Source organism: Arthrobacter jiangjiafuii (assembly GCF_018622995.1).
Classification (GTDB): Bacteria; Actinomycetota; Actinomycetes; order Actinomycetales; family Micrococcaceae; genus Arthrobacter_B; species Arthrobacter_B jiangjiafuii.
In genome coordinates this window covers 2,898,477-2,953,912 of the sequence record NZ_CP076022.1, presented here as the reverse complement: position 1 = coordinate 2,953,912, position 55,436 = coordinate 2,898,477, and the positions used below count along the sequence as shown (strand labels likewise).

Annotated in this window: 56 protein-coding genes and 4 tRNA genes (1 of these 60 only partly in view); 37 read left to right on the top strand and 23 right to left on the bottom strand. The window is 66.6% G+C overall.

Features of this window, described 5'->3' with window-relative positions; all coding sequences use genetic code 11:
* The first annotated feature begins 42 nt into the window (after nt 1–42).
* A complete protein-coding gene (gene htpX, locus KKR91_RS13860; protein WP_210227929.1) occupies nt 43–921 on the top strand; it encodes a zinc metalloprotease HtpX in 879 nt (292 codons plus the stop codon).
* Nucleotides 922–953: 32 nt separating this feature from the next.
* Nucleotides 954–1,631 carry a histidine phosphatase family protein gene (locus tag KKR91_RS13855; protein WP_210227931.1) on the top strand — a complete coding sequence of 226 codons (678 nt, stop codon included), beginning with the start codon at nt 954–956 and terminating at the stop codon, nt 1,629–1,631.
* Nucleotides 1,632–1,755: 124 nt separating this feature from the next.
* Here the strand turns inward: KKR91_RS13855 and KKR91_RS13850 are convergent, their stop codons facing one another.
* Nucleotides 1,756–2,247, bottom strand: a complete 492-nt coding sequence (locus tag KKR91_RS13850) for a YajQ family cyclic di-GMP-binding protein (RefSeq protein WP_104101679.1) — start codon at nt 2,245–2,247, stop codon at nt 1,756–1,758.
* Nucleotides 2,248–2,379: 132 nt separating this feature from the next.
* On the opposite strand from KKR91_RS13850, the gene KKR91_RS13845 reads away from it, so the two are divergent.
* From KKR91_RS13845 to amt, 5 genes are all read left to right on the top strand, one after another.
* Nucleotides 2,380–2,721 carry a hypothetical protein gene (locus KKR91_RS13845; RefSeq protein ID WP_210227933.1) on the top strand — a complete coding sequence of 114 codons (342 nt, stop codon included), beginning with the start codon at nt 2,380–2,382 and terminating at the stop codon, nt 2,719–2,721.
* 136 nt (nt 2,722–2,857) lie between these two features.
* A tRNA-Tyr gene (locus tag KKR91_RS13840) sits at nt 2,858–2,939 on the top strand.
* Nucleotides 2,940–3,068: 129 nt separating this feature from the next.
* Nucleotides 3,069–3,467, top strand: coding sequence for a thioredoxin (trxA, locus tag KKR91_RS13835; protein ID WP_210227935.1), 399 nt, complete (start codon nt 3,069–3,071; stop codon nt 3,465–3,467).
* A 232-nt stretch (nt 3,468–3,699) separates the two neighbouring features.
* Nucleotides 3,700–4,917: a formaldehyde dehydrogenase, glutathione-independent gene (gene fdhA / locus KKR91_RS13830; RefSeq protein ID WP_210227937.1), complete on the top strand. Its 1,218-nt coding sequence runs from the start codon at nt 3,700–3,702 to the stop codon at nt 4,915–4,917.
* A 293-nt stretch (nt 4,918–5,210) separates the two neighbouring features.
* Nucleotides 5,211–6,812 (top strand): ammonium transporter, encoded by a 1,602-nt coding sequence (amt, locus tag KKR91_RS13825; RefSeq protein WP_210227939.1) that lies wholly within the window; start codon nt 5,211–5,213, stop codon nt 6,810–6,812.
* A gap of 12 nt (nt 6,813–6,824) precedes the next feature.
* On the opposite strand, the gene KKR91_RS13820 is transcribed toward amt, so the two are convergent.
* Nucleotides 6,825–7,802, bottom strand: a complete 978-nt coding sequence (locus KKR91_RS13820; RefSeq protein WP_210227941.1) for a DNA-3-methyladenine glycosylase family protein — start codon at nt 7,800–7,802, stop codon at nt 6,825–6,827.
* A gap of 126 nt (nt 7,803–7,928) precedes the next feature.
* Here KKR91_RS13820 and KKR91_RS13815 point away from each other — a divergent pair, with 126 nt between their 5' ends.
* The gene (locus KKR91_RS13815) at nt 7,929–9,308 is read left to right on the top strand and encodes a cystathionine beta-synthase (protein WP_210227943.1); all 1,380 of its coding nucleotides are present in this window, start codon (nt 7,929–7,931) and stop codon (nt 9,306–9,308) included.
* 52 nt (nt 9,309–9,360) lie between these two features.
* Complete coding sequence (locus KKR91_RS13810; RefSeq protein WP_210227945.1) at nt 9,361–10,509, top strand: cystathionine gamma-synthase; 1,149 nt, start codon at nt 9,361–9,363, stop codon at nt 10,507–10,509.
* 12 nt (nt 10,510–10,521) lie between these two features.
* Here the strand turns inward: KKR91_RS13810 and KKR91_RS13805 are convergent, their stop codons facing one another.
* Nucleotides 10,522–10,959 carry a hypothetical protein gene (locus tag KKR91_RS13805; protein WP_210227947.1) on the bottom strand — a complete coding sequence of 146 codons (438 nt, stop codon included), beginning with the start codon at nt 10,957–10,959 and terminating at the stop codon, nt 10,522–10,524.
* Between the two features lie 47 nt (nt 10,960–11,006).
* The gene (locus tag KKR91_RS13800) at nt 11,007–12,191 is read right to left on the bottom strand and encodes an amidohydrolase (RefSeq protein WP_210227949.1); all 1,185 of its coding nucleotides are present in this window, start codon (nt 12,189–12,191) and stop codon (nt 11,007–11,009) included.
* 128 nt (nt 12,192–12,319) lie between these two features.
* On the opposite strand from KKR91_RS13800, the gene KKR91_RS13795 reads away from it, so the two are divergent.
* On the top strand, nt 12,320–13,630 hold the full coding sequence (locus KKR91_RS13795; RefSeq protein ID WP_237687385.1) for a glycosyltransferase 87 family protein: 1,311 nt from the start codon (nt 12,320–12,322) through the stop codon (nt 13,628–13,630).
* 136 nt (nt 13,631–13,766) lie between these two features.
* Here the strand turns inward: KKR91_RS13795 and KKR91_RS13790 are convergent, their stop codons facing one another.
* Entirely contained in the window at nt 13,767–14,552 is a 786-nt protein-coding gene (locus tag KKR91_RS13790; protein WP_210227951.1) for a hypothetical protein, read from the bottom strand.
* Between the two features lie 461 nt (nt 14,553–15,013).
* Between KKR91_RS13790 and KKR91_RS13785 the strand changes: the two genes are divergently transcribed.
* The gene (locus tag KKR91_RS13785; protein ID WP_210227953.1) at nt 15,014–15,700 is read left to right on the top strand and encodes an MOSC domain-containing protein; all 687 of its coding nucleotides are present in this window, start codon (nt 15,014–15,016) and stop codon (nt 15,698–15,700) included.
* A gap of 362 nt (nt 15,701–16,062) precedes the next feature.
* Entirely contained in the window at nt 16,063–17,991 is a 1,929-nt protein-coding gene (locus tag KKR91_RS13780; RefSeq protein ID WP_210227955.1) for a DEAD/DEAH box helicase, read from the top strand.
* 167 nt (nt 17,992–18,158) lie between these two features.
* On the opposite strand, the gene KKR91_RS13775 is transcribed toward KKR91_RS13780, so the two are convergent.
* Nucleotides 18,159–19,532 carry a protein kinase domain-containing protein gene (locus tag KKR91_RS13775; protein ID WP_237687384.1) on the bottom strand — a complete coding sequence of 458 codons (1,374 nt, stop codon included), beginning with the start codon at nt 19,530–19,532 and terminating at the stop codon, nt 18,159–18,161.
* 236 nt (nt 19,533–19,768) lie between these two features.
* Between KKR91_RS13775 and KKR91_RS13770 the strand changes: the two genes are divergently transcribed.
* The 9 genes from KKR91_RS13770 to KKR91_RS13730 all read left to right on the top strand — a co-directional run bounded on the left by KKR91_RS13770 (nt 19,769) and on the right by KKR91_RS13730 (nt 25,593).
* Nucleotides 19,769–19,840, top strand: a tRNA-Thr gene (locus tag KKR91_RS13770).
* Nucleotides 19,841–19,919: 79 nt separating this feature from the next.
* A tRNA-Met gene (locus KKR91_RS13765) sits at nt 19,920–19,993 on the top strand.
* A 237-nt stretch (nt 19,994–20,230) separates the two neighbouring features.
* The gene (locus tag KKR91_RS13760) at nt 20,231–21,547 is read left to right on the top strand and encodes a MinD/ParA family ATP-binding protein (protein ID WP_210227957.1); all 1,317 of its coding nucleotides are present in this window, start codon (nt 20,231–20,233) and stop codon (nt 21,545–21,547) included.
* Nucleotides 21,548–21,660: 113 nt separating this feature from the next.
* Nucleotides 21,661–22,227, top strand: a complete 567-nt coding sequence (locus tag KKR91_RS13755; protein ID WP_210227959.1) for a type 1 glutamine amidotransferase domain-containing protein — start codon at nt 21,661–21,663, stop codon at nt 22,225–22,227.
* A 109-nt stretch (nt 22,228–22,336) separates the two neighbouring features.
* Nucleotides 22,337–23,281, top strand: a complete 945-nt coding sequence (locus KKR91_RS13750; protein WP_210227961.1) for a DUF2797 domain-containing protein — start codon at nt 22,337–22,339, stop codon at nt 23,279–23,281.
* Nucleotides 23,282–23,395: 114 nt separating this feature from the next.
* On the top strand, nt 23,396–23,626 hold the full coding sequence (locus tag KKR91_RS13745) for a hypothetical protein (RefSeq protein ID WP_210227963.1): 231 nt from the start codon (nt 23,396–23,398) through the stop codon (nt 23,624–23,626).
* Nucleotides 23,623–24,072, top strand: coding sequence for an FAS1-like dehydratase domain-containing protein (locus tag KKR91_RS13740; protein ID WP_210227965.1), 450 nt, complete (start codon nt 23,623–23,625; stop codon nt 24,070–24,072). Before KKR91_RS13745 ends, KKR91_RS13740 begins: the two co-directional genes overlap by 4 nt.
* A 4-nt stretch (nt 24,073–24,076) precedes the next feature.
* Complete coding sequence (locus tag KKR91_RS13735) at nt 24,077–24,511, top strand: MaoC family dehydratase (RefSeq protein ID WP_210227968.1); 435 nt, start codon at nt 24,077–24,079, stop codon at nt 24,509–24,511.
* A 5-nt stretch (nt 24,512–24,516) separates the two neighbouring features.
* Nucleotides 24,517–25,593 carry a UDP-N-acetylmuramate dehydrogenase gene (locus KKR91_RS13730; protein WP_210228336.1) on the top strand — a complete coding sequence of 359 codons (1,077 nt, stop codon included), beginning with the start codon at nt 24,517–24,519 and terminating at the stop codon, nt 25,591–25,593.
* 42 nt (nt 25,594–25,635) lie between these two features.
* Here KKR91_RS13730 and KKR91_RS13725 read toward each other — a convergent pair whose 3' ends face one another.
* Entirely contained in the window at nt 25,636–26,097 is a 462-nt protein-coding gene (locus tag KKR91_RS13725) for a hypothetical protein (protein WP_210227970.1), read from the bottom strand.
* Nucleotides 26,098–26,152: 55 nt separating this feature from the next.
* Here KKR91_RS13725 and KKR91_RS13720 point away from each other — a divergent pair, with 55 nt between their 5' ends.
* Nucleotides 26,153–26,347 (top strand): hypothetical protein, encoded by a 195-nt coding sequence (locus KKR91_RS13720; protein WP_210227972.1) that lies wholly within the window; start codon nt 26,153–26,155, stop codon nt 26,345–26,347.
* A gap of 34 nt (nt 26,348–26,381) precedes the next feature.
* Here KKR91_RS13720 and asd read toward each other — a convergent pair whose 3' ends face one another.
* The 9 genes from asd to KKR91_RS13675 form a co-directional block, all read right to left on the bottom strand.
* Complete coding sequence (asd, locus tag KKR91_RS13715) at nt 26,382–27,521, bottom strand: aspartate-semialdehyde dehydrogenase (protein WP_210227974.1); 1,140 nt, start codon at nt 27,519–27,521, stop codon at nt 26,382–26,384.
* 9 nt (nt 27,522–27,530) lie between these two features.
* Complete coding sequence (locus tag KKR91_RS13710; protein WP_210227976.1) at nt 27,531–28,214, bottom strand: dihydrofolate reductase; 684 nt, start codon at nt 28,212–28,214, stop codon at nt 27,531–27,533.
* Between the two features lie 10 nt (nt 28,215–28,224).
* A complete protein-coding gene (locus KKR91_RS13705; RefSeq protein ID WP_210227978.1) occupies nt 28,225–29,028 on the bottom strand; it encodes a thymidylate synthase in 804 nt (267 codons plus the stop codon).
* A gap of 38 nt (nt 29,029–29,066) precedes the next feature.
* Nucleotides 29,067–29,582, bottom strand: coding sequence for a DUF1648 domain-containing protein (locus KKR91_RS13700; RefSeq protein WP_210227980.1), 516 nt, complete (start codon nt 29,580–29,582; stop codon nt 29,067–29,069).
* A gap of 11 nt (nt 29,583–29,593) precedes the next feature.
* A complete protein-coding gene (locus KKR91_RS13695) occupies nt 29,594–30,121 on the bottom strand; it encodes a ferritin (protein ID WP_210227982.1) in 528 nt (175 codons plus the stop codon).
* Nucleotides 30,122–30,400: 279 nt separating this feature from the next.
* A complete protein-coding gene (locus KKR91_RS13690; protein WP_210227984.1) occupies nt 30,401–31,435 on the bottom strand; it encodes an NUDIX hydrolase in 1,035 nt (344 codons plus the stop codon).
* A 29-nt stretch (nt 31,436–31,464) separates the two neighbouring features.
* Nucleotides 31,465–33,690, bottom strand: a complete 2,226-nt coding sequence (locus tag KKR91_RS13685; protein WP_210227986.1) for an RNA degradosome polyphosphate kinase — start codon at nt 33,688–33,690, stop codon at nt 31,465–31,467.
* A gap of 93 nt (nt 33,691–33,783) precedes the next feature.
* Nucleotides 33,784–34,761, bottom strand: coding sequence for a mycothiol synthase (gene mshD, locus KKR91_RS13680; RefSeq protein ID WP_210227988.1), 978 nt, complete (start codon nt 34,759–34,761; stop codon nt 33,784–33,786).
* A gap of 54 nt (nt 34,762–34,815) precedes the next feature.
* The gene (locus tag KKR91_RS13675; protein ID WP_210227990.1) at nt 34,816–35,526 is read right to left on the bottom strand and encodes a winged helix-turn-helix transcriptional regulator; all 711 of its coding nucleotides are present in this window, start codon (nt 35,524–35,526) and stop codon (nt 34,816–34,818) included.
* A 144-nt stretch (nt 35,527–35,670) separates the two neighbouring features.
* Here KKR91_RS13675 and KKR91_RS13670 point away from each other — a divergent pair, with 144 nt between their 5' ends.
* The 4 genes from KKR91_RS13670 to KKR91_RS13655 all read left to right on the top strand — a co-directional run bounded on the left by KKR91_RS13670 (nt 35,671) and on the right by KKR91_RS13655 (nt 38,872).
* The gene (locus KKR91_RS13670) at nt 35,671–36,420 is read left to right on the top strand and encodes a hypothetical protein (RefSeq protein WP_210227992.1); all 750 of its coding nucleotides are present in this window, start codon (nt 35,671–35,673) and stop codon (nt 36,418–36,420) included.
* Nucleotides 36,421–36,632: 212 nt separating this feature from the next.
* A complete protein-coding gene (locus tag KKR91_RS13665; RefSeq protein ID WP_210227994.1) occupies nt 36,633–37,232 on the top strand; it encodes a nitrobindin family protein in 600 nt (199 codons plus the stop codon).
* A gap of 61 nt (nt 37,233–37,293) precedes the next feature.
* Nucleotides 37,294–38,382: a CAF17-like 4Fe-4S cluster assembly/insertion protein YgfZ gene (gene ygfZ / locus KKR91_RS13660; RefSeq protein ID WP_210227996.1), complete on the top strand. Its 1,089-nt coding sequence runs from the start codon at nt 37,294–37,296 to the stop codon at nt 38,380–38,382.
* A gap of 37 nt (nt 38,383–38,419) precedes the next feature.
* On the top strand, nt 38,420–38,872 hold the full coding sequence (locus KKR91_RS13655) for an ankyrin repeat domain-containing protein (RefSeq protein ID WP_210227998.1): 453 nt from the start codon (nt 38,420–38,422) through the stop codon (nt 38,870–38,872).
* A gap of 19 nt (nt 38,873–38,891) precedes the next feature.
* On the opposite strand, the gene KKR91_RS13650 is transcribed toward KKR91_RS13655, so the two are convergent.
* The 5 genes from KKR91_RS13650 to KKR91_RS13630 form a co-directional block, all read right to left on the bottom strand.
* The gene (locus KKR91_RS13650; protein WP_210228000.1) at nt 38,892–39,611 is read right to left on the bottom strand and encodes a GNAT family N-acetyltransferase; all 720 of its coding nucleotides are present in this window, start codon (nt 39,609–39,611) and stop codon (nt 38,892–38,894) included.
* A gap of 57 nt (nt 39,612–39,668) precedes the next feature.
* Nucleotides 39,669–40,697, bottom strand: coding sequence for a 6-phosphofructokinase (locus tag KKR91_RS13645; RefSeq protein ID WP_210228002.1), 1,029 nt, complete (start codon nt 40,695–40,697; stop codon nt 39,669–39,671).
* Nucleotides 40,698–40,850: 153 nt separating this feature from the next.
* The gene (locus KKR91_RS13640) at nt 40,851–41,093 is read right to left on the bottom strand and encodes a PspC domain-containing protein (RefSeq protein WP_210228004.1); all 243 of its coding nucleotides are present in this window, start codon (nt 41,091–41,093) and stop codon (nt 40,851–40,853) included.
* Nucleotides 41,094–41,165: 72 nt separating this feature from the next.
* Entirely contained in the window at nt 41,166–41,411 is a 246-nt protein-coding gene (locus KKR91_RS13635) for a hypothetical protein (protein WP_210228006.1), read from the bottom strand.
* Entirely contained in the window at nt 41,408–42,778 is a 1,371-nt protein-coding gene (locus KKR91_RS13630; RefSeq protein ID WP_210228009.1) for a PspC domain-containing protein, read from the bottom strand. Before KKR91_RS13630 ends, KKR91_RS13635 begins: the two co-directional genes overlap by 4 nt.
* A 133-nt stretch (nt 42,779–42,911) precedes the next feature.
* On the opposite strand from KKR91_RS13630, the gene KKR91_RS13625 reads away from it, so the two are divergent.
* Nucleotides 42,912–44,291, top strand: a complete 1,380-nt coding sequence (locus tag KKR91_RS13625) for an ATP-binding protein (protein ID WP_210228011.1) — start codon at nt 42,912–42,914, stop codon at nt 44,289–44,291.
* 19 nt (nt 44,292–44,310) lie between these two features.
* The gene (locus KKR91_RS13620; RefSeq protein WP_210228013.1) at nt 44,311–44,964 is read left to right on the top strand and encodes a LuxR C-terminal-related transcriptional regulator; all 654 of its coding nucleotides are present in this window, start codon (nt 44,311–44,313) and stop codon (nt 44,962–44,964) included.
* Between the two features lie 41 nt (nt 44,965–45,005).
* On the opposite strand, the gene KKR91_RS13615 is transcribed toward KKR91_RS13620, so the two are convergent.
* The gene (locus tag KKR91_RS13615) at nt 45,006–46,226 is read right to left on the bottom strand and encodes a pyridoxal phosphate-dependent aminotransferase (RefSeq protein ID WP_210228015.1); all 1,221 of its coding nucleotides are present in this window, start codon (nt 46,224–46,226) and stop codon (nt 45,006–45,008) included.
* Nucleotides 46,227–46,494: 268 nt separating this feature from the next.
* On the opposite strand from KKR91_RS13615, the gene KKR91_RS13610 reads away from it, so the two are divergent.
* From KKR91_RS13610 to rplL, 8 genes are all read left to right on the top strand, one after another.
* A tRNA-Trp gene (locus KKR91_RS13610) sits at nt 46,495–46,567 on the top strand.
* Nucleotides 46,568–46,665: 98 nt separating this feature from the next.
* Nucleotides 46,666–46,932 (top strand): preprotein translocase subunit SecE, encoded by a 267-nt coding sequence (secE, locus tag KKR91_RS13605; protein ID WP_210228017.1) that lies wholly within the window; start codon nt 46,666–46,668, stop codon nt 46,930–46,932.
* A 95-nt stretch (nt 46,933–47,027) separates the two neighbouring features.
* Nucleotides 47,028–47,858, top strand: a complete 831-nt coding sequence (gene nusG / locus KKR91_RS13600; protein ID WP_210228019.1) for a transcription termination/antitermination protein NusG — start codon at nt 47,028–47,030, stop codon at nt 47,856–47,858.
* 130 nt (nt 47,859–47,988) lie between these two features.
* Nucleotides 47,989–48,420: a 50S ribosomal protein L11 gene (gene rplK, locus KKR91_RS13595; protein ID WP_104052758.1), complete on the top strand. Its 432-nt coding sequence runs from the start codon at nt 47,989–47,991 to the stop codon at nt 48,418–48,420.
* A 143-nt stretch (nt 48,421–48,563) separates the two neighbouring features.
* Nucleotides 48,564–49,271 carry a 50S ribosomal protein L1 gene (gene rplA / locus KKR91_RS13590; RefSeq protein WP_210228021.1) on the top strand — a complete coding sequence of 236 codons (708 nt, stop codon included), beginning with the start codon at nt 48,564–48,566 and terminating at the stop codon, nt 49,269–49,271.
* A 108-nt stretch (nt 49,272–49,379) separates the two neighbouring features.
* Entirely contained in the window at nt 49,380–50,480 is a 1,101-nt protein-coding gene (locus KKR91_RS13585; RefSeq protein WP_210228024.1) for a GNAT family N-acetyltransferase, read from the top strand.
* 280 nt (nt 50,481–50,760) lie between these two features.
* Nucleotides 50,761–51,324, top strand: a complete 564-nt coding sequence (gene rplJ, locus KKR91_RS13580) for a 50S ribosomal protein L10 (protein ID WP_210228026.1) — start codon at nt 50,761–50,763, stop codon at nt 51,322–51,324.
* Between the two features lie 78 nt (nt 51,325–51,402).
* A complete protein-coding gene (gene rplL / locus KKR91_RS13575) occupies nt 51,403–51,777 on the top strand; it encodes a 50S ribosomal protein L7/L12 (protein ID WP_210228028.1) in 375 nt (124 codons plus the stop codon).
* A gap of 97 nt (nt 51,778–51,874) precedes the next feature.
* Here the strand turns inward: rplL and KKR91_RS13570 are convergent, their stop codons facing one another.
* Entirely contained in the window at nt 51,875–53,107 is a 1,233-nt protein-coding gene (locus KKR91_RS13570) for an acetyl-CoA C-acetyltransferase (protein ID WP_210228030.1), read from the bottom strand.
* A gap of 526 nt (nt 53,108–53,633) precedes the next feature.
* Between KKR91_RS13570 and rpoB the strand changes: the two genes are divergently transcribed.
* Nucleotides 53,634–55,436, top strand: partial view of a DNA-directed RNA polymerase subunit beta gene (rpoB, locus tag KKR91_RS13565; protein WP_210228032.1) — the 5' portion only. The gene runs 1,698 nt beyond the window's last position; the window shows 1,803 of its 3,501 coding nt (coding positions 1–1,803); its start codon is at nt 53,634–53,636; the stop codon falls past the right edge of the window.

Genomic DNA, 55,436 nt, shown 5'->3' with positions numbered 1-55,436 from the left:
ACCGGGGGTCCGGCGCAGATCCGCTCAGGAAGGACCACACACGTGCATCAACATTTCAACGGCTTGAAGACCGCTGCACTGTTCGGGGTGCTCTTCGCCGTACTGCTGGGCATTGGCGCCCTGCTCTCGAGTGGAACCGGCAGCCCGACGTTCATCTGGGTGTTCCTGTTCATCGGCCTGGCTACCACCGCATACAGCTACTGGAACAGCGACAAACTGGCCATCCGTGCCATGCGCGCGGTCCCGGTCACGGAGGCCCAGGCACCGGAAATGTACCGGATTGTCCGGGAACTCTCCGCCCGCGCCAACCAGCCCATGCCCAGGCTCTACATTTCCCCCACCATGGCGCCGAACGCCTTTGCCACCGGCCGGAACCCGCAGCACGCCGCGGTCTGCTGCACCCAGGGGATCCTGGCCCTACTCAACGAGCGGGAGCTGCGCGGGGTGCTGGGGCACGAACTCATGCATGTCTACAACCGTGACATCCTCACGTCCTCGGTTGCTGCCGCCATTGCCGGCGTGATCACTTCGCTGGGTCAGTTCCTGCTGTTCTTCGGCGGCGGGGACCGCCGGAACGCCAACCCGCTGGCCACCATTGCGCTCGCGATCCTGGCGCCCTTTGCCGCGTCGCTGATCCAGATGGCCATCGGCCGGACCCGGGAATACGACGCCGATGAAGACGGCGCCAAGCTCACGGATGACCCGCTGGCCCTCGCTTCGGCGCTGCGCAAGCTTGAGACCGGCACCCAGCGCGCCCCGCTGCCCAATAACGACCAGAAACTGGCCAACACGGCCCACCTGATGATCGCCAACCCGTTCAAGCAGGGCGTCCGCGGGCTGCTGTCCACCCACCCGCCGATGCCTGACCGCATCCGCCGGCTGGAGAACATGGCCGGCCGTCCGCTCGGCTCCGGTTCCTGACCGCGTCTACGGTCCTGCCGTAGGCTCTGCCCATGCGTCTCATACTCATCCGGCACGGACAGACTCCGTCCAATGTTGAACACTTCCTCGACACGGCTGTCCCCGGGCCGGGACTGACCGAGCTGGGACTGGCCCAGGCGGCTGCCCTGCCGGATGCCCTGGCCGGGGAGCCGATCGACGGCGTTTTCGCGTCGAACCTGGTGCGCACCCAGCTCACCGCCGATCCGCTGGCCGCGGCACTGGGCCTGCCGGTCCAGGCCAGGGACGGCCTGCGTGAGATCTCGGCCGGCAGCCTGGAAATGCGCAACGACCGCGACGCCATCGTCAGCTACCTGAAGACGGTTTTCCGTTGGGTGGAAGGCGACTTGGACACCCGGATGCCGGGCGGTCCCGACGGCCGGGAAACCTTCGCCCGGTTCGACGCCGTCATCGCCGAGCTGCAGGCCAGCGGACTGTCCATGCCCGTGATCTTCAGTCATGGCGCCATGATCCGGGTCTGGTGCACCGCCCGGGCCGAGAACGTGGAACCGGACTTCATCGTGGAAAACGCGCTCAGCAACACCGGCATGGCAGTGATGGAATCCGTGCCGGGCGAAGACGGGGCGCCGGAGTCATGGCGGCTGCTGAGCTGGATGGGCGAGGCAGTGGGTGGCCGGACCCTGCGTGACTACGGCGAGGATGGTCCGGCCGGCGAGGACGTGGTGCTCTAGCTGTAACTGAGTAAACGACGGCCTCCATTAAATGACGACGGCGCCGCTCCCACGCAAGGGGAGCGGCGCCGTCGTCGTACATCTGCTCAACACCCGCCGCCGGAAGGCAGCAGCGGTAACAGGCCTAGCGGAAGTTGATGAACTGCAGGTCCACGTCCACGTCCGCACCCTTGAGCAGGGCCATGGTGGCCTGCAGGTCGTCGCGGGACTTGGACGTCACGCGCAGCTCGTCGCCCTGGATCCGGGAGTTCACGCCCTTGGGGCCTTCGTCACGGATGATCTTGTTGATCTTCTTCGCCTGGTCCTGGGCGATGCCTTCCTTCATGGAGGCCTCGATCCGGTATTCCTTGCCGGAGGCAAAGGGCTCGCCGGCGTCCAGGGATTTCAGGGAAATGCCGCGCCTGACCAGCTTGGACTGCAGGACGTCCAGGACGGCCATGACGCGCTCCTCGGAGTTGGCCTTCATGAGGATTTTCTCCCCGCTGAAATCCACCTCGGCGCCGACACCCTTGAAGTCGTAGCGCTGGGACAGTTCCTTCTGCGCCTGGTTCAGGGCGTTGGCAACTTCCTGTTTGTCGATCTTGGACACAACATCAAATGATGACTCGCTGGCCATGGGCGCTCCTTGCAGTAGTTGTTCTCTCCTGCTCCCAGCCTAGTAGCTCCGGGCATCGGTGGCAGCCCTCACAGGTTCCACTCAGGCAACGCCGGGACTGGTCCCATCTTCCGCAGCAACAGTATGGAGGTGATGAAGCCAGGAACGACACCGGAAGATGCACGCCCCCGCCGCACCCAGCTGATGCGGCTGCGCGCCGTGGCGGCGGGATCAGTGCTGGCGGCCGTCTCGATCACCGGGGCAGGCGTGGCGCCCGCTCTGGCGCAGGCGGCGGAACCACGGTCCCTGCGGTTGCCGCTGGCACTGCCCGCGTCGATAGCAGGCGCAGAACCCGACGCCGGTGCCTCCGTTCAGGAACGGCTGCTGGGTATCCGTGCCGATCTGGCCAACGCTGTTGCCTGGGGCCATGTGACGCAGGCGCAGGCCGACGGTTTTTATGCCCGGATGCAGTCCAGGATTGCCCGCGGACTCTAGGGCCGGGCGGGCCGGCAGGCGCCCCGGGAGGCGCCGGGAAGCGGGCCAGGGCGGCCGATTCGTATCTTGGGCAAAAGTTCTGTAAAGTTGTTTAGGCCGCAGTCGCTTGCGGCAGATCTTCTTTATGAAGATGTTCGGCAGATTACCCGAGCGGCCAAAGGGGGCTGACTGTAAATCAGCTGGCAACGCCTTCACTGGTTCGAATCCAGTATCTGCCACCGAACAGGGAAAACCCGCTCCACCAGGAAACTGGCCGGGGCGGGTTTTTTCGTGCCCGGAAAGCCGGTGCCTTCACCGCTGAGCGAACAGCTAGAGACATCCCCCCACCCGCCGGATAGCGTTGGTGGATGGCAACTATCGACATCACCGAGGCAACCTTCCCCGAGACCATTGAGGAAAACGACATTGTGTTCGTTGACTTCTGGGCGGACTGGTGCGGCCCGTGCAAGCAGTTCGCGCCGGTGTACGACGCCGTATCCCAGAAGCACGACGACATCACCTTCGCGAAGGTGGACACGGAAGCGGAGCAGGGCCTGGCTGCTGCCGCCGGCATCACCTCCATCCCCACCCTCATGGCCTTCCGCGAGAAGGTCCTGGTCTTCTCGCAGCCCGGCGCACTGAACGCCTCGCAGTTCAGCGAACTGGTGGACGCGGTAAAGGGCCTGGACATGAAGGCCGTCCACGAGCAGATCGCCGCACAGGAGAACGGGCAGGCTGCAGCCGGTTCCGACGGCCAGGTCAACTAGCCGCAGGCATCCCACAGCTTTCCGCACCGCGGAGACACCCGGACAGGGAGTCTCCGCGGTCTTCGTTTAACGGGTGTTTAATCTTTCCGGCAGCCCTGTCCCGGGCTTCGCCGCGGCGGTAGTCTCTGAGGCACCTTTAGCGGATTCCCGCCCCGGCACCGGCAGCAACGGCGCTCCGCGGTGTCCGCAGGGATTACTGTCAACGACGACGATAAGGCGAGGGCGAAGACCTATGAATGGAAACCGTGGAGTTGCCTATATGGAACCCGGTGTCGTGGAAGTCCAGGACATCGACTATCCAACGTTCGAGCTGCGGGACGGCCCCGGAGTCAATCCGGCCAACGTGGGACGCAAACTGCCCCACGGTGCGATCCTGAAAGTGGTGACCACCAATATCTGCGGCTCGGACCAGCACATGGTCCGCGGCCGGACCACGGCACCGCCCAATCTGGTCCTCGGCCATGAAATCACCGGCGAAATCGTGGAAACCGGCCCTGATGTGGAGTTTCATTCCGTGGGGGACCTGGTCTCGGTTCCCTTCAACATTTCCTGCGGGCGCTGCAAGAACTGCAAGGAACGCAAGACCGGCATCTGCCTGAACGTTAACCCGGCCCGGCCGGGCGCCGCATACGGGTACGTGGACATGGGCGGCTGGGTGGGAGGCCAGGCCGAGTACGTGATGGTGCCCTACGCGGACTGGAATCTGCTCCGGTTCCCGGACAAGGACCAGGCAATGGAGAAAATCCTGGACCTGACCATGCTCTCGGACATCTTCCCCACCGGCTACCACGGGGCCATCACGGCCGGCACCCGGGTGGGATCCACTGTCTACATCGCCGGTGCCGGTCCCGTGGGGCTGGCAGCCGCCGCCAGCGCGCAACTGCTGGGTGCCGCCGTCGTGATTGTCGGTGACTTGAACCAGGATCGGCTGGCTCAGGCCCGCAGCTTCGGCTGTGAAACAGTGGATGTCTCCCTGGGCGACCCCAAGGACCAGATCGAACAGCTGCTCGGAGTGCCCGAGGTGGACTGCGCGGTGGACGCCGTGGGCTTTGAGGCGCGGGGCCACGGTCACGGGTCGGGCACGGAGGCGCCGGCAACGGTGCTCAATTCGCTGATGGACATCACCGCAGCCGGCGGCGCCCTGGGCATCCCGGGTCTGTATGTCACCGGCGACCCCGGCGGCATTGATGAGGCAGCCAAGGTCGGCTCGCTGTCCCTGAACCTGGGGACCGGCTGGGCCAAATCGCTGTCCTTCACCACCGGCCAGTGTCCGGTGATGAAGTACCACCGCGACCTGATGATGGCGATCCTGCACGACAAGGTGCAGATCGCCAAGGCGGTGAATGCCACCACCATCAGCCTGGACCAGGCGCCGGAGTCCTACCGGGAGTTTGATTCCGGGGTGGCCCGCAAGTACGTCATTGATCCGAATGGGATGGTCCCCGCCTAACCCGGGCGCGTTCGAGCTGACACCAGAAGGCAGCGAAAGGGCCGGAACCGCAACACGGTTTCGGCCCTTTCGCCGTGCTGGCAGCATCCTTGTCTTCTGCGCCCGGCATCCCGGCGATAAACTCGAAAAGTCCGGGGAAACCCCGCCGGTTCCACGGCTCCCGGCTGCACTCGCCACTCATATTCCAGGAGCTGGAACGGGGATCCCATGCGCGCCTGCACGTCAACCACACCCATGTCAGCCGGAACCGGATTTCGGACCCCGGCTGCAGCCCGCTTTCCTGGAGGCACCCCGTGAACGCGGCGGACACCGCATGGGTGCTGGTCTGCGCCGCCCTGGTCCTCTTCATGGTCCCCGGGCTGGCCATGTTCTACGGCGGCATGGTCCCGGCGCGGAATGTCCTGACCATGATGCTGCAGAACACCATCCCGCTGGGCATCATCACCCTTACCTGGGTCTTGGCCGGTTACACCCTGGCGTTCAGCAACAACGGCAATTCCCTGGTCGGTGAGTTCGACGCCGCTGCCCTCATCGACGTCGACACCCCGCAGTTCCATACGGTGGCCGCGGGCGTGACCATCCCGGCGCTGGCTTTTGTCGCCTATCAGATGATGTTTGCCATCATCACCCCGGCGCTGCTGACCGGGGCCACGGCCGGCCGCCTGAAATTTGCCGGCTGGACCGTTTTCCTCGCAGCCTGGTCCCTCATCGTGTATCCGCAGGTCGCCCGGTGGCTGTGGCACCCCAAAGGCTGGCTGGTGCAGCTCGGCGCCCAGGACTGGGCCGGCGGAATGGTGGTGCATGCCTCTGCCGGGGCGGCGGCCATCGCGGTGCTCCTCGTGGTGGGGCGGCGCCGCGGCTGGCCGACCCCCAAGACCTCGCCGAACAACCTGCCGCTGATGCTGGCCGGGGCCGGTATCCTCTGGTTCGGCTGGTTTGGCTTCAACGCCGGGGACGGGCTGCAGGCCAACGCCGTCGCGGCCCAGGCCATGATCAACACCCATGTTGCCGGCGGGGCAGCCATGTTGACCTGGCTGCTCGTGGAGCGGCTGCGCAGCGGCCATTCCACCCTGGTGGGTGCCGCCTCCGGTGCCATTGCCGGGCTGGCCACCATCACGCCCTGCGCCGGGTTTGTCGGTACCGGCGCCGCACTGCTGATCGGGCTGATCGCCGGCTGTGCGTGCTGCTTCGCGGTCGGGATCAAACACATGCTGCACTACGACGACGCCCTGGACGTTATTGCGGTCCATTTTGTCGGCGGGATCCTGGGCTCGCTCCTGCTGGGGTTTTTCGCTGACAGTTCCGTGAACGCGCTGAGTGAAGACGGGGTGTTCACCGGCGGGGGAGGCCTGCTGCTCTGGCACCAGATTGTTGCGCTGCTCTGCGTGGTGTTGTTCTCCTTCGTCCTGAGCTGGGTGATCGCCATGATCATCGACCGCACCATGGGGCTGCGCGAACCCGGCCCGGAACAGGAGGATCTGGACCGTGACCAGCAGGGCGCTGCCGGATACGCGCTGAGTGGCACCACCGCCCGGGCCACGTCCAGCGCCCGCTCCTCCGAGGACGGACTCTTCACCTCGCGAAGCACCGACGGGCGGCTGGACCCGCCGGAGTATCTGATCAGCGCGGTGGTGAACACCCACCGGATCGACGGGCTGCGCGATGCGCTGCTGATGGCCGGCGCGAGATCCCTGGAACTGGCCGACGCCTCCGTCTACACCGGAACGGTGCACACCGAGGTGTTCCGGGGAGAGGCGCGCAAACTCGATTTCGAGGACCGGCTGCGCGTTCAAGCGGGGGTGGACAGCGACCACGAAGAGGCAGTGGTGGCGGTCTTGAAACGGTTTGGAGCCGAACCTGGGTCCATCTACCGGCTGGCGGTTACGCAGTACTAGCGGCACGCAGTACTAGCGGCGCCGGTGGTCTTCCGGGGCCAGCCGCGGACCGTAGGCCTGTTTGCGGAATCCGCTCAGGACCAGCAGCCGGACCACCCGCTGCCGGTGCCCGAGCCAGGGCTGCAGCAGGGCGAGCATCCCGGCGTCGTCGGTCCGGCGTCCGGTCAGGGCCGCGCCCACGAATGCGGCCAGATGATAGTCACCCACCGAAACGGAGTCCGGTGCCCCGTGTGTGCGCTGGGTGATTTCTGCGGCGCTCCACGGTCCGATTCCGGGGATCGAGCACAGCCGCCGGGTCAGCTCTTCCCCGAGGGGAAGCGCAGCCAGCCGTTCCAGTCCCGAGGCGGCGGCGCAGGCCCGCAGGATGGTTCCGGAGCGGTGCGAGTCCACGCCGGCGCGGTGCCATTCCCAGCTCGGCACCCGGCGCCATTGGCCGGCACCGGGTGGAACCTTCAGCCCGGCCGGAGCGGGACCCGGTGCGTCAGCGCCGTATTTGGCCACCAGATACCGCCAGGAGTAATAGGCCTCCATGGCGGTGACCTTCTGTTCCAGCACCACCGGGACAATGCTGTCCAGCATCCGGCCCGTGCTGGGCAGGCGCAGGCCCGGGTTGCGGCGGCGGGTCCGGGACACGGCGCCGGGCAGCGTGGCAGCGAATTCCGGATCGTCGAAGGCGGACCAGTCATCACAGCCGCCGAGCAGCGCCGGGACGCCGTCCAACGCGTAATCGGCCCCCGGCCCCCAGGCACGCACCAGCACGCGGGACCCCGGAGCGGGGGCAGGCTGCTCGGAGAGCGCGAGGGTGGCGTCGCCCCCGGGGGTGGAGAAGGCGAGCCAGGCGACTCCCGGGCCGATCCGCACTGACGGATCCTTGCTGCCGTGCGCCAGGATGCCCAGGGATACGGCCAGGGAAAACGGCCGGTCGGACTCCCACAGCAGGGAGAGGGATCCGGCTCCATAAGCTGCGGAGACCGGCACGGACATCGACATAACACCATCGTCGCACGCAGGTCTGACACGCCGGGGCCGGTCCCGGGGCCGCGGGTGTGTGGCTTTTGCTACGCCGGGTTCCGAACGAAGCTGGACCGTCCGGAGCTAACCAGTAACGTGTTGCACATGAAGTATGCAGATACTGTCCTGGACCTGATCGGCAACACCCCGCTGGTGAAGCTGCACCACGTGACCGATGGCCTGGCGGCCACGGTGCTGGTGAAGCTGGAGTACCTGAACCCGGGCGGCTCCATCAAGGACCGCATCGCGGTCCGCATGATCGAAGCCGCTGAACGGGAGGGCAAACTGCAGCCCGGCGGGACCATTGTTGAACCGACTTCCGGCAACACCGGCGTCGGGCTGGCGCTGGTGGCCCAGCAGAAGGGGTACCGCTGCATCTTTGTCACCCCGGACAAGGTGGGGGTGGAGAAGCGCGATGTGCTGCGGGCGTACGGCGCCGAGGTGGTGGTGACGCCCACCGCCGTCGCCCCCGAAAGCCCCGACTCCTATTACGGTGTCTCCGACCGGCTGGTCCGGGAAATCCCCGGAGCGTACAAGCCGGACCAATTCTCCAACCCGGCCGCACCGGCCAGCCACTATGAGAGCACCGGCCCGGAGATCTGGCGCGACACCGAGGGCCAGGTGACCCATTTCGTGGCGGGCGCCGGGACCGGAGGCACCGTCACCGGAACCGGACGGTACCTCAAGGAAGTCTCCGCCGGCCGTGCCACCGGTCCGGTGCGCATCATTGCCGCGGACCCGGAAGGCTCCGTCTACTCCGGCGGCACCGGCCGCCCGTACTTCGTCGAGGGCGTGGGCGAGGACATGTGGCCGGGCAACTATGACCCCTCGGTCCCGGACGAGGTGATTGCGGTCGACGACGCCGAATCCTTCGCCATGACCCGCCGGCTGGCCCGCGAGGAGGGACTGCTCGTGGGCGGATCGTCCGGCATGGCAGTGGTGGCCGCGCTGCGGGCGGCGCGGGACCTGGGGTCGGACGACGTCGTCGTGGTCCTGTTGCCGGACAGCGGGCGCGGCTACATGGGCAAGATCTTCAACGACGAGTGGATGCGGTCCTACGGCTTCCTGGCCGGCGCGGAACAGGAGGCCTCCGTGCGCGATGTGCTGGCCACCAAGGACGGCTCGCTGCCGGATCTGGTGCACACCCACCCGAACGAGACCGTCCTGGATGTCATCAACATCCTCAACGAATACGGCGTCTCCACCATCCCGGTGCTGTCCCAGGAACCGCCGGTGCGGATCGGCGAGGTAGTGGGCTCTGCGAATGAGCGCTCGCTGACGGAGAAGCTGTTCCGCGGGGAGGCCAAGCCCACGGACAGCATCCGCGAGCACATGGGACCGCAACCGGCGATGGTCGGGGCGGGGGATTCAGTGGCAGCGGCGAAGCAGAAGCTCCAGGAGCACGACGCCGTCATGGTCACCTCCGAGGGCGCGCCGGTGGGAATCCTCACCCGGCACGACCTGCTGTCCTACATGAGTATCTAAGCGCTTGCCCCGCATCGAGCAGCATCCCCCAGTTTTGAGCAAGGAGCAGACCATGACGACAGGCTTCAACACCCGCGCCATCCATGCGGGCCAGACCCCGGATCCCACCACCGGTGCTGTCATTCCGCCGCTGTACCAGAGCACCACCTATGCGCAGGACGGGATCGGCGGGCTGCGCAACGGCTACGAATACGGCCGCGGCACCAACCCCACCCGCGATGCCCTGCAGGAGCAGCTGGCCGCGCTTGAAGGCGGGGCGCATGCCTACTCCTTCAGTTCCGGCCTGGCCGCCGAGGACTCGCTGATCCGCGCGCTCCTGGCGCCGGGGGATCACATCGTGCTCGGCAATGACGCGTACGGCGGCACCTACCGGCTGATCAACAAGGTGCTCTCGGCCTGGGGGATCACCAACGCCGCGGTGGATATGTCCGACGTCGGCGCCCTCACCGCGGCCATCGCCGCAGGCAACACGAATATGGTGTGGCTGGAAACGCCGTCGAACCCGATGATGAAGATCTCCGACATCGCCGCCGTTGCGCAGGCAGCGCACGACGCCGGTGCCTGGCTGGTCGTGGACAACACCTTCGCCTCGCCCTACCTGCAGCAGCCGCTGGCCCTGGGCGCCGACATCGTGGTGCATTCCACCACCAAGTACATCGGCGGGCACTCCGACGCAGTCGGGGGCGCCGTGATCCTGAATGACGACGACGCCGCAGAGAAGATCGGTTTCATCCAGTTCGCCGTGGGAGCCGTCTCGGCCCCGATGGAAGCCTGGCTGACCACCCGCGGGCTGAAGACCCTGGGCGTGCGGATGGACCGGCACTCCGCCAACGCGATGGCCGTGGCCACGTGGCTGCAGGAGCAGCCGGCCGTGGAGAGAGTGTTCTACCCGGGCCTGGAGGACCATCCCGGGCATGACCTGGCCAAGGCGCAGATGAAGGACTTCGGCGGCATGGTCTCGGTGTCCTTCCGGGGCGGCGAGGCGGCGGCCCGCACGGTGGCCGAATCCACGCAGGTGTTCACGCTCGCCGAGTCGCTGGGCGGGGTGGAGTCCCTGATGAACTATCCGTCGGAGATGACGCACGCCTCGGTGAAGGGCACGGAGCTGGCAGTGCCGGAGAACCTGCTGCGGCTCTCAGTGGGCATCGAGGACCTCGAGGACCTGATTGCGGATCTGGAGCAGGCGCTGGGGCGGCTCTGACCTCGGCCGGCCCTAGCGGCGGCCGAGGAACCGGCGTCGGGCCCTGGGATCGCGTTCCTGGAAGAAGCGGCTGCTCTGCGGCAGCCACAGCAGCACCACGCACAGCAGCAGCAGGGCGCCGACGGCGATCAGCGCCGGGCCGCGGAACAGCAGCGGCACGCCGACGATCAGGCCCACCGTGGTGAGCGTTTCGCGGGCGCTGCGTTTGCCGGCGCGGAGCCGGAACACGTAGAAGCCGATCACGAACGCCACGGCGAGGACCACGAGGCCCAGCCCGGTCAGGGCGGCGCCGTCGCGGTGCTGGGTGCGGGCGGAAACGATGAAGGAGCCCCCTGCCACGGCCACCAGTACGGCGGCGGCCAGCCAGGCGGCTGCTGCTGCCTTGATGATGCCGGGCAGCGGGGAGCGGGGCTTGGGGGAACGCGGCTTGGGAGAACGGGGTTCGGTCATGCCGGGGACGGTCCTGGGTGGTGCGGGTTCATGGATTTCCTTGCGGTTCATTCTCGGTCCGCCACCACTTGGGTGCGGGTTTCGGTGTCATAGCGGTAGACCTCGCGGCCGCCGATCCAGACCGTGAGCGCCCGCTGCATCACGTCCAGCGGATCACCGCTCCACAGCACGACGTCGGCGTCCTTGCCCGGCTCCAGCGAACCGATGCGGTCGGCCACGCCCATGACCTTGGCCGGGTTGATGGTGACCGCGCGCAGGGCCGCTTCGCGGTCCAGGCCTTCCTTCACGGCCAGGGCTGCCTGGTAGATGAGGAAATTGATCGGCACCACGGGATGGTCGGTGATGATGGAGATTTTGACGCCGGCGGCGGCCAGTTTGCCGGGGTTTTCCATGCTCCGCCGGCGCAGCTCCACCTTGGACCGGCTGGTGAGCAGCGGTCCAATCAGGACCGGAATGCCGCGGTCGGCGAGCACATCTGCCAGCACATGGGCCTCGGTGCCGTGGTCCAGGACCAGGTCGTAACCAAACTCGTCGGCCAGCCGCAGCGCGGTGCCGATGTCATCGGCACGGTGGGCGTGCTGGCGCCACGGGATTTCCCGGCGCAGCACCATGGCCAGGGCCTCCAGCTGGGGGTCCCGGTCGCGGTCGTCGTCGTCCTGCCCCATGTGGTTCTGCGCATCCATGAACGCCTTGCGGATCACCAGCGCCGTGCCCAGCCGCGTGGAGGGCGTCTGCTTCTTCTCGCTGTAGATCCGTTTCGGGTTCTCGCCGAGCGCGGATTTCAGGCCGCTGGGGGAACGCAGCACCATTTCCTCGACGTAGCGCCCGTGGGTATGCAGGGCCACGGTCAGTCCGCCGATGGGATTGCCGGAACCGGGATTGACGTTCACGGCGGTCACCCCGCCGGCCAGGGCGTCGTCGAACCCGAGATCGTGCGGGTTCACCGCGTCGATGGCGCGGACCCCGGCCATCATCGGATCGGTCATTTCATTGGAGTCACTGCCCGCCCAGCCCTCACCCTCCTCATGCACGCCCAGGTGCGTATGCGCATCAACCAGGCCGGGCAGCAGCCACCGGCCGGCGGCGTCGATCACCTGCGCGCCCTCCGGAACAGAAATGTCGGAGCCGAGGGCGCGGATCCTGCCGTTCTCCAACAGCACCGTGCCGTCGAACGGCGGTGCTGTGACGGGAATAACATGGGCGTTGGTGATGGCCAGAACCGGTGCGGGCATGGGGCAACCTTCCGAGATCGGATCGCGTGCGCCCAGCCTATCCTGCGGCGCAGAAAGCCCGCGCAGGGCACCCCGCCGGTAGACTTGCCAACGTTATATTCACAGCTGGCGCAAGTGCAGGGAGAATCATGGGCCTGAAGACCCGATCCGGAATGGCCCGGCTTGCAGTTACCCTGGCGGCGCTCGTCGCGGCAGCCGTCATGGTGGTTGCGGCCTTCACCTGGTCTCCCCGGCACGGCCTGGATTTCAGTGTGTATCTCAGCGGCGGGCAGAGCGTGCTCGACGCCGGCGGACAGCTGTACACCAAGGAACTGGAGTACCGCGAGGGCAGCAGCCTGCTCTTCACCTATCCGCCCTTCTCCGCGCTGATGTTTGCCGTGCTGGCACCCTTCGGGCAGAGCCTGGGGCTGAACATCTTCACCGGTGTCTCGCTGCTGATCGCGGCCGCCGCTGCCGTCCTGGGCGTGCGCCACGCGTTTGCCCTGCCCAGCGTCGCAGCGGTGCTGAGGCATCCATGGCTGCGTCCGCTGGCCGTGGCCGGGGCGGGCTTCGTGGTGCTGCTCGGACCGTGGCGCGAAACGCTGGCTTTCGGGCAGATCAACATCCTGCTGTTCGGGCTGATCATGGCCGACTTCCTGGTGAAGCGGGACAGCTGGCCGCGGGGCCTGCTCACCGGCGTCGCCGCCGGGCTGAAGCTGACCCCGCTGGTCTTCGGACTGTATTTCCTGGCCCGCGGCGACTGGCGTGGGTTGAAAAACATGACCTTCGGCTTCCTGGCCACGTTCGGGCTGGGCTTCCTGATCCTGCCCCGGGAATCCCGCACCTACTGGCTGGACCTGCTGCCGGACACGTCCCGCATCGGCGGGGCCGGCTACGTGGACAACCTGGGCCTCAAGGGTGCGATCCTGCATTTCGGCGGACCCGACTTCCCGGTGGACCTGCCCTGGCTGTTGCTGTCGCTGCTGGCCGTGGGCGCCGCCGCCCTGATCATCCGCCTGGCGGGCAACCGTGGCGACCTCCTGACGGCTGCGGGTGCCACGGCGTTGCTGATGCTGCTCATCTCTCCGGTCTCCTGGTCCCACCACTGGGTCTGGGTGGCACTGTTCATCCCGCTGCTGGGACGCAACATTGCCGATTACACGCGGAAGGGCACCGGGCTGCGGGCTGCGGGCATCGTCCTGTTGGCTGCCTCCGTCGTGGTGTTCGTGTTCTCGCCGAAATCCATCGGCGAGCTCCTGGGTGCCGAGAACCTCGATTCCCAGCTGCCGACCCTGTGGCTTATGGCCTCGAGCATCGGCGTCTTCTGGGGTGTGGCGCTGATGGCCTGGTGGGTAACCGTGCTGTGGACCGGCCGTCCGTCTGGCTGGTGGAAGCAGGCTGCCCTGCCTGAGCCGCAGCCTGTCCGCCTGAAGAACGTGGAGCCGAACGTCCAGCCCTAGGCCTGACGTCCACAGTCTTCCGCCGAGTGTCGGGAAGATGCGCCTCGGAGCGCCGAATTCCCGCGCGTCCCCGACACCGGAGTATTTATTCCAGCACGGACCCAGCACTCGATCACCTGCTCCAGCCGGCCACCCCTCAGCCACGCCAGCCGTTGTCCCGGAGCGCCGTGCGGATCGGAAACAGAACGGTTGCCGGCTGCCGCATCTGCAGCCGATTGACTTTGATCTGCCGCCAGCCGGCCAACGCCGTCAGCGCATCTCTTTCATTATCTGATGCCTGTTGTTCTGGCGTCAGATGGTGCAGGCCGTCGTATTCAACACAGACCCGATAGTCGCCGTTGCCCAGATCAGCCCAGACAGGGCGATGTGTGCGGGGCGATTCAATCCGGCAATTCACGGTAAATTCCGGCAATCCAGCCCGGAGCATCAGGAGCCTGAGTGCCGTTTCGGGCGGCGAATCCACCCCCACCCGTGTCAGCTCCAGCGCTTCTTCCATCCGGCGCAGAAACCGGGTTCCCCGAAGCGAACCTACATAGCTTTGAAGGTTGCCCAGGGGCAGCCGGGCCAAGCGTGGCTCGCCATAGTCCCGATGATGCTGGCTCACGATCCAGTCGGCGGCAGCCACCATGCTGTCGACGTCGAGCCGCCCGGCCAGATCGATCCACGTTCGGGCAACACTGGTGAGGGGGACATCTTCGAGCTGGACGACGTCAGCGTCCAGGAGTTTGCGTCGATGGCCGTGGACCCCTGCCCTTTCGGAAGCGGGGCTGCCTGGTGGCCGGGTGAGATGCAGCAGGTCATCGGATTTCACCCGGGAAGGCAACGGCATCCCATGGATCTTTGCTGCAGTCACATCACTGATGACAGCATCCGGCAGCAGGACAAGATATGGACGGACCCGCTGCACCAGGGACTGCTCCACTCCAACCGGTGACCTGATCCCACGGCCTTCGGTCCTCAGATCACGGGCACGGGTCCTTGCGCGGGATACGCCCCGAGCATCGGACTCCGGCAGCGCGAAGGATTGTCGGGACAACGGGCCAGGAAGTTCAGTTGCGCGGCGCATTCCCCGAGGATCCCGTGGCGGCCCACGTGGAACGGGTCGTCGTCGTCGTGATGTGGACGGGTGTGCCAGCTTCCCCGTTTCAGGCGGCCAGTGCAGGGCAGATGGCGACGCCGACTGTGGAGCAAATGCCGTTTCTGAGCGGATTTTCGCGCACGATCCCGACACTCGGCGAAGGGGTGAGGCGTGATCCCGACACTCGGCGAAGGGGTGGGCGTGATCCCGACACTCGGCAAAGGGATGAGGCACGATCCCGACACTCGGCGCGCAGGCGACGGCAGCGGCCGCGACTCAAAACCGGAGATCGTAGGATGGTGCGCATGAGCTCCGGAACCCTGCTGGCCGTCTGCCGCGTCCACGAACTGCTGCCCACCAAGGACTCCACCGGTGTGACGGCCATCGACAAGCGGGCCGTCGAAGGTCCGGTGAAGGTTCATAGCCTGGGCCTCAGCGGTGATCTGCAGGCCAGCCGCAAGCACCACGGCGGGGAATCCAAGGCGGTCTACGCCTATTCCCAAGAGGACGCCGACTACTGGTCCACCGAGCTGGGCACCGGGATTCCGCCGGGCCTGTTCGGGGAAAACCTGCGCGTCACCGGCATTCCCGTCTCCGAGGCCGTGATCGGCGAACGCTGGCAGATCGGGGAGAAGACAATCCTGGAAGTCACCTGCCCGCGGACACCGTGCCGGAATTTCGCGGCCCGGATGCAGCAGCCCCGGTGGGTCATCCGGTTCGCGGAAGCCGGACGGGTGGGTACCTATTTGAGGGTGATCCGCACCGGCAGCATCAGCGCCGGCGACACCGTTACCGTCCTTGACCGGCCGAGTCACGGTGTGACAGTCGGAGAAGCCTTCCGCGGACTGTCACTGGAACGGGCAGAACTGCTGGCCCGGGCAGCCGCGGGCGGTGAAGTGCAGTTGTCCCCTGAAATACAGAAGACGCTGCGGACCCTGCAGGCCCGGGAAGCTGCCGGACGCCTGAGCACCTCCGGACGCCCGAGCACCTAGGGCCTCCTAAAACCGCACATATCAACGGATTTGACCCGCCTGTGCCCAAGCTCACCGCCCGTTATGGACGGGCCGCCCCCGGCATGCCGTACACTTGAAACATCCCCCACTCCGGTATTCCCTTATTTTCCTGCGGTTTCTGACCGTTTGGTACGTTGTGTTGGGGCTCGCGTTTTCGAATGCGGGCAGATTCATCTTTTGGGAGCGCCGGCAAAGAAATCGTCACACCGGCCCACGTCACAATCCAGTGAAATTGGCCTACAGCTGTGACGGAAAGTCCTGCCATGGGATTGCAATAGCGCCGGACTTACGTCCTGCGGCCGTATTGGCCGCGCGGTCCCAATGAATGAGGATTATTTCTTTTGCTTGACTCTGTAGAAAACACCGAAACCGCAGAAACCGCCGCTCCCGAAGCAGTCGAAGAGAACCAGGTTCTCTTCAGCGACTTCGGTCTGGACCCGCGCGTTCTGCAGGCCCTGGTAGACGTAGGCTACGAAAAGCCGTCTCCGATCCAGGCAGCCACCATCCCTCTCCTGCTCGAAGGCCGCGACGTCGTCGGCCTGGCGCAGACCGGTACCGGCAAGACCGCCGCGTTCGCCGTGCCCGCCCTGTCCCTGATGGCCGGCCTGCCCGCCACCAAGGACACCCAGATCCTGGTACTGGCACCGACCCGCGAACTGGCCCTCCAGTCCGCTGAAGCCTTCGCTTCCTACGCCAAGCACATGGACAACTTCACCGTCCTGCCCGTTTACGGCGGATCCGCTTACGGCCCCCAGCTGGCCGGCCTGCGCCGCGGCGCCCAGGTTGTTGTCGGTACCCCCGGCCGCGTCATCGACCACATCTCCAAGGGTTCCCTGGACCTGTCGAACCTGCAGTACCTGGTTCTGGACGAGGCCGACGAAATGCTCCGCATGGGCTTCGCCGAAGACGTTGAGCAGATCCTGTCGACCACGCCCGCCGACAAGCAGGTGGCACTGTTCTCCGCCACCATGCCCGGCGCAATCCGCAAGATCGCCAAGAAGTACCTGAACAACCCGGCGGAAATCACGGTCAAGTCCAAGACGACCACCGGTGCGAACACCCGCCAGCGCTACGTGCAGGTCATGGGCCCGCACAAGCTGGACGCGATGACCCGCATCCTGGAAAGCGAAGATTACGACGGCGTTATCGCCTTCGTCCGCACCAAGATGGCTACCGAGGACCTGGCTGACAAGCTCAAGGCCCGCGGCTACCTGGCAGCAGCAATCAACGGTGACATCCCGCAGCAGCAGCGCGAGCGCACCGTCGAGGCCCTGCGCAGCGGCAAGATCGACATCCTGGTTGCCACCGATGTCGCCGCCCGCGGTCTTGACGTTGAGCGCATCAGCCACGTCATCAACTACGACATCCCGCACGACACGGAGTCCTACGTCCACCGCATCGGCCGCACCGGCCGCGCAGGACGCACCGGCGACGCGATCCTCTTCATGACCCCGCGTGAGAAGTACCTGCTGCGGGCCATCGAAAAGGCCACCCGCCAGCCGGTTGAGCACATGCAGCTTCCGAGCATCGACATCGTGAACAACAAGCGCCTGGCGAAGTTCTCCGAGCAGATCACCGAAACCCTGGCATCCGAGGATGTCTCGGTCTTCCGCGACCTGGTCACGACCTACCTGGCCGACCACGACGTCACCGCCGAGGAAGTCGCCGCAGCACTGGCCGTCATGGCCCAGGGCGGCCGCCCGCTGCTGATGGAAGAAATTCCGCAGGCACCGGCCCGCCAGCGCGAGCGCTCCGAAGGCCGCGGCGACGCGACCGGATCCCGCGGCCCGACACGCCCGCTGACCGAAGGCAATGCAACGTACCGCATCGCCGTCGGCCGCCGCCAGCGCGTCATGCCCGGCTCCATCGTTGGCGCCATTGCCAACGAAGGCGGACTCTCCTCCGCACAGATCGGCGGCATCGACATCCGCGCCGACCACACGCTGGTTGAACTCCCGGCTGACCTCAGCCAGGACCAGCTGCGCGCCCTGTCCCGCACCCGGATCGGCGGCGAGCTGATCCACCTCGAGCTGGACAACGGCCGCAAGCCGGCCCGCGAACGCGAAAGCGGCGGCTTCAATGACCGCGGCGACCGCGGCGGCTTCAAGAAGGATTTCAAGAAGCGCGACGGCGAGCGTTCCTTCGGTGACCGCAGTGCCAGCGACCGCGGCAGCGACCGTGGCGGCTTCAAGAAGCGCGAAGGCGACCGTGGCGGCTTCAAGCCCGCAGGCACCGCCGGCGGCGCACGCAAGCCCCGCTTCCGCGACTAAGCACCACTGGTAGCGCACCGCACCCGGGAAACCCGGGCGCGGCGCCACCGGTAACAGGAAGGGCGCCTTTCGGATAATTCCGAAAGGCGCCCTTCCTGTTTGTCCTCATGCGCCCGCCCCGCCCTGCCCGGCCCTGATGCCGAGGGCGGACGGCGTCGCCGCCCGGGTCAGGCGCTGAGCGCCTGCTGGCCTTCGAGCCGCAGCTCAAGGTCGTTCATGACGATGGCGGCCAGGTCCTCCAGGGTGCGGACGTCGGCGTCGGTGAAGTCCCGGGGTTCGCGGTCGAGGATGCACAGCGTGCCCAGGTTGTGGCCGTCCCTGGTGTGGAGCGGGACCCCGGCGTAGAACTGCAGGCCGAATTTGCCGGCGACCAGGGGATTGGCCAGCGTCCGTGGGTCGGCGCGGGCATCGGAAACAACCCAGGCGTCGTCCTGCAGGATGGCCGAGGCGCAGAGCCCCGGATCCCTGTCGATCTGCTCGACGTCGGTGCCGTGGTGGGACTTGAACCAGATCCGGTCCGTGTCCACCACGCTCACGATCGCGACGGGCACGGAGAACAGCCGCGCGGCCAGGGCCGTGATCCGGTCAAAGGCGCCGTCCGGGGGAGTATCCAGCAGGTTGTACCGCCGCACTGCCGCCATTCGTTCGGCTTCATCTTCAGGAATCAGCGGCGGGCTTTGCCGGTGCCGGGCACGCGGGGCCACAGCCAGCTCATACAGCGCGAGGGAGACGTCATGGGCGGAAGGCCGCTGCTGCGGCTCCAGCGCCGTCATTTCGCGCAGCAGCACCCGGAACCCCTCTTCCAGGGTCGCGGGGATGGCAGGGGGCTCCAGGAGGCGTGCCACGGCACTCTCCAGCGCGGGCCCGGGGTAGGCGGGCACCCCCGTGAGGCACTGGAGCAGCACTAGTCCGAGCGAATAGATGTCCGAAGCCGTGCCCACCGTTTCGCCGCGGGCCTGCTCCGGGCTCATGTAAGCAGCCGTTCCGGTGAAGGTCCCGCTCTGCGGCTGCGGTCCGCGGGCGATCAGGGCCACTCCGAAGTCGGTGAGCTTCGCGCGCAGCCGGGTGTCGTCTCCGCGGTAGTCAAACAGCATGATGTTGGCCGGCTTTACGTCCCGGTGCACGACGTCGGCGCCGTGCATGTAGTCAAGGCCCACGGCCAGGTCGTAGCCCAGCTGGGCTACCGGGCGTGCGCCCAGCGGGCCGTCCTGCAGGCGCTCCCGCAGGTCGGGCCCGGCCACCAGTTCCATGACCAGGTAGACCTGCTGGGTTCCGGTGTCACTGAGGTGCGTTCCGGCATCCAGCAGGGTGACCAGGCTGTGATGGTTCAGCCGGGCCAGGATCTTGGCCTCGGCGTCCGTCTCCCGCTGTTCGTCGGGAGTCGAGGCGGCGGAGCGGGCCAGCTTCACGGCAACCTCGCGGTCGAGGAACTCGTCCCGTGCCCGGTAGACGGTGCCCATGGCTCCGGAGCCGATCTTTTCGATCAGGCGGTAGCGCGAGCCCAGGAGAATCCCTGCGGAACGCCGTGGTGAATCGGTCACCTGTACCTACTTTCTTGTGCCTGCCATAAGCATACTGATGAATCTCTGTGCGGTTTACCGTCCGCGGGCGCGCGGCCGGCCCCGGCGCTGGCCGGCGAGGGTGCGCGATGCAGGTTCCTGAGCGTCTTCCCGGGGCTGATTTCCACCCGCTGGCGAAGTGGCCTGGATCACTTTATCTGCGCGGATTTTGGCCGATTTCACGTTCTCCAAAAGTACTGGTAAAGTATTTACTCGTTGCCCCGATAGCTCAGTGGTAGAGCGCCATCTTGGTAAGATGGAGGTCCCGGGATCGATTCCCGGTCGGGGCTCTCAATGGGAGGGCCCGTGTTGCTAAGGCTGTTTGTTTTGCAGAGGCCAATTTAGGGACGCGGGCTTCACTCATTTTTTGGCGGTGTAGCTCAGTTGGTTAGAGCGCACGACTCATAATCGTGAGGTCGGGAGATCGAGCCTCCCCACCGCTACAGCCGGACCCCCGGAATCCCAGGATTCCGGGGGTTTTTCTGTGTCCGGATCTGCAACGGCGGGAACGCCGCTGCGCGTCCGGCACGGGCTGGTGGGACAGCCCTGTGTAGAAATCGAAACCGGCGGGGGCCGGAGCATGTTGAATGATCGCTACGCGGACGCCTGCAGCCGCCGGCTAAGCACCAACACCATCGTCCAGATCAATCGCCCCTTACGGAACGAAAGACGCAGACCCCATGACTGAGTACACCCCCGACACCCATACCGATTCCGCGGAGAATCCGACCACCAGGCGGGGGTTGCGGGAGCACACCCGGCAGTGGGCCGACGACGGCGGAACGGCCGCCCGGGAGCTGCCCGGAAATGATGATTCCTGGGTCCTGCAGCCCGGCTTTGCCGCCGAGGCCCCGGCTGTCCTGCCGCCGGAGCCGGATTTCCAGCCGGATGCCGCCGCATGGGAACAACCCTTGGAGCAGGACGCCGGCAACTGGGCTGGCGCACCGGGCCGGGACTGGGACCCGCGCGAGGATGAATGGAACGCTGAAGCGCCCGCCCTGCCGGACTATGCAGGGCAGCCCCTCTCCCGCGCCGAGGTGCGGGACCGCGGCACCTCCCGCCGCCGGGCTTCCTTCCTGGACACCCAGACCGCACGGATCCCCGCAGCCCGCGGAGTCCGGGGACTGCTGAGCAGCGTGGGCCTGCGGATGTCGCCGTCCGCAGCGGAGCTCGCGGAACGCCGAGACATCCGCGCGGTCAGCCAGCACTGGCCCGGCCCGCGGACTATCTCCGTGGTCAATGGCAAGGGTGGAGCCAACAAGACGCCAACCACGGTGATGCTTGCCGCTGTTTTCGCCCGCAATGGCGGCGGTCCCGTGCTGGCCTGGGACAACAACGAAACCCGGGGAACCCTGGGCTGGCGCACGGAGCAGGGGCCGCATGACGCCACCGTCATGGACCTGCTTCCCAACACTTCCAGCCTGCTCTCGCCGTCGGCCCAGTCCGCTCTCCTGGCCCGCTTTGTGCATCATCAGACCGAGGACAAGTTTGACGTCCTGCGCTCCAAGCCTGACGTCCTGGCTTCGGAGCAGAAGATCACCATGGCGGATTTTGACGCCCTGCACGAGGTGGCCTCGAAGTACTTCCGGTTGAACCTGATCGACTCCGGGAACGATGAAAGCGCCGAACGCTGGCTGCGGATGATTCACCACACGGACCAGCTGGTGATTGCCACGACCACCGTCGAAGAACATGCCGAGGCCGGAGCGCTGCTGCTTGAGGCACTGCAGGAACGCGGCGGCATGTTTGCCCGGCTGGCCGCCGACGCCGTGGTCATCGTCAGCCAGTCCGACCGCAACGGTACCCAGGCGCAGGTGCGCTCGGTGGCCCGCGGGTTTGCGCCCCTGGCCCGTGCCGTCGCCACCATCCCGTACGACGCCGCGCTGCGCAAGGGCCAGATCCGCTTCGGCTCCCTGCGCCCGGCAACCCAGCGGGCCTGGCTGGCCGCGGCTGCCGCGGTGGCGCAGGGTCTGACGGAACCGGCGCGTACCAGTTAGTCAGCTTGCTTATTGTCGTCGTCGTTTTCTAGGGTGGGGTGCAGCGGGATCAAAGCGGTTCCGGAGCAGTCCAGCCGGCTGCACCCACGGATTTACCAGAAAGTGGAGGCAACATGTCCAAGCATGATATTTCCGGCAAGAAGGTCGCATTTCTCCTGACCGACGGCGTGGAGCAGGTGGAGCTCACCAGTCCTTGGGAGGCAGTGAAGGACGCCGGCGGCGTGCCGACCCTGGTCTCCCTCTCCACTGGAACGGTGCAGGGGTTTGACGGGATCGACAAGGGCGAGACCTTCACCGTCGACCTGGCCGTGGCCGATGCCAATGCCGGCGACTACGACGCCCTGGTGCTGCCCGGGGGAGTGGTCAACGCCGATTTCCTGCGGGTCGACAAGGACGCGCAGGGCTTCGCCCGTGCTTTCTTCGAAGCACACAAGCCCGTCGCCTCGATCTGCCACGGACCCTGGCTGCTGATTGAGGCAGGCGTGGTCAAGGGCCGGGACATGACCTCCTACCCCTCGCTCGCCACTGACCTGAAGAACGCCGGAGCGAACTGGAGCGACGAGGAAGTGGTGGTGGACCAGGGCCTGGTCACCAGCCGCAACCCCGGCGACCTGCCCGCGTTCAACGACAAGCTGGTCGAGGAAATCGCAGAAGGCGAGCACGAGGGCCAACACGCCTAAGCCTCCGCCCGGATCAGCGCAGGTTAGGTCCGGCCGGGTCGGATAATGGGGTGGGGACAGGCGTCTCCGCCCCATTTTTTGTCCGCCCGAACTGCCTGGAGAGCCGCACATGAGCATTGCCGACCGGTACCTGTGCACCGGGGTGTCCTGGGACGACGCCGGTCCCTTCCTGGCGCTGCGCACTCCCGACGGCGCCGCCAGCCAGCAGCGGCTCGACGCCGGAACCGTGCTGTCCTACCGTGTCTTGTCCGGTTCCGGCACGGATGATGCGCAGAGCGCGGCCCCGCGCTACTGCCTTGGCTCCGTCAAGGTGCAGGACCGGCACACCCGCATCTCCGAGCCCTGCCCCGGACACTCCGCCGCGGAACGCGGCTACCAGTGCGGACCCTGCTTCGCCCGCGACGACTGGCGCTTCGTCCATAACAGCCACCGGTCGGGAATCGCGCCTCCGGGCCTGTTGCTCTACCTTGCCCAGCCGCACTGGCTCTACATCGCCACCTTCGCGGACGGCACCACGAAGGTCGGCACCGCCGCCGACGGCCGCAAGGCGCTGCGCCTGACCGAACAGGGGGCCGTGCACGCCCGGTACGTCGCCGCCGCCCGGGACGGGCGCGTGGTGCGCATCCTGGAAGACCTGGTCACCGCCGACGCCGGACTGGTCCAGGCCGTGCGCTCGGGAACCAAAGCCGCTGCCCTGGCCCGCCCGCTGGCCCCGGACATCCTGGAGCGCATCAATGCCCGGCATGCGGCGGCAGTGCGGACGCAGCTGGCCGCCTCCGGCCTGGAAGGCTTCACCGTGACCGATGAGACCTGGCGGCGCCCGGAGCAGGCCCTAGCGGTACTGGGTGCCCCGGGAGCGGAGCCCTATCCGCTGGACCCGGGCAGCGGCGAGCACGGCCTGGTCATCGAAGCGATGCTGGGCGCATCGGCCCTGGTGCGGGTGGAGGACGCCGAGACTCCCTTTGTCGCTGATCTGGCCCGGCTCAAAGGCAGGCGCCTGCAGACCGGCGCCTACCGCAGCGCGCTCCCTGCCCTGCAGCCGGCCCTCTTCTAGGGCGCGGCCGCAGGGCACCGCCGTCCTCCGCCATCGCAGTCGGCACCGCAGGGGAACGCCCGGCGGCCGACCGGCGTTTCGCGGAGGGCGGGAGTGCCCCTGTATTCTGGGGGCATGCTAAACACCCCGTGGGAAACCGGCTCTGCCCTGTACCGGAAGCTGGTGGTCTCCGCGTTGGTGGTCTCCGGAGCCGGAGTGCTGATGGTTCTCTTCGGTGCCATCAGTGATTCCCCGTTGCTGATGTACATTGCCGCCCCGGTGATCGTGGTGGGCATGTGCCTGCACCTCGCCGGCATGGTGGTACGAGCCCGGGACGCCCGGCGCCGGATGAAGGGAAGCAAATGAGCATCAACCCCGATCTGCAGGGACGCAGCTATCCCGCGGGCGAGCCCTACCAGGTAGGCCGCGAGAAGATCCGCGAGTTCGCCCGCGGAGTCAAGGCCACCCACCCCGCCCACTTCGACGTCGCCGAGGCCGAACGCCTCGGCTACGCGGACCTGGTCGCTCCGCCCACCTTCGCCGTCATCGTCGCCCAGCGCGCCGACGCGCAGCTGATTGGCGACCCCGACGCCGGAATCGACTTCACCCGCGTGGTCCACGCGGACCAGCGCTTCACCCACCACCGCCCCATCGTGGCCGGCGACGAACTCGTCACCGAACTTCACGTGGACTCGGTGCGGGCCATGGGCGGCGGCGCCCTGCTCACCACCCGGTCGGAGATTTCCACCACGGAGGGCGAAAAGATTGCCACCGCCATCTCATCCATCCTCGTCCGCGGAGAAGGGCAGTAACGCCATGTCGATTGCATTGAGCGAGCTCGCCCCGGGACGGGACATCGGATCCGCGTCGCTGGAGATCACCCGCGCGGACCTGGTCCGGTACGCCGGCGCGTCCGGCGACTTCAACCCCATCCACTGGAATGAACGGTTCGCCCGCAGCGTCGAGCTGCCCGGCGTCATCGCGCACGGCATGTTCACCATGGGTGCCGCCGTGCAGCTGGTGACGGACTGGATCGGCGATCCCGGCGCCATCATCGACTACCAGACCCGCTTCACCCGCCCCGTACCCGTGGAGGACATGGACGGCGACGCCGCCGGCGCCGTCGTCGAGGTGTCAGGTGCCATCGGCGCCATCGACGCTGATAACTCCACGGCCCGCGTGGACCTCACCGTTACGTTCAACGGCCAGAAGGTCCTGGTCAAGGCACAGGCGGTTGTACGGATCTGGTGAGCGCCCTGACCTCTGTGCCCCTGGCATCACTGACCACTTCCCGAGTCGGCGGTCCGGCCCGCCGCTACATCAACGCGGAAACCGAAGACGAGCTGATCGGTGCCGTCCGCGCGGCCGATGAAGCCAGGGAACCGCTGCTGATTGTGGGCGGCGGCTCGAACCTGCTGATTTCCGACGCCGGTTTTGACGGCGCCGTTGTCCACGTCGCCACCCGGGGGCTCGAGATGGAACACGCCGGCGACGGGTCGGTCACCGTCCGCGCGCAGGCCGGCCATCCATGGGACGAGCTGGTAGCGCAGACCCTGCGCGAGGGCCACTCCGGCCTTGAGGCGCTCTCCGGCATCCCCGGCCTCGCCGGTGCGACGCCGGTGCAGAACGTTGGTGCCTACGGTGCCGATGTTTCACACAGCATCACCGGCGTCCGGGCCTGGGACCGGCAGGAGCGCACCATCGTCTCCTTCACCAACGCCGAGCTGGCGTTTGGCTACCGCGACTCGCTTCTCAAGCGCAGCACGGTCAACGGTTCGCCCCGCTACGTGGTCCTCACGGTCGACTTTGGCCTGACCCGGGGTTTGGACAGTGCACCGGTCCGGTATGCCGAACTGGCCCGGGCCCTGGGCGTGGAAGTGGGGGAGCGGGCAGCCGCCGAGGATGTCCGCCGCGAGGTGCTCCGGCTGCGCGCCGGCAAGGGCATGGTGCTCGACCCGTCCGATCCGGACACCTTCAGTACCGGCTCCTTCTTCACCAACCCCGTTGTGCCCGAGGCCGCGATTGCCCACCTGCCGCCGGAGGCCCCGCGCTATCCGGTGGCCCAGCCCGGCATGGTGAAGCTCAGCGCCGCCTGGCTGATTGACCGCTCCGGGTTCCCCAAGGGCTTCGGTCTGCCCTCCACCGGGCAGGGCACCGAACTGGCGGGCGGACGCGCCTCACTGTCCACCAAGCACACACTGGCCGTGACCAACCGCGGCACTGCCACCGCCGAGGACCTGCTCGCGATTGCCCGGGCCGTGGCCGACGGGGTGGAAGACGCCTTCGGCATCCGGCTGCACCCGGAACCGCTGCTGATCAACTGCAGCCTCTGATAAGCGTGAGCTGACGGCCCAACCGAGGCCTGCAGCCGGCCCTCATGCTCCGTTCCAGCCGCCGAGCGCCGGGCCTTTGCGCGCCCGGGCTGCCGCCGCCCGTGTGCTGTGAATGGCAATGCGGTCCCGGCGCGGATCCAGGAAATGGCAGTTGCACAGCCACTGGACCAGGCGCGGTATCAGGCTTATCTGGGTCCGGCGGTCCTGGAGGCCCGGCAGCAGCCAGTCCGGTTCCAGGAACCCGCCCAGCGTATACAGCAGGTCCTCGGCGCCGAAGAGCCGGGCAAAGGCATTGTGCGGGTTGAAGGCGCATTCCAGACCGAGCAAATCCCTATCGTCCTGAGCCAGGTACCGCCATCCCTCCGTTTCCAGATACTGCCGCAGCCGGGCCTCTACACGCCCGTATCTGGCGGCGGTGGCGCTCTGCTTGCCGACGCTGCTCATGATAAAGAAGCTGTCGAGAATGGCCTGGATGGGCTGCGGCTCTGCGGGTTTGTGCTCCATGGGCACACCCTGCCACCCGCCACTGACAATCGGCCGGCCAGGTATCCTCAAGACCATGAATCGATGGCTGCGGCCGGCGACCGCCTATCTGGCAGGTGTCCTCCTGGCCTTGGGAGCCCTGCGAATGGCGTTCCGGATGATCGATGGAGGAGCGCCCTGGCCGGCCGCGGCACTGATGCTCGCGACCGGCGTCGTGCTGGTTCTCCTGCTGCTCCGCTTCCGGAGCGGGCGGAAACGGAGGGCGGGGTAGGGAGAAAGCGTGGGGCAGGGCGAGTGAAGCCGGCCTACAGCGTGCCGGTAGCGATCTTCAGCATGCGTCGCAGCGGCTCGGCAGCGCCCCAGAGCAGCTGGTCGCCAATGGTGAAGGCGCTGATGTACTTCGGACCCATTTCCAGCTTGCGGATCCGGCCCACCGGAATGTCCAAGGTGCCGCTGACAGCCACCGGCGTCAGCGCCGCCATGGTGGCTTCCTTGGTGTTGGGGACCACCGTGGCCCATTCATTGTCGGCGTCGATAATGCGTTCAATCTCGGCCACCGACAGGTCCTCGGTGAGCTTCAGCGTCAGGGCCTGGGAATGCGAGCGCATGGCGCCGATCCGGACACACAGCCCGTCAAAGGGGATCCGGCCGTCAGCATCCAGGCCCAGGATCTTGTTGGTCTCTGCGCCGGCCTTCCACTCTTCCTTGGACTGTCCGTTGCCCAGATCCGCATCAATCCACGGAATCACCGAACCGGCCAGCGGCACGCCGAACCGGGACGCATCCATTTCCGGATTCCGCTGCTGCGCCAGGACAGCGCGGTCGATCTCCAAGATGGCGGAGGACGGGTCGGCCAGCTTGTCGGCCACCACGGAATTGAGGGAGCCGAACTGGTTCAGCAGCTCGCGCATGTGCCGCGCACCGCCGCCGGAGGCAGCCTGGTAAGTCATGGAGGTGCCCCACTCGACAAGCCCGTTGCGGAACAGTCCGCCCAAACCCATCAACATGCAGGAAACCGTGCAGTTGCCGCCCACGAAGTTCTTCACGCCGCGCGCCAGCCCGGCGTCGATGACGTCGCGGTTCACCGGATCCAGGACAATGATCGAATCCTGCTCCATCCGCAGGGTCGACGCCGCGTCGATCCACAGTCCGTCCCAGCCGGCGTCGCGCAGTTTGGGATACACCTCGGCGGTGTAGTCCCCGCCCTGCGCGGTGACGATGATCGGCAGCTTGGCCAGCGTCTCAACGTCGTACGCGTCCTGCAGGGGACCTGCTCCCTCCGCGAAGGACGGCGCGGCGCCGCCGGCATTGGAGGTGGAGAAGAACACGGGGTTGATCAGGTCAAAGTCGCCCTCATCCTGCATGCGCTGCATGAGGACCGAACCGACCATGCCCCGCCAGCCGATGAAGCCAGCGGTGGGTACGGGGGTAGCTGCGAAAGTCATGGTCCCAGTTTAGGGCAGGACGCCGTGGCCGTCCTGATTGGTTACCCGGGAATCCGTTTCTCCGGTCCGCGCCCACAGTGCGATCCGGTACTCGGTGCCGTTGGCGGCGGTGTGCCAGCCCTCGGCCGGACTTACCGCGGCGAACGTCCATTCCGGCCCGAGCCGCGGAGCGTAGGTGTCACCGGCGATGCTGGTCCCGATGACCGTCACCACAGCGGCGTCGGCCAGGGGAGCGGCTGCCTCATACAGCTGTGCGCCGCCCACGATCCAGACCTGCTCGGCGCCCGGGCTGCGGCGGGCAGTGTCCAGCGCCTGCTCCAGGGAGGGGACGACGACGGCGCCGGCCGGCTCCAGTTCGGCGGCCAGGGTGTCGCTGGAGCTCACCACGATATTGGTGCGCCCGGGCAGCGGCCGATAGGCGGCCGGGAAGGATTCCCAGGTGCGCCGGCCCATGATGACCGGGTGTCCGGCGGTGGTGTTCTTGAAGTGTGCCAGGTCTTCGGGCAGGTGCCAGGGCATGCCGCCGTCGCGGCCGATCACGCCGTCCACGGTCTGGGCCCAGATCATGCCCACCAGCGGCTGCGGCACCCCGTTTGGGCTGCCTGCGGCCAGCGCGGCTTCCAGGTCCCGGCCGTCGCCGGCGTCATCCGTGCCGGTGACTGGGTAGTAACGGATGCTGCCTGGGGTGGTCATGGCGGGCCTCTCAGACTGCAATGGGTGCCTTGATGCCGGGGTGGTGCCGGTAGTCCAGGACCTCGAAGTCCTCCAGCGCGTAGTCGAAAATCGAGTCCGGCTTCCTGGCCAGGCGCAGCTGCGGGTACGGGAAGGGCTCGCGGCTGAGTTGTTCACGGACCTGGTCCACATGATTGTCGTAGATGTGGACGTCGCCGCCGGTCCAGACGAACTCTCCCGGCTCCAGTCCGGTCTGCTGTGCGACCATCAGGGTCAGCAGGGCGTAGGAGGCAATGTTGAACGGGACCCCGAGGAAAAGGTCGGCGGAGCGCTGGTAGAGCTGGCAGGAGAGCTTGCCGTCGGCCACGTAGAACTGGAACAGGGCATGGCACGGCGGCAGGGCCATATTGTCCACCTCGGCCGGGTTCCAGGCGGTGACGACGTGGCGGCGGGAATCGGGATTGGTCCGGATGCTCTCGACCACCTTGGCGATCTGGTCGATCTGTCCGCCGTCCGGGGCCGGCCAGGAGCGCCACTGGACGCCGTAGACCGGGCCGAGTTCGCCGTCGTCGTCCGCCCATTCATTCCAGATGCTCACGCCGCGCTCCTGCAGCCAGCGCACGTTCGAATCCCCGCGCAGGAACCACAGCAGCTCCAGGGCGACCGACTTGAAGTGCACCCGCTTGGTGGTGATCAGCGGAAAGGATCCGCTCAGGTCAAAGCGCATCTGGCGGCCGAAGACGCTGCGCGTGCCGGTGCCGGTCCGGTCGGACTTCTGCGTTCCGTTGGCCATGACATCGCGGAGCAGGTCTTCATACGGGGTAGGAATAGTCACCGGACCAGTCTATAGAACCCTCCGCCTGCTGCTGCCGCTCACGCAGGGCCGGAGAGCGCGGACACCAGGCGGCGGTAGCGGCGCAGGGCCAGGACGCCGGCCCCGCCCATCGCCGCCAGGAAGGCCAGCGTCGGCAGCGCAAACAGCAGGACCGATCCGTCAGGCGGAAGGAACCAGCCGCGCAGGCTGATCCAGGCCATCAGCATGGATAGCTCCACAGCCGTCAGGGCCAGGAAATACAACGTGGCGTCCATGCCGGCCAGTTGGTGCACCTGCTCATCCACGCCCGCCGGCGCAGCGTTGTTGAGCGGAAGCCGCCGGCAAACCAGAGCCGTCAGGTAAAGGAACAGGACCAGCCCGGCCGACACCAGCGGGCCGAAGAACACACTCCCGACAGACTTGTCCTCATAGCCGTCAGCAGTGCCGGAACCGTCCCAATGCACCGGCACGCGCTCGGGGAGCGTGGGCCAAGCGGCTGCTCCCACCGCTGCCACCAGCGCCACGACCAGCCCGGCGGCGAAATACCAGCCGCGGTGGACGCCGGGTACGGCCATGCTTATCGGTGTCAGAGGGCTCCGCCGGCGGCCTCGGGCGCCCCGGCGTCGTGCTCGCCGCCGTCGCCTACCCGCTCACGCGCCATGAAGTTCTCCAGATCGAAGAGGTTCTCGGCGCGCTTGGCCACGGTCAGCAGGGTGGACATGGAGGCGACCTCCTCCACCTGCTCCTTCAGGAACCACAGCATGAACTGCTCGCCCAGCGCGTCTCCCTCGGCGCGGGCGGCAGCAAAAAGCGCCTCGATCTGGCGCGTGACCTGCTGTTCCTGTTCCAGGGCCAGGGTGATCGGCTCCACCACGCTGGAGAAGTCGTTGCGGACCGCGGCAATGCCGGGGATCTGCACGGGCAGGTCCCGGTCCAGCATGTACTGGACAAGCATCATGGCGTGGTTGCGTTCCTCGACCGACTGAGCGTAAAAGTGCCGGGCCAGCTGTGGCAGGTCTTCGCCGTCGAAGTACACCGCCATCGCAATGTACTGCTGTGAGGCATTGAATTCGTTGCCGATCTGGGCTTCAAGGAGCTTTGTGAAAGTGGTCATAGGCCCCACCCTAGGCCGGGGCCTGCTCCGAAAAAAGCACGGTAAGGCTTAGCTTTCCTGGGTCTGAACGCGCTGCCGTCCCGCTGAGTGTCGAGATGATGCCCTCATGACTCTGGGCCGCCCGCCCATTGTCGAGGTGATGCCCGTATCGCTGCTGGATCCCGGCACGACGCCAACAGTCGATGTGGGGGAAGGGCGCGATCACAACACTCGGCCGCAGGGAAAGGGCGCGATCACAACACTCGGCCCTCGATGCCGGCACGCGGCGGCCTCACTGCGTCAGTCGTCGAAGGCCCGGAACCGCTCCAGCGACACGATCCGCCCCTCGCCGGCAGAACTGACCTGGCAGATGACGGCCTCACCGGGGGCGAGGTAGGGGTCCTTGCCGGGCAGCCCGACGGACAGGCCGGCGGGCATGTGCCGTGCCAGGACCTCGAACATCAGCGGCAGCACCGGCCGGTGCGTGCACAGCACCACCGGCTTGCCCTTGTCGAAGAGCGATTCCACCGCCTTGCGGGCCTTTCCCGGCTTGCGCTTGGCGCTGTGCTCGGTCAGGGCATCAACGGTCTTGAACTTCACGCTCCGGGTTTTCACATACGGGCGCACGGTCTGTACACACCGCACCCAGGGGCTGGACACCACCCGGTCCGGCTGCCAGGCGGCCAGCAGCCGGGACACGGCCTGAGCCTGGCGCAGTCCGGTCGCAGCGAGGGTGCGCTCACCCTCGGCCCGCGTCCAGGAGGACCGCGGCTTGGCCTTGGCATGCCGGACCACAATCAGGGGCCAGGTCCGGAGCCGGCCCTCGGCATACGCCTCTTCAAGCGAGCGCAGCGGCAACCGGTCCGAGGGGTTGGTCAGCGCCGCATGGGCCTGCGACGGAGTGCACCAGCGGATTTCATCCGCTTCCTTGCCGTCCGGCTGCGGCTTGCCGTCCTGGATGCGGGCAGCCCAGTAATGGACGATCTTCAGGCCCGAGGCCACCGGATACACCGGGGCCGGAAGCGGGATGCCGAGGCGGATCCGCACGCCGGCTTCCTCGAAGACCTCCCGGACCGCACACTCGGGCGTGGTCTCACCGGCGTCGAGCTTTCCCTTGGGCCAGGACCAGTCGTCGTAGCGCGGGCGGTGGATCATGAGGACCTCGAGCTCTCCCTCACGGACCCGCCAGCACAAGGCTCCGGCGGCAACCACCTTGATGGTCTCCTCCGCTCCCCGGTCCGGAACGGCAACCTCGTTCTGAGACGCCGACGCCGACGCCGGCGCTGGTGCTGACGCCGGTGCCGGCGCGTCGGGGCGCTGCGTCTGCTCCTCCATCGGTGTCCCTGATTCGGCAGGCATGGTCATCAGCGGCGGACGGCGGCGCGCTGGCGGGAGCGGGAGGCCAGCAGCATCGACTGCACGTCCTGCAGCGGTTCCCCCTCCTCGTCCTTGTGGTGCCGGGTCCAGATGCCGTCCTTTTCCAGATGCCAGCTCGCCGTGGCCGGATCGATATAGCGGTCCATCAGGGAGATCAGGTAGGCGATGTCCTCACGGGACGCCAGCTGCACCAGGGCCTCCACCCGGCGGTCCAGGTTGCGGTGCATCATGTCGGCCGAGCCGATGAACACCACCGGATCGCCGGCATTGGCAAAGGCGAAGACGCGGGAGTGCTCCAGGAACCGGCCCAGGATGGACCGGACGGTGATGTTCTCGCTGAGCCCGGGAACTCCGGGGCGCACCGAGCAGATGCCGCGCACGATCACGTCAACGCGCACACCGGCCTGCGAGGCACGGTACAGGGAATCGATGATCGCCTCATCCACCATGGAGTTGACCTTGATGATCACGCGCGCGTCCAGGCCGGCCTTCTTGTTGGCGATCTCCCGCTCGATGCGGTCAATCAGGCCCGAACGGACGGAGCGGGGCGCCACGAGCAGGCGCTTGAACGTGGACTTCGGCGCGTAGCCGGAGAGCTGGTTGAAGAGCTTGGTGAGGTCCTCGCCAACCTGCTCGTTGGCTGTCAGCAGCCCGAAGTCCTCGTAGTAGCGGGCGGTGCGCGGATGGTAGTTGCCCGTGCCGATATGGCAGTAGCGGCGCAGCCCGTCCACTTCCTGCCGGACTACCAGGGACAGCTTGCAATGGGTTTTCAGGCCCACGATGCCGTACACCACGTGCACCCCGGCCTGCTCCAGCTTGCGGGCCCAGGAAATGTTGGCCTGCTCATCGAAGCGTGCCTTGATCTCCACGAGCGCCAGCACCTGCTTGCCGGACTCGGCGGCGTCAATCAGGGCGTCGACAATGGGGGAGTCCCCCGACGTGCGGTACAGCGTCTGCTTGATGGCCTGGACCCGCGGGTCCGCCGCGGCCTGCTCCAGGAACGCCTGGACCGAGGTGGAGAAGGAATCGTAGGGGTGGTGCAGCAGGATGTCGCGGCGGCGCATGGCGGCAAACACGTCGGCCGGCTTGGAGGTCTCAGACTCCTTCAGGTGCGTGCTGGTGTGCGGGACCTGCTTGGGATAGTGCAGGTCCGCGCGGTCGATCCGGCTGATCGGTGCCAGGCCGCGCAGGTCCAGCGGGGCGGGCAGGGCGTAGACCTCGTCCTCTTCCACCCCGAGTTCGCGCACCAGCAGTTCGCGGATGCTGGGGTTGATGTCGGTGGTGACTTCGAGGCGGACGGGCGGACCGAAGCGGCGGCGCAGCAGTTCCTTTTCCAGCGCCTGGAGCAGGTTCTCGGCGTCGTCCTCTTCTACTTCCAGGTCCTCGTTGCGGGTCACCCGGAAGGTGTGGTGCTCCATGACGTCCATGCCCGGGAACAGCTGGTCCAGATGCTCGGCGATGACGTCCTCCAGCGGGATGAAGCGGGCCACCCGGCCGGCGACGTTCCCGGCGCGGGGACCGTCCACGGAGATCAGCCGCGGCAGCTGGTCCGGGACTTTCACGCGGGCAAAGAACTCCTTGCCGCTGACCGGATTGCGGACCACCACGGCCAGGTTCAGCGAGAGGCCGGATATGTACGGGAACGGATGCGCCGGGTCCACGGCCAGCGGGGTGAGGATCGGAAAGACCTTGGACGCGAACTGGCGGTGGAGGTAGGCCTTGGCGGCGTCGTCGAGCTCGTTCCAGCTCACCAGATGGATCTGCTCCTCGGCCAGGGCGGGCCGGATCTGCCGGGCGAAGACCTCGGCGTGGCGTTGCTGCAGCCGGTAGCCGGCTTCGACAATGTGCTCCAGCTGCTCGATCGGGCTCAGCCCGGCAGCGGAAGGCACGGCCAGGCCGGTGGCGATCCGCCGCTTGAGCCCGGCCACGCGGACCATGAAGAACTCGTCCAGGTTGGACGCGAAGATGGACAGGAAGCTGACCCGCTCCAGCAGGTACAGGTCCGGATCTTCGGCAAGTTCAAGTACCCGGGCATTAAAGTGCAGCCAGCTGATTTCCCGGTCCAGGAAGCGTTCGGGGCTGATGTCTCCTTCGGGGACCAGCGCCGGCCCGAAATCCGGAATGTCGATCCGGTCCTCGGTGGCCCGGGGCGCAGACAGGGACTCTGCCGACCCGAAAGTGTAATGCGGTTCGGCGGCGGTATCGGATCCCATGTTCTCTCCCTGCAGTACTTGCGGCGGTTCGGTCTGTGTACCGGGCGTGCCGGCGGACACAGCCGTCAATTCAACATTACAAGCTGTTGGCGCTCAACCGGCCGCGTACATCACGTCGGTGTCCCAGCGGACAAAGCCCAGCCGCCGGTACAGCGCCATGGCCGGCTCGTTGTCGGCGTCGACGTAAAGCATGATCGCCCGCAGCCCGGCGTCCTGCAGATGCCGGATGCCGGCCACGGTCAGCGTCTTGCCCAGTCCCAGGCCCTGCGCTTCGGGGACGACCCCCACCACATACACCTCGCCCATGGGCGGGTGGCCGCCGGCGCCGGCATGCACCTTGGTCCAGTGGAAGCCCAGGATCGCGCCGTCGTCATCCCGGACGGCCAGCAGGAACCCCTCGGGATCAAACCAGTCCTCGGCCATGCGCGCCTGCAGGTCGGCTCGGGTCATGCCGCCCTGCTCGGGATGGTGGGCAAAGGCGGCAGCGTTTGCGGCGAGCCAGGCGTCCTCGTCCGCCCCGGGCCGGAACGCGCGGACCGAGACCCCGTCCGGCAGCGTGGTGTCGGGCAGGTTGTCATCGCCGCGGGTCAGGCGCAGGCGCAGGAGCTCACGGACCGGCCGGTAGCCAAAGCGCGCAGCGAGTTCGACGGCGGCCTCATGGTTCCCGTGCGACCAGGCCTGGGGTGCCGGGGCAGCTGAGGTCTGCAGGTAATCGCGAATGGCGGAGGCCAGCGCACTGCCCACGCCCTTGCTCCGGAAAGCCGGATGCACCACCAGTTCCAGCACCCCGGGACCGCCGACCGCATCCCGGACGAGCACTGCGACGCCGGCCAGGGCCTGGGTGGCGGAGGGATCGGAAGAATCGTCGTTGGCGTAGGTGGCGAAAACCAGCAGGGTGTCCGGGTCGGTTTCGGGGGAGCGCAGGTCCACCAGGGTCTGCTCCGAGAGCGGCGGGTTGCCGTCGGCGTCATTGGCGGCAGCTGCCAATTCGCGGATGGAGGCCAGCAGTTCGGGCTCCGGTGTTCCCTTGCTGAGCGCTACGGGCCAGGGCATTACGCGTTCGTCTCTCATTGAAGAAGCCTAGCGCCGGGAACGCAGGGGGCAAACATCCCTGTCGGCGGGCGTTCAGGCCTCTTGGCTGGCCGCGGCCGCGGGGTCCTCGGCCAGGCGGGCACGGGTGAAGCGGTAGCCCACATTGCGGACGGTCCCGATCAGATTCTCGTGGTCGGCGCCCAGCTTCGCCCGCAGCCGGCGCACGTGGACGTCCACCGTGCGGGTGCCGCCGTAATAGTCGTAGCCCCAGACCTCGTGCAGCAGCTGGTCCCGGGTAAACACCCGGCCCGGATGCTGTGCCAGGTACTTCAGGAGTTCGAATTCCTTGTAGGTCAGGTTCAGTGCCGTGCCGTTGACGCGGGCGGTGTAGCTGGCTTCGTCAATCACGACACCGGAGGCCCGGATTTCGGTGCTGGAATCCGCTGCTGAGGCGTTGGCCCGCGCAGCCATCAGGCGCAGCCGGGCCTCGAGCTCTGCGGGGCCGGCGGAGTCGAGGATGACGTCGTCGGCGAGCCAGTTGGCGGCCACTGCCGCCATCCCGCCCTCGGTCAGGATCAGCACCAGGGGTGTGCCCAGCCCGGTGGCCTTCAGCAGCTGGGTCAGGGACCGCGCACCCACGAGGTCCCGGCGGGCATCGACCAGGACGACGTCACTGGGGTCGGTCTCCAGCAGGGCAGTGGGCTCCGCGGGGACAACCTGGACCTTGTGGTTCAGTAATCCCAGCGCCGGAAGCACATCCGCCGAGGGACCCAAACTGTTGGTCAGTAGCAAAATGTGCGACATGATTCCTCCGAAAGTTGGGCGCACATCATTGGGCACAGGCCTAGGCGCATCCATAGGACGCGAAGGTGGTTGAAAGTATACGCACGGAGGGCCGCCCGACCTGTAGCTTTCATCTCGCCCGCGTAATAAGGCAGGATGGCTTAAGTGAAACTTTGGAGCGTAGCGGTGCTGGCGGCAGTGGCCCTTATTGGCATCGTAGGTGCTTCGTACTGGTCAGTGGCGGCAGTTGCGGTAGTTACCGCTGTGCTTGCGGTCATCACGGGGGTCGGATGGCCGCATCTGCTGGACGTGCCGGCCAAGAAAACGCAGGGTGCAGTGCTGGCGCTCGCCGGCGTGGCCGCCTGCGCCGCCGCCTATGCCGCGCCGGCCACCGCCCTGCTGACCTGGCTGCCCGCCGTCGTCGCCGTCGGGGTGGGAGCAATCTTCCTGATCCAGCTGCTGCGCGGCACCGGGCAGGCCCACCGGCTGGAATCCACCATCGGCAACATCGCAGGTGTGCTGCTGACCGTGCTGGGTTCGGGCTGGGTCGCGGCTGACCGGCTGGCCGGTGCCGATGGGAGTCCCGCCGGAGTGACCATCGCCTCCGCCGGCATCCTGACCGCACTGGCGGTCAGTCTCATCCCGCTCCCGGACCGGATCGTCGCGCCGCTGGGCGTAGCAGCCGGCGCATTGGCCGGAGCACTGGCGGGCGCCCTTCACCCCGAGGCCGGCGTGGCAGTGCTGTCCGCCGCGCTCATGGGTGCCGTCACAGCCGCCGTTGTCGTTGCCGCACGCCGCCTGATTCTGTCCCGGGGCGACATTCCCAGCCGCCGGGGGCTTCTCTCCCTGGCCGTCGCTCCGATCCTGGCGATGGGCTCCGTGGTCTACTTCCTGGCCACCCTGCTCGTTCCCTGACGCGCACCGGCGGAATGTCACGGAAGGAAACGCCGCCGACTGCGGGTTAGGATGTAGCTATGGACCCGCTTGTAGCTCTTGAAATCTTCTTCATCGTTCTGCTTGGCATCACCGGTGTCGGTATGGCGGCCTTTGCCGGCCTTGTCATCACCCGCCTGTACAAAGGGCAGAAGTAACCCACCGCAGTTCCCGGAAGGAATAAGGTCAGCGCCATGCCCATGGAGATCCCCACCGATCTGACCCCTGAACTGGTGCCGCTGTCGTGGCTGCTGGGTGTCTGGGAAGGCTCCGGCCGCCTGGGCGAGGGCGAAGCCGACTCCGAGTACTTCACCCAGCGCGTCACCTTCAGCGAGAACGGGCTGCCTTACCTGCAGTATTCAGCGGAAAGCTGGCTCACGGACGAGGAAGGCACAGTCCTGCGCCCGCTCGCCGTCGAGACCGGATTCTGGGCGCTTGACCGCCCCCTGAACGACGCCGACGGCGGCCCCGGCCTGATGCCCGCCGACATCGTGCCGGCCCTGCGCAGCGCCGACGAGGTCGAAAAGCTCCGCAACGACACGGGCGGCTTCGACATCACCGCCACCATCGTGCACCCCGGCGGCATCGCCGAGCTCTACTACGGGACGATCAAGGGCCCGCAGATCTCGCTGAGCACCGACGTGGTGATGCGCGGCGTGAATTCCAAGGAATACACCGCCGCCACCCGGATCTTCGGCCTGGTCAACGGAGACCTGTACTGGCGCTGGGACGTCGCCGCCGGCGGCAGCCCGCTGCAGGCCCACGCCTCGGCCATTCTCAAGAAAACCTCCTGATCCCTGTCCCTGCTCCACAACCGGGCGGAATAGCGCCCCCGGCAAGGACGTTGCACCAGCTATGACTTATGTGAGCCCCCTTTTGTCCCGCCACGGTGCGGTTGAAGCCGGCGGCCCCGATGCCGGCGTTGCGTCCCACTACGGCGATCCGCTGCGCGAGCAGCGCGACCTCGCCCGTGGCACGGCCGTGGTGGACCTGTCCTACCGCGGCGTCGTCACTGTCAGCGGACCCGACCGTCTGAGCTGGCTGAACACGCTTTCCTCCCAGCAGGTGGCCAGCCTGCAGCCCGGTGCGAGCTCGGAACTGCTGCTGCTCAGCGTCCAGGGCCGGATTGAGCACGACGCACGGATCATCGACGACGGCGAGACGGCCTGGCTGCTGGTGGAAGCTGCCGAGGCACCGGTGCTGGCGCAGTGGCTGGACCGGATGAAGTTCATGCTCCGGGTCGAGGTCGCAGACGTCAGCAGCGACTGGGCGGTGGCAGGCAGCGTGACTCCGGTGCCGGCCTGGGCACAGTACCAGTGCTGGACCGATCCCTGGCCCAACATCGGGCCCGGCGGCTTTGCCTACACCGGGGTGCCTGAAGACTCGCATCCCGGCCGTGACCGGCCCTGGCACGAGTACCTGATTCCTGCCGCTAAATTCGCCCAGGCCATAGAGGCGTCCGGCCGCTCCCTGGCCGGAACCATGGCATCGGAGGCGCTGCGGATTGCCGCCTGGCGCCCACGGCTGGGGGCCGAGACCGACGACAAGACCATTCCGCACGAACTGGACCTGATCCGTACCGCCGTACATCTGGCCAAGGGTTGCTACAAGGGCCAGGAAACTGTGGCCCGGGTCCACAATCTGGGCCACCCGCCGCGCCGGCTGGTGTTCCTGCAGCTGGACGGCTCGCAGCACACACTGCCGGCCCCGGGCAGCGAGGTGCTGCTGGGGGAGCGGAAGGTCGGGACGGTGACCTCCGTGGCCCAGCACTACGAGATGGGCGCTGTTGCCCTTGCCGTGGTGAAGCGCTCGGTTGACCCGTCCGCCACCCTGGTGGTGAACGACGACGGCGAGCCCTACGCCGCAGCCCAGGAAATCATCGTTGCGCCGGACGCCGGGCAGGTTGTTGGCCGCGCCGGCGGTTTCCTCCGTCCGCCCCGCTGACCCTCCTCCACCACTTTTCCAAGGAGAACTCCCGAACATGACTGATCCCGCCCGCCCCGCCGGTTCCGCCGCAGATCCCAGCCCGGATGTACCGGACGCCGCGGCGACCGCCGAAGCTGCAGACCCGCGGATGCTTGAGCTGGCGGAGAGCCTGTTCGAAGCCGCCCGCTCCGGCGACATTGAGCTGCTGCGGAGTTATTTGGATGCCGGGGTGCCGGTGTCGCTTACCAACGCGGCCGGAGACAGCCTGCTGATGCTGGCTGCCTATCACGGGCATGCGGGCCTGGCCGCTCTCCTGGTGGAGCGCGGTGCCGATGTGAATACGCTCAATGACCGGGGTCAGTCGCCGCTGGCCGGCGCCGTGTTCAAGGGTTACGCCGATGTGGTGCGCGTGCTGGTGGCCGCGGGCGCCGATGCGGACAGCGGCAATCCGTCAGCCCGGGCCACGGCGCAGTACTTCGCCCGGCCGGAGCTCCTGGAACTGCTGTAGGAAATACCGTTCAGCTGCCCTAGCCGGCCAGCTGGACCTCGGAGCGCACGCCGACGGCGACAAAGCCGGCTCCGGCAGCGGTGCGGGCGGCCCCGATGTTGTCCAGCGGCGCGCGGAACTGCGGAATCAGGCCCGCTGCCATGGCTTCCTCTACCGCAATCGAGGTGACATAGCGGCCCAGTCCGCGCATCCGGGCGGTGGGAGCGGTCAGGGTGGAGAGGTCCGCGAGGATTCCGTCGCGCACGCTGAACCCGGCTCCGGCCAGCGGAACCGGCTCCGCCAAGCTGTCATCCACCACGATGAACAGCGTCTCCTTGCCGGCCAGGCTGGCCTCGGCGACGTCGTCGGGCGGGCACAAACGCTCCAACGCAACGGCCAGGTCATGGTCCTCGGCCACGGCAACGTCCTCGTCCGGCTCCACCGGCCCGGGGAAGGAGTCAGCGAAACACAGGTGCTCGGAGCCAACCGTGCGGCCGCCGTACTCCACGGCCAGACTGGCCAGTGCGCTGTGGCGGCTCAGCTCGTCGGCGCTTTTGCCGCGCGCACGGTCGGCAGCCCACTCGGGGCCGCAGAACACCTCGCGCCCGAAGAGCTTCACAAAGGAGACCCGTCCGGTCCTCTCCTGGAGGCTGTAAATGCGCCTGCCCTCCGGCGCACCGGACAGGGCATCGTCAGCCAGGCCGAGGCGGCGGGACCAGGCGAGCTGGATGATCGCGATCGTTCCCGGATCCAAGTTCATACTTTTCAAACTACACCGGCAGGGACGACGCCCGCCGCCTGCCGGTGCCCGGGGGCACTAGCCGAACAGGATGGCCGCTTCGTCGTAGCGGTGCTGCGGAACGGTTTTCAGGTTGTCCAGCGCCTTTTCGAACCCCACGTGCACAATGTCGGTGCCGTGCAGCGCCACCATGCTGCCCCACAGCCCGTTGAGGACCGAATCAATGGCTGCCATGCCGAGCCGGGTGGCCAGCACGCGGTCAAAGGCACTGGGTACGCCGCCGCGCTGGATATGTCCCAGGACCGTGGCGCGGGTCTCGATGCCGGTGCGGGCCTCGATCTCCGGGGCCAGGAGCTCTCCGATGCCGCCGAGGCGGGGGCGGCCGAAGGCGTCCAGCCCGCGCTCGGAGTGGGGCGACTCCATGTCGGTGGTGACGAAGCCCTCGGCGACAACCACCAGCGGGGCGCGGCCACGGTCGCGGGCCTGGGTCACCCATTCGGCAATCTGGTCCAGGCTCTGCGGATTTTCCGGGATCAGGATGGCGTGGGCGCCGGCGGCCATGCCCGAGTGCAGGGCAATCCAGCCGACGTGGCGGCCCATGACCTCGGCCACCATGCAGCGGTGGTGGGACTCGCCCGTGGTGCGCAGCCGGTCGATGGCCTCGGTGGCGATCTGCACGGCCGTATCAAAGCCGAACGTGTAGTCGGTGGCGTCGAGGTCGTTGTCCACGGTCTTCGGCACGCCAACGATATTCAGTCCGGCATCGGTGAGGCGCTGCGCGGCGGCGAGGGTACCTTCACCGCCGATCGCGATGATGGCGTCGATACCGAGCCGGTCCATGGTGGCCTTGATCTTCTCGGGGCCGCCGTTGGGGCCCTCGAAGGGGTTGGTCCGGGAGGTGCCCAGAATGGTGCCGCCCTGCTTGGAAATGCCGCGGACCCTCGTCCGGGGGAGGTCGACGATGTCGCCGTCGACGACGCCCCGCCACCCGTCCAGGAACCCGACGAACTCCTGATTGTGGACCTTGATCCCTTTCAGGACAGCCCCCCGGATCACTGCGTTAAGTCCGGGGCAGTCTCCGCCGCTGGTTAGGATGCCGATCTTCATGGTTCAAACCCCTGGTTCGGTCGCGCTGCAATGGATCCTCAGCCTTGATTCTAGCCATCAGGCGCGCCTCAGCCACGGGACCTGCGCTCTGGCTGGGCGCCGTGGCTGGAATCACCGGGGAATTCGGCGTCTTTGCGCAGTGCCGGCGGTTCCCTAGCGGCGGTTACCGACGAGGCTTTCCAGGGCGATGCTGCCATCGGCCTTGGGCAGCAGCAGCCAGGCCGCCAGATAGGTCCAGATCCCCACGAAGGGGAGCAGGAAGCTCAACAGCACGGCTATCCGGACCAGGGAGACATCCCAGCCGAAATGGGCTGCGAGACCGGCGCAGACGCCGCCGGCCAAGCCTTTGGTCCGCTTGATGGGCGAGGAACGCAGAATGGTGAAAAAACGGTTCATGGTTTCAGCTTGCCTGTTCTGTTGGGGGTCCGGGGGCGGTTCCGCCGCCGGTGAAAAGCACGTTCAGGAGGCCTACGGGCGGTTTCCGGCCTTGTCCTGCTTGCCAAAGGCAGCAACCGCGCCGCCGATCAGCAGGGCGGCACCGGCACCAATCAGCAGGCCCAGCAGGACTGCCATCGGATCCAGGGAAATGTCGGTCAGCAGCCATGCCAGCAGGAGGATCCCGGCGGCCATGATCAGCAGGCCCCAGACGATGGTCGCGGTGCGAACGGGTTGCCGGCGCCCGGTGGGTGAAGTGGTTTCGAGTGAATCGTTCATCGGTCCAGATCGCTTTCATTCACGGTCACCAGCACGTTGCTGGCAACTCCCTTGATATGCACCACTACGGGTTCCCCGTCTGCGTCGTTCAGCCGCTGGTCTGAGGAGCGCCAGATGCTGCCGGATTCGGTGACGGAGACGCCGTCGTCGATCTCCACGTTGCCGGCCAGCATGTCGGTGCGGATCAGCACCGGAATATCGTCCGGCACCAGGATGGTGAGATCGCTGGCCGCCACGCTCACCGGCACCACGACCCCTGATCGTGACTCGTTCGAGAGATACCGCAGATCCAGCTGGCCGTCGACGGCTGCGAGCGTATAGCCCTCCGTCGCCGGATGGGAAGGGTCAGGGGTCCAGTCGGCCTGGTTGGCCACCACCACATTCGCGTACGTTCCAAGGTTGGTTCCGGCAACCCCGGCACCAATGAGCGCGACGACGGCCGTCAGGCCCAGGACACCGGAGGAACGCCCCATGGCCCCGAGCACCACGATGCCCAGGCCGTTGACCACTGCCGCCGCTGCCAGTGCGGCTGCCACCGGGGAATCGAGGTGGATGAGGTTGGCGTAGTCCAGGGCCAGAACGGTTCCCAGGCCCAGCAGTACCGCACCAAGGACCAGGGCGACCTGGGAGCCGGTGGGAGTGGTACGCGGCTTGGCCGGTACGGGAACCGGAGCCGGGCGGTCCGGGTAGGCCATGCCCGGTGCCGGGTAGGCCATGCCCGGGACCGGCTTGGCGGGATACGGATGGGACGCGGAATAGTCGTAGGGGGACGGTACCTGTGCGAAGGGCTTATCCTTCGCAGCGGTGCCCTTCACCGTGTCGGTGCGGTGGGAACGGGTGGTCAGCCAGTAGACCAACAGGCCAGCGCCCGTCAGCCAGAACAGCATCCAGAACAGTCCGCCCAGCAGTCCGTCGTCGGCCCAGAAAAGGCTCGGGCTGCCGGCGCCCAGGATGCAGGCGACGAGGGCGCCGGTGGTGCCGGTGGACCAGGTGCCGCGCACTGCCTCCTCGGCGTGGATGCGGCCGTCCGGTTCCGGCAGGAAGGCCCAGGCCAGGCCGTAGAGCAGGGTGCCGACGCCGAACAGGCCCAGGACGACAAGAACGCCGCGGACCAGGATGGGGTCCAGCCCGGTCCGGGCCGCGATGCCGGATGCGACGCCGCCCACCCAGCGGTCGGAGCCGCGGACAATGCCCAGGGAGCGGATCCAGGCAAAAAAGCCCTGTGGATGGCCGGCGGGGGTTTGCGGTGGAAGTGGCTGGGTGGGATTGTCCCCATGCGGCGGAAGTGGCTGGGTGGGAGTGTCCCCGTGCGGGGCGGCCGGCTGCCGGTTGTCGCCGGCGCCGTTCTCTGATGGATGCGAGGTCATGCATTCAGTGTGGTGCCGCGCCTGTCCGCATACATCGGGGAGGACCCTGAGTGGACCCTGAGTCTTCCCTGAAAGCTGCCCGGGGAAGCTCCCCGAGCAGGTCAGGGGGCACGGAACGTGTTTGGATAAGTGCATGAAGCCACCCCTGCTCCGCACAGAAAACGGCCTGGTTGCCGGCGTGTGCACCGGTCTGGCCGGCCACCTGGGCTGGTCGGTGAACCTGGTCCGCGCCCTCATGGTGGCGTTGACGCTGGCCGGGGGCGCGGGACTTGTGCTGTATGCCTGGCTATGGATCCTGGTGCCGACCGCGGACGAAGCAGCCTCAGGCACCGCTGCGGCAAGGAATCCGAGGAGCGTGGCGGAGAATTTTGCCGCCTACCTGTCCAGCCAGCCGGCTCCCGGCCCTCATCCCGGGGACGGGAACGGCGACGGAAGGGCCGCGGGCGCCAGCCAACCGCCCGGCCAACCGTCCGGCGCCGCCGCCAGCGGCCGCTGGTTCGACGCCGCAGGCAACAAGGATGTCCTGGCCGGGTTGGCGCTGCTGGCCCTCGCCGCCGTTTTTATTGCCCCACGGTTCGGTGCGGACCTGAACTGGCAGCTGCTGTTTCCTGCCGGAGTGATCGTCGTGGGCGCTGTCCTGGCCTGGTCCCAGCTCGACGACACCCGACGGGCCGGACTGCTCAGCCGCGCAGGCGCGAACCGCACCTCCGGTGCGCTTCGGCTGGCGGCCGGACTCCTTCTGGTGGTCATCGGAGTCCTTTTGATGGTTTCCGGGGCGTTCACCTGGGACGTGCTGGTTTCCGGGCTGCTGGCGTCCGCCGCAGTCCTGGCCGGTGTGGGGCTGGTCTTTGCGCCGTGGGCCGTGAAGCACTGGCGCGACCTGGAAGCGGAAAGGTCGGGCCGGATCCGTGAGCGTGAACGGGCCGAGATCGCGGCGCACCTGCATGATTCGGTGCTGCAGACCCTGGCCCTGATCCAGAACCGTGCAGGGTCCGAGCAAGATGTCGTCCGTCTGGCCCGGGCCCAGGAGCGCGAACTGCGGCGCTGGCTCTATGCCGACGATCCGCGGGCCACCGGGCAGCTCGCCGACGCCGTCACCGCCGTCGCTGCGCAGGTCGAGGACGAATACGGCTACCCGGTGGAAGTTGTGTCGGTAGGCAACATGCCATTGGATGCTTCAACCGACGCTTTGGTGCTGGCTGCCCGGGCAGCGCTGCTCAATGCTGCCCAGCACGCGGGCGGACCGGTGTCGGTCTATATGGAGTGCACGCCCGAGAAGGCCGAGATTTTCATCCGTGACCGCGGGCCCGGGTTCGATCAGCAGGCGGTGCCGCCGGACCGGCTCGGCGTCCGCGAGTCCATCGTGGGCCGGATGCGCCGCCACGGCGGCACCGCCGTCGTCCGCAGCGGGGCAGAAGGCACCGAAGTCCGGCTGACGCTCCCGCTGTCCCGGCAGCCCCAGCCTCAGCAGCCCCAGTCCCCGCAGTCCCAATCCCAGCAAAACCCGGTATGAACCAGGCAACGGAGCGTAAATGACACCCGGCACCATCAACGTTGTGGTCGTGGATGACCACGCCATTTTCCGGTCCGGGCTGAAGGCGGACCTGGACGGGCGGCTGCAGGTCGTCGCCGAGGCCGACACGGTGGAATCGGCGGTTGCCGCAATCCGCGCCCACCGTCCCGCCGTGGTGCTTTTGGACGTCCACCTGCCCGGCGGCGTCGGCGGCGGCGGGGCTGAAGTGATCGCCGGGTGCGCGGACCTGCTGGGCAGCACCCGGTTCCTCGCGCTCAGCGTTTCAGATTCAGCGGAAGACGTGGTGACCGTGATCCGCGCGGGGGCACGGGGCTACGTCACCAAGACCATTTCCGGCCCGGAAATTTCCGACGCCGTGGCCCGGGTGGCCGGGGGAGATGCGGTCTTCTCCCCGCGGCTGGCCGGATTCGTCCTGGATGCTTTTGGCACGGCCGCCGTGGCAGCGGTCGAAGACGAACTGGACCGCCTCTCCGCCCGGGAGCTCGAAGTGATGCGGCTGATCGCGCGCGGCTACAGCTACAAGGAAGTCGCCCGGGAACTGTTCATCTCGGTGAAGACCGTGGAAACCCACGTCTCGGCCGTACTCCGGAAGCTCCAGCTCTCCAGCCGGCATGAGCTCACCCGGTGGGCCGCCGACCGCCGGCTGCTTTAGGGGCTTGCGGAGCCCCGGCTGGCCGGAGCCCGCCCGGAGCGCTACTTGGCCTGGCCGAGGAACTCCTGCAGCCGGCCCATGCCCACGGCAAGGTCCTCATCGCCCAGGGCGTAGGACAGGCGCAGGTAACCCGACGGGCCGAATGCCTCGCCGGGAACAACTGCCACCTCCACCGTTTCCAGGATCAGTGCCGCCAGCTCGGCGGAGGTCTGGGGGCGGACCGGACCGGCTGCTCCCGGGAATTCCCGGCCGAGCAGGCCGCGCACGTCGGCATAGGCGTAGAACGCGCCTTCGGGCATGGGGCAGACGACGCCGTCGATCGAGTTCAGCGCCGACACCATCGCCTTGCGGCGGCGGTCGAAGGCCGTCTTCATCTCGTCCACGGCGGTCAGCGGGCCGGAGACCGCGGCCAGGGCAGCCATCTGCGACACGTTGGCCACATTCGAGGACAGGTGCGACTGCAGGTTGGTGGCTGCCTTGATCACGTCCGGGGCGGCGATCATCCAGCCCACCCGCCAGCCGGTCATCGCATAGGTCTTGGCTACGCCGTTCAGGACCACCACCTTGTCGCCCAGCTCCGGAGCCGCCGTGGCAATGGAGGTGGACTTCACGCCGTCGTACGTCAGGTGCTCGTAGATCTCATCGGTGACCACCCACAATCCGTGCCCGGCGGCCCACTGGCCGATGGCCGCCACCTGCTCGGCGGGGTAGACGGCGCCCGTGGGATTGGACGGCGAGCAGAACAGCAGCAGCTTGGTCCGCTCGGTGCGGGCGGCTTCCAGCTGCTCCACCGTGACCATGTATCCCTGCTCTGGTCCGGCGAACACCTCCACCGGAACGCCGCCGGCCAGGCGGATGGCCTCGGGGTAGGTGGTCCAGTAGGGCGCCGGGAGCAGGACTTCATCACCGGGATTAAGCAGGGTTGCGAAGGCTTCGTAGACCGCCTGCTTGCCGCCGTTGGTAACCAGCACCTGGGACGGATCCACGCTGTAGCCCGAGTCGCGCAGGGTCTTCTCCGCTATGGCCTTCTTCAGTTCCGGCAGTCCGCCGGCGGGGGAGTAGCGGTGGAAGCGCGGGGTGCGCGCAGCCTCGACCGCGGCGTCCACAATGTAGGACGGCGTGGGAAAGTCCGGCTCGCCGGCACCAAAGCCGATCACGGGCCTGCCCGCGGCCTTGAGGGCCTTCGCCTTGGCGTCTACGGCAAGGGTGGCTGACTCCGCGATGGAGGCGATGCGCTCTGAAATACGGCCGGTGGAAGGCATGACGTTCCCGTCTGTGGTTGCGTGTTCGAAGAATGGGATTATCGTTTGGTGGCCGCCGCAGGCTAAGCCGCCGGCCGGTTTCCAGTTTAGGCGCAGCCCGTGATGGCCGCAGTTTCTTACGCCTGCAACCAAGCGCCGGAGCGCCGGTTCGACGGAACCGGAAACATTGAGTAGACTGGATCTTCGGTGTTGAAGTCCCCGACACTGGTACGTGCCTGTCGCCGGTTCGCTGACGAGGGGTATTACCGGTAGAGTTGATTTCCTCCATAGGGTAGTGGCGCAATTGGTAGCGCAGCGGTCTCCAAAACCGCAGGTTGCAGGTTCGAGTCCTGTCTGCCCTGCGCACAGCTGTCATCACGGCAGCTCAGCAGTCCTTCATGAAGCAGCAGTCCCCAGCGAATGCTGCGGCTGTGAACCGAACAGATGAGTGAGGCGAAAGGTGACCGAGACAGCTGCCAGCAGCTCCAAGGGACACCCCTCCAGCGGGCCCAAGAAGCGCGGCTTCTTTGCGGGCATTGCGCTCTTCCTGCGTCAGGTTATTGCTGAACTGAAAAAGGTGGTTACGCCCACCCGCAAGGAACTGCTGAGGTACACCCTCGTGGTTCTGGCCTTCGTGGTCGTGATGATGATTATCGTGACAATTTTGGATTTTGTCTTTGGTGCAGGAGCACTGTGGATCTTCGGTTCGGGCAGCGGCGAGAGCTAGCGCCCTTCCTGTGTTCCGCCCCGAGGGCAGGAACCGCAGGCCTTTGAGCTAGTGACAAACCCTATAGAGCTCTGAAGAAGAAAGCAGGAATCTACGTGTCCGAGCAAGAACTCGAATCACAGATCAATGACGATGCCACTGATCTGGATGCCGAGGATGAAACGACCGCAGCAGACGTCGCCGAGGCGCCTGTTGAAGGTGACGCACCGGCAGAAGACGCCGACGCCGCCGACGAGGCCGTGAACTCTGATTCCGCAGAATCCGAAGACTCCGTTGAAGAGTCCGCATCCGAAGACTCCGTCGAAGATTCCGCCGACGAGCCCGAGGAAGATCCCGCAGAAGCCTTCAAGGCCAAGCTGCGCCGCCAGGAGGGTGACTGGTACGTCATCCACTCCTACGCCGGTTACGAAAACCGCGTGAAGGCCAACCTCGAGACCCGCATCCAGACCCTGGACATGGAAGATAACATCTTCGAAATCCAGGTTCCGATGGAGGAAGTCGTCGAGATCAAGAACACCACCCGCAAGATCGTCAACCGGGTGCGTATCCCCGGCTACGTTCTGGTCCGGATGGAACTGACCGACGCCTCATGGGGCGTTGTGCGGCACACGCCCGGCGTCACCGGCTTCGTGGGCAACGCCCACAACCCGGTTCCGCTGAGCCTCAAAGAGGTTTTCTCCATGCTGGAGCACACCGTCGTTTCCCCGAAGGTCGACGCCGGACGCCCCGCACAGGAATCCGCGAACTACGCCGTGGACTTCGAGGTCGGCGAGCCCGTAACGGTCAACGAAGGCCCGTTCGAGACGCTCCAGGCCACGATCTCCGAGATCAAGCCGGAGTCCCAGCAGCTGGTGGTCCTCGTGACCATCTTCGAGCGCGAGACTCCCGTGACCCTCGGCTTCGGCCAGGTCACCAAGCTGGCGTAGCCACAAAGACTTCGTTGTCTGCAGGTCCGCTTTACCCTGCCGGCAGCGTCCGGCCGCCACGCCATGGCGGCCACCAACCCGGACGGACGCTCCTGTTCCCCGGGAACATAATTTAGAGAAGGACCCTTTCATGGCCCCCAAGAAAAAGGTCACCGGCCTCATCAAGCTGCAGATCAACGCAGGTGCCGCCAACCCGGCTCCTCCGATTGGTCCGGCACTTGGCCAGCACGGTGTCAACATCATGGAATTCTGCAAGGCGTACAACGCTGCAACGGAATCCCAGCGCGGCAACGTTATTCCCGTGGAGATCACGGTCTACGAAGACCGTTCCTTCACCTTCATCACGAAGACGCCTCCGGCTGCCCAGCTGATCAAGAAGGCTGCCGGCGTCGCCAAGGGTTCCGCAACCCCGCACACCGCCAAGGTTGCCAACCTGACCCAGGCACAGGTCGAAGAGATCGCCACCATGAAGATGGAAGACCTCAACGCCAACGATGTGAAGGCTGCAGCCAAGATCATCGCCGGCACCGCCCGCTCCATGGGTATCACCGTAGAGGGCTAATTCAGCCTCACCCCGTGAGGCGGGTCCGCCCGCCGCACACACCTTTACATTCATAAAAAGCCGGTCGTGCCACAGGGTACGACGGCGAGTGGCAGGGCCGAGCGCGGTCCGACAGACCACAACTGCACAAGGAGAAAAAGCAGATGGCAAAGCGCAGCAAAGCATATGAAGCAGCTGTAGCCAAGATCGATGCGAACAAGCTGTACGCACCGATCGAGGCTGTAGAGCTGGCGAAGGAATCCAATCCGTCCAAGTTCGATGCCACCGTTGAGGTTGCATTCCGCCTGGGCGTCGATCCCCGCAAGGCCGATCAGATGGTCCGCGGCACGGTCAACCTGCCCCACGGTACGGGTAAGACCGCCCGCGTCCTCGTTTTCGCAACGGGCGAGAAGGCAGAGCAGGCTATTGCAGCCGGCGCTGACTTCGTTGGTTCTGACGACATGATCGAAAAGGTTGCAGCCGGCTGGACCGACTTCGACGCCGCGGTTGCCACCCCGGACATGATGGGCAAGGTCGGCCGCCTGGGCCGTGTCCTGGGCCCGCGTAACCTTATGCCGAACCCGAAGACCGGTACGGTTACCCCGAACGTCGCCAAGGCTGTCACCGACATCAAGGGCGGCAAGATCGACTTCCGCGTCGACAAGCACTCCAACCTGCACTTCATCATCGGCAAGGTTTCCTTCGACCAGCAGAAGCTGGCCGAGAACTACGCCGCAGCACTCGATGAGGTCCTGCGCCTGAAGCCGTCCGCTTCCAAGGGCCGCTACATCCAGAAGGCAACTGTCTCCACCACCTTCGGCCCGGGCATCTCCGTGGACCCGAGCGTGACCAAGGTTATTGCCGACGCATAATTTGGCTTGAAGGGACGGCTTGCCGTCCCGGATCCGCGAAAGGCGGCCGCAGCATTTGCTGCGGCCGCCTTTTTGCTGTCTACCGGCCGGCAGGGCAGTATGTGAGCTATGACTCACCCCGCCGCCGTTATCGCCCAGCTGGCCATCCCTGCCACCCTGGATTCCCGGGATCCCGCCGCGGCCGACTTCATTGCCGCCGGCCGGCTGCTCAACGAGCACATGCTGGAGCTGTGGGGAAACACCGATTTCCACGACACGCCTCAGACTCAGCTGGCGGGCTTCCGCACCACCCCGGTCCGGCGGCGGCTGCTGTTCGCGGCACGGTCAGGGGACGAGATCCTGGGGCTGGCTACCCTGAGCCTTCCGCTGACCGACAACACCCATTCGGCGCTGGTGAACGTCGTAGTGGCACCGCAGGCCCGGCGGATGGGGCTGGGTTCGCGGCTCTATGCCGCCGCCGAGCAGGCGGCGGCAGCCGACGGGCGCAGGACCATCCTGGGGGAGACTGACCATCCCGCTCCGGAGGGAACCGCCGCCGGCGCTGCCGTCAGGCCGAAAAGCGGAACCGGGGCCATCCCCTCGGATGCGGCTGCCGCCTTCGCCCAGGCCCGGGGCTTCGGCCTGGAACAGGTGGAGCGCATCAGCCTGCTGGAACTGGCCGATGCCGCCGTCGGGCAGGAAACACTCGATGCGGCGGTTGCAGCTGCCGGAGCCGGCTACGGTCTGGAGTTCTGGCGCGGCCCCTGCCCGGAAGACCTTGTGGATGCGTACGCCCAGCTGCGGAAGAAGATGAGCACCGACGCCCCACTGGCCGGCCTGGATCTGGAAGAGGAACAGTGGGACGCGGCGCGGGTCCGGGAAACCGAGCGGAAGGCGCTCGAGATGGACGCCGAGGTGCTGGTCAGCGTGGTGCGGCACCTTTCCAGCGGGCAGCTGGTGGGCCACACCGTGCTGATGGTGTTCAACGCCAATCCGGCTGTCGCCTTTCAGGATGACACCCTCGTGCTCCGGGAGCACCGAGGCAACAGGCTGGGAATGTTGCTGAAGGCTGCGAATCTTGTGCGGCTGCATCAGGAGCTGCCCGAGGCGGCCCGGGTGTGGACCTGGAACGCGGCGGAAAACGGCTACATGCTCTCGATCAATGACCGGCTGGGCTTTCTGCCCGTGGGCTGGTCGGGGGAGTGGCAGAAGCTGCTGCCGGCCGTCTGACGGGGATTTGGCCCGGCGGGGAATCTCCCGTACTCTGGACATACCAAAGACCGTCGGTCGATGTGCTTTCAATCCCACCCGCATCCTGGATCTCCAGGCTAACGGGTGGACTCCGGTTGATCGGACATCCGAAAGTCCCTTCACAGGGCGGCCTGCGCAGGTGAACGAACTCAGCATGCGGAACTTAGCGTTCCAGCTGCTCAGCCCCGTGCATCTGCCCGGGGCGTTTTTTATGTTCGGGACCCGATCCACCGGCACTATTCCCCGGAAGGAGGGTTAGATGGCTACCCCAACAAAGGTATCGGCAGTTGAAGAAATCGTCACCGATTTCAAGGATTCAACTGCTGCCGTCCTAACCGAATACCGCGGGCTCACCGTTGCACAGCTCAAGGAGCTGCGTCGTTCGCTCGGCCAGGACACTAAGTACTCGGTCGTCAAGAACACCCTGACTGGCATTGCAGCCAAGGAAGCCGGCATCGACGCGTTCGACGGCCAGCTTGCCGGACCCACTGCAATCGCCTTCATCAAGGGTGACGCAGTTGCAGCTGCAAAGAGCCTGACGGATTTTGCCAAGACCAACCCGCAGCTCATCATCAAGACCGGTGTTTTCGAGGGCAACAACCTCGACGCCGCCGGTGTTGTCGCTCTGGCTGCTCTTGAATCCCGTGAGTTCCAGCTCGCACGCGTCGCCGGTGCACTCAAGGCACCGATGTCCATGCTGGTCCGCTCGGTAGATGCACTGCGCCTGAAGCTCGACGAGGGCACTGAATCTGCTCCCGCTGCGGAAGAGGCTCCGGCCGCCGCAGAAGAAGCTCCGGCCGCAGAAGCAGCCACCGAAGAGTAATCGCTCTTCCAATCCACACTCCGGTGCCGATGCACCACTTTGGTGCCCGCGCACCACTTATAGGAAGGACGCCACACCATGGCGAAGCTGACCAACGAAGAGCTCATTGCAGCCTTCAAGGAACTGTCCATCATCGAGCTGTCTGATTTCGTCAAGCTCTTCGAAGAGACCTTCGACGTTACCGCTGCTGCTGTTGCAGTTGCCGGTCCCGCCGGTGGCGCTGCAGAAGCCGAAGACGAGCAGACTGAATTCGACGTCATCCTCGAAGCAGCCGGCGACAAGAAGATTGCCGTCATCAAGGAAGTTCGTGCCCTGACTTCCCTGGGCCTGAAGGAAGCCAAGGACGTTGTAGACAGCGCCCCGAAGGCTGTCCTGGAAGGCGCTACGAAGGAAGCCGCAGAGAAGGCAAAGGAAGCCCTCGAGGCTGCCGGCGCCACGGTTACCGTCAAGTAGTAGATTTTCCCTTCGCGGCTTTTGCCGCGGATACAGAAAGACCCCGTCCCTTGGGACGGGGTCTTTCTGCGTCTTGGGCGACCGCCCGCAGGCTGGGCTACCCCGCGGCCTGGGGTTTTTCGCGGTAGAGCAGGAGGGCCTCGCCCTGTCCGCCGCCGCCGCAGAGCGCCACCGCTGCCCGGCCCGAGCCGCGCCGCTGCAGTTCCAGCGCCGCCGTCAGCGCCAGGCGGGCCCCGGAGGCTCCGATCGGATGTCCCAGGGCAATGGCACCGCCATAAAGGTTGCACTGGTCCAGGTCCATGCCCAGTTCGTTCAGTGACTGGACGGCGACGGCGCCGAAGGCCTCGTTGATCTCGATGAAGTCCAGGTCCGAGGTGGTCCAGCCGGCCCGGCCCAGAGCGGCGAACACGGCGTTGGCGGGCTGGGAGTGCAGTGTGTTGTCCGGACCGGCCACCTGCCCGGGGGAGCCGACGACGGCGAGGATCTCCAGGGCGTTCTCGTTGGCGTAGGCGCGGGTCGTGAGGATCAGGGCGGCGGCGCCGTCGGACAGCGGCGAGGAATTGCCCGCCGTGATGGTTCCCTGCGGGTCGAACGCCGGACGCAGCCCGCCCAGGGTTTCCGCCGTGGTGTTGGGGCGCACGCCTTCATCGGCGGTGAGCACCAGGGGCTCGCCCCGGCGCTGCGGAACGGTGACCGGAACAATCTCAGCGTCGAAGACTCCGGACTCCATGGCTGCGGCAGCGCGCCGGTGGGAGGCAGCTGCCACCTCATCCTGCTCCAGCCGCTTGATGGCCAGCTTGGTGTTTCCGCGCTCCGTGGAGATGCCCATCGACTCCTTGTCGAAGGCATCGGTGAGTCCATCGTGGGCCACGGAATCCAGTGTGGTGATGTTTCCGTAGTTCCAGCCCTGCCTGGAGCCCGGCAGCAGGTGCGGTCCCTGTGTCATTGACTCCTGGCCGCCGGCGACCACCACGGTGGCCTCCCCGCCGCGGATCAGGCGGGCGGCGTCGATCACTGCCGCCAGTCCGGAGAGGCAGACCTTGTTGACGGTCACGGTGGGAACGTCCCAGCCGATTCCGGCGTTGATGGACGCCTGCCGCGCGGGATTCTGCCCGCACCCGGCCTGCACCACGTGTCCCATGATGACGGCGTCGACATCGGCCGCGGGTACGCCGGAAGCGCCCAGGGCGCCGGCAATGGCAAACCCTCCGAGTTCAACGGCGGCGAAGGAGGCCAGCTGGCCGTTCAAGCGGCCCTGCGGTGTGCGGGCGCCTCCAACGATGACCACATCGGTCGCTGCCGGGGTCTCTTGGACTGCGGGGTTGCTCATGGCGGATCATTCACTTTCGTCGTTGAAACTGACTGCAAAAACGCGTGCACGGGGACTTGGGCCAGGCTGCGAAGGGCCGCCGGCATGGACGGACGTTGAAACTAGGCTACGCCAAGGATACGGGGCGGGGGAGAGCCGCGTCACAGCTCCGCCTGCGCCGTGAGGCCCGGCACGGACATTCCGGGGATCGTGCGGTAAGGTATCTGTATCCGATGCGTCAGCGGTGCGCCGGTGTTGCCTGTAGCTCCCCCAAGATGCGGCGGTCTGGAGAATCATTCCAGGCCTGTTCCGAGGGGTTGAGCGGATCAGGGTTGACGGACCGGGTAGACTTGTCTGCCCATAATGCCCTATAGTTGATATTTGCTTCCCTCTCTTAACCTTCAGCCTTCATATAGCGGTGGGCTTTGTCCTGTGCCAGGCAGCGTTTCGCGCGCCCGGCAGGATGCAAGGACGCACGCGGACCAGGTCCGTTCTGTGCAGAGATGGAGGCGCGAAACACGCCTGAAGGTCTGTGGAAGGATCCCTCTTGGTCGCCTCGAGCACCTCTAATAATGCAACCGCTAACATCCCGGAGAACATCGCTCCCCGGATTTCATTCGCAAAGATTCACGAACCGCTTGATGTTCCCAATCTTCTTGCCCTGCAGACCGACAGCTTTGACTGGCTGGTCGGTAACGAGCGCTGGAAGGCGCGCGTAGAAAAGGCCAAGCAGACCGGGGAACAGGGCATTGCCGCCACTTCCGGCCTGGCCGACATCTTCGAGGAAATCTCCCCGATCGAGGACTTCCAGGGCACCATGTCCCTGAGCTTCTCCGAGCCGGAATTTGCCGACCCGAAGTACACCATGGCTGAGTGCAAGGACCGGGACGCCACGTACTCGGCCCCGTTGTACGTTAAAGCCGAATTCATGAACAACAACACGGGCGAAATCAAGCAGCAGACCGTGTTCATGGGCGACTTCCCCCTCATGACTGACAAGGGAACGTTCGTCATCAACGGCACCGAGCGTGTTGTTGTTTCCCAGCTGGTCCGTTCGCCGGGCGCCTACTTCGAGCGCACCGCCGACAAGACCAGTGACAAGGACATCTACACCGCGAAGATCATTCCTTCCCGCGGTGCATGGTTCGAACTGGAGATCGACAAGCGCGACCAGGTGGGCGTCCGCCTGGACCGCAAGCGCAAGCAGTCGGTCACCGTGCTGCTGAAGGCACTGGGCTGGACCGAAGGCCAGATCCTGGAGACCTTCGGTGAGTACGACTCCATCCGCGCCACCCTGGAGAAGGACCCGACGGAAACCCGCGAGGATGCCCTGCTGGACATCTACCGCAAGCTCCGTCCGGGCGAGCCGCCCACGGTTGAGGCTGCCCAGACCCTGCTGGACAACCTGTACTTCAACCCCAAGCGCTACGACCTGGCGAAGGTTGGCCGTTACAAGATCAACCGCAAGCTGGGCATCGACAAGCCGCTGACGGATTCCGACGCTTCGGTCCTGAACAACGACGACATCGTTGCCATGATCAAGTTCCTGGTTGCGCTGCACGCCGGCGAGAAGACCGTACCGGGCAAGCGCAACGGCGACGACGTGGACATCCGCGTCGAGGTCGATGACATCGACCACTTCGGCAACCGCCGCATCCGCGCCGTCGGCGAGCTCATCGAGAACCAGATCCGTACGGGCCTGTCCCGCATGGAGCGCGTTGTCCGTGAGCGCATGACGACGCAGGACGTCGAGGCCATCACGCCGCAGACGCTGATCAACATCCGCCCCGTCGTGGCAGCGATCAAGGAGTTCTTCGGAACTTCCCAGCTCTCGCAGTTCATGGACCAGAACAACCCGCTCGCCGGACTGACGCACAAGCGCCGCCTGTCCGCGCTGGGCCCGGGTGGTCTGTCCCGTGACCGTGCAGGCATGGAAGTCCGAGACGTCCACCCCTCGCACTACGGCCGCATGTGCCCCATCGAAACCCCTGAAGGCCCGAACATCGGCCTGATCGGTTCGCTGGCCTCCTACGCCCGGATCAACGCGTTCGGTTTCATCGAAACCCCGTACCGCAAGGTCATCGACGGCGTCGTCACCGACCAGGTTGATTACCTGACCGCTGATGACGAAGTTGAGCGCACCATTGCCCAGGCAAACGCTCCGCTGCGCGAAGACCAGCACTTTGCCGAGGACCTGGTCCTCGTCCGTGCCCGCGGCGGTTCCGGCGAGCCGGTGCTCGTCGAGCCCAACGGTGTGGAATACATGGACGTCTCCCCGCGCCAGATGGTGTCGGTGGCTACCGCCCTGATTCCGTTCCTGGAGCACGATGACGCCAACCGCGCCCTCATG

Bases quoted from the DNA above. Each gene is read 5' to 3' on its own strand.
- KKR91_RS13800 (WP_210227949.1), bottom strand. From the start codon at position 12,191: ATGCCCGCACCGGTTCTGGCCATCACCAACGCCCATGTTATTCCCGTC.
- KKR91_RS13700 (WP_210227980.1), bottom strand. From the start codon at position 29,582: ATGGCCGTACCCGGCGTCCACCGCGGCTGGTATTTCGCCGCCGGGCTG.
- KKR91_RS13665 (WP_210227994.1), top strand. From the start codon at position 36,633: ATGCCCATGGAGATCCCCACCGATCTGACCCCTGAACTGGTGCCGCTG.
- KKR91_RS13735 (WP_210227968.1), top strand. From the start codon at position 24,077: ATGTCGATTGCATTGAGCGAGCTCGCCCCGGGACGGGACATCGGATCC.
- KKR91_RS13855 (WP_210227931.1), top strand. From the start codon at position 954: ATGCGTCTCATACTCATCCGGCACGGACAGACTCCGTCCAATGTTGAA.
- KKR91_RS13795 (WP_237687385.1), top strand. From the start codon at position 12,320: ATGGGCCTGAAGACCCGATCCGGAATGGCCCGGCTTGCAGTTACCCTG.
- KKR91_RS13785 (WP_210227953.1), top strand. From the start codon at position 15,014: ATGAGCTCCGGAACCCTGCTGGCCGTCTGCCGCGTCCACGAACTGCTG.
- KKR91_RS13815 (WP_210227943.1), top strand. From the start codon at position 7,929: ATGAAGTATGCAGATACTGTCCTGGACCTGATCGGCAACACCCCGCTG.
- KKR91_RS13645 (WP_210228002.1), bottom strand. From the start codon at position 40,697: ATGAAGATCGGCATCCTAACCAGCGGCGGAGACTGCCCCGGACTTAAC.
- KKR91_RS13760 (WP_210227957.1), top strand. From the start codon at position 20,231: ATGACTGAGTACACCCCCGACACCCATACCGATTCCGCGGAGAATCCG.
- KKR91_RS13620 (WP_210228013.1), top strand. From the start codon at position 44,311: ATGACACCCGGCACCATCAACGTTGTGGTCGTGGATGACCACGCCATT.
- asd (WP_210227974.1), bottom strand. From the start codon at position 27,521: ATGACTTTCGCAGCTACCCCCGTACCCACCGCTGGCTTCATCGGCTGG.
- KKR91_RS13675 (WP_210227990.1), bottom strand. From the start codon at position 35,526: ATGTCGCACATTTTGCTACTGACCAACAGTTTGGGTCCCTCGGCGGAT.
- fdhA (WP_210227937.1), top strand. From the start codon at position 3,700: ATGAATGGAAACCGTGGAGTTGCCTATATGGAACCCGGTGTCGTGGAA.
- KKR91_RS13805 (WP_210227947.1), bottom strand. From the start codon at position 10,959: ATGACCGAACCCCGTTCTCCCAAGCCGCGTTCCCCCAAGCCCCGCTCC.
- KKR91_RS13850 (WP_104101679.1), bottom strand. From the start codon at position 2,247: ATGGCCAGCGAGTCATCATTTGATGTTGTGTCCAAGATCGACAAACAG.
- KKR91_RS13745 (WP_210227963.1), top strand. From the start codon at position 23,396: ATGCTAAACACCCCGTGGGAAACCGGCTCTGCCCTGTACCGGAAGCTG.
- KKR91_RS13655 (WP_210227998.1), top strand. From the start codon at position 38,420: ATGACTGATCCCGCCCGCCCCGCCGGTTCCGCCGCAGATCCCAGCCCG.
- KKR91_RS13690 (WP_210227984.1), bottom strand. From the start codon at position 31,435: ATGGAGGAGCAGACGCAGCGCCCCGACGCGCCGGCACCGGCGTCAGCA.
- trxA (WP_210227935.1), top strand. From the start codon at position 3,069: ATGGCAACTATCGACATCACCGAGGCAACCTTCCCCGAGACCATTGAG.
- KKR91_RS13650 (WP_210228000.1), bottom strand. From the start codon at position 39,611: ATGAACTTGGATCCGGGAACGATCGCGATCATCCAGCTCGCCTGGTCC.
- KKR91_RS13710 (WP_210227976.1), bottom strand. From the start codon at position 28,214: ATGACCACCCCAGGCAGCATCCGTTACTACCCAGTCACCGGCACGGAT.
- mshD (WP_210227988.1), bottom strand. From the start codon at position 34,761: ATGAGAGACGAACGCGTAATGCCCTGGCCCGTAGCGCTCAGCAAGGGA.
- KKR91_RS13635 (WP_210228006.1), bottom strand. From the start codon at position 41,411: ATGAACGATTCACTCGAAACCACTTCACCCACCGGGCGCCGGCAACCC.
- KKR91_RS13725 (WP_210227970.1), bottom strand. From the start codon at position 26,097: ATGGAGCACAAACCCGCAGAGCCGCAGCCCATCCAGGCCATTCTCGAC.
- KKR91_RS13820 (WP_210227941.1), bottom strand. From the start codon at position 7,802: ATGTCGATGTCCGTGCCGGTCTCCGCAGCTTATGGAGCCGGATCCCTC.
- KKR91_RS13720 (WP_210227972.1), top strand. From the start codon at position 26,153: ATGAATCGATGGCTGCGGCCGGCGACCGCCTATCTGGCAGGTGTCCTC.
- KKR91_RS13750 (WP_210227961.1), top strand. From the start codon at position 22,337: ATGAGCATTGCCGACCGGTACCTGTGCACCGGGGTGTCCTGGGACGAC.
- KKR91_RS13585 (WP_210228024.1), top strand. From the start codon at position 49,380: ATGACTCACCCCGCCGCCGTTATCGCCCAGCTGGCCATCCCTGCCACC.
- KKR91_RS13755 (WP_210227959.1), top strand. From the start codon at position 21,661: ATGTCCAAGCATGATATTTCCGGCAAGAAGGTCGCATTTCTCCTGACC.
- KKR91_RS13685 (WP_210227986.1), bottom strand. From the start codon at position 33,690: ATGGGATCCGATACCGCCGCCGAACCGCATTACACTTTCGGGTCGGCA.
- KKR91_RS13810 (WP_210227945.1), top strand. From the start codon at position 9,361: ATGACGACAGGCTTCAACACCCGCGCCATCCATGCGGGCCAGACCCCG.
- KKR91_RS13845 (WP_210227933.1), top strand. From the start codon at position 2,380: ATGAAGCCAGGAACGACACCGGAAGATGCACGCCCCCGCCGCACCCAG.
- KKR91_RS13630 (WP_210228009.1), bottom strand. From the start codon at position 42,778: ATGACCTCGCATCCATCAGAGAACGGCGCCGGCGACAACCGGCAGCCG.
- rplA (WP_210228021.1), top strand. From the start codon at position 48,564: ATGGCAAAGCGCAGCAAAGCATATGAAGCAGCTGTAGCCAAGATCGAT.
- KKR91_RS13740 (WP_210227965.1), top strand. From the start codon at position 23,623: ATGAGCATCAACCCCGATCTGCAGGGACGCAGCTATCCCGCGGGCGAG.
- KKR91_RS13570 (WP_210228030.1), bottom strand. From the start codon at position 53,107: ATGAGCAACCCCGCAGTCCAAGAGACCCCGGCAGCGACCGATGTGGTC.
- rplK (WP_104052758.1), top strand. From the start codon at position 47,989: ATGGCCCCCAAGAAAAAGGTCACCGGCCTCATCAAGCTGCAGATCAAC.
- KKR91_RS13640 (WP_210228004.1), bottom strand. From the start codon at position 41,093: ATGAACCGTTTTTTCACCATTCTGCGTTCCTCGCCCATCAAGCGGACC.
- KKR91_RS13615 (WP_210228015.1), bottom strand. From the start codon at position 46,226: ATGCCTTCCACCGGCCGTATTTCAGAGCGCATCGCCTCCATCGCGGAG.
- rplL (WP_210228028.1), top strand. From the start codon at position 51,403: ATGGCGAAGCTGACCAACGAAGAGCTCATTGCAGCCTTCAAGGAACTG.
- rplJ (WP_210228026.1), top strand. From the start codon at position 50,761: ATGGCTACCCCAACAAAGGTATCGGCAGTTGAAGAAATCGTCACCGAT.
- ygfZ (WP_210227996.1), top strand. From the start codon at position 37,294: ATGACTTATGTGAGCCCCCTTTTGTCCCGCCACGGTGCGGTTGAAGCC.
- KKR91_RS13625 (WP_210228011.1), top strand. From the start codon at position 42,912: ATGAAGCCACCCCTGCTCCGCACAGAAAACGGCCTGGTTGCCGGCGTG.
- KKR91_RS13695 (WP_210227982.1), bottom strand. From the start codon at position 30,121: ATGACCACTTTCACAAAGCTCCTTGAAGCCCAGATCGGCAACGAATTC.